The 57,671-nt window shown below is 73.6% G+C and carries 47 protein-coding genes (1 of these 47 only partly in view); 21 read left to right on the top strand and 26 right to left on the bottom strand.

Annotated features, from left to right (window positions below; all coding sequences use genetic code 11):
• The 3 genes from PYR91_RS06725 to rpsT all read right to left on the bottom strand — a co-directional run.
• Positions 1 to 350, bottom strand: the beginning of a protein-coding gene (locus PYR91_RS06725; protein WP_279778258.1) for an FtsX-like permease family protein. 2,359 nt of this gene lie to the left of the window's left edge; the window shows 350 of its 2,709 coding nt (coding positions 1-350); it begins with the start codon at positions 348 to 350; its stop codon lies off the left edge, out of view.
• Entirely contained in the window at positions 347 to 3,697 is a 3,351-nt protein-coding gene (locus tag PYR91_RS06720) for an ABC transporter permease (RefSeq protein WP_279778256.1), read from the bottom strand. Before PYR91_RS06720 ends, PYR91_RS06725 begins: the two co-directional genes overlap by 4 nt.
• A 241-nt stretch (positions 3,698 to 3,938) precedes the next feature.
• Positions 3,939 to 4,211, bottom strand: coding sequence for a 30S ribosomal protein S20 (gene rpsT / locus PYR91_RS06715; RefSeq protein ID WP_279778255.1), 273 nt, complete (start codon positions 4,209 to 4,211; stop codon positions 3,939 to 3,941).
• 364 nt (positions 4,212 to 4,575) lie between these two features.
• On the opposite strand from rpsT, the gene lepA reads away from it, so the two are divergent.
• The gene (gene lepA, locus PYR91_RS06710) at positions 4,576 to 6,402 is read left to right on the top strand and encodes a translation elongation factor 4 (RefSeq protein WP_279778254.1); all 1,827 of its coding nucleotides are present in this window, start codon (positions 4,576 to 4,578) and stop codon (positions 6,400 to 6,402) included.
• A 54-nt stretch (positions 6,403 to 6,456) separates the two neighbouring features.
• Entirely contained in the window at positions 6,457 to 7,674 is a 1,218-nt protein-coding gene (hemW, locus tag PYR91_RS06705; RefSeq protein WP_279778253.1) for a radical SAM family heme chaperone HemW, read from the top strand.
• A gap of 3 nt (positions 7,675 to 7,677) precedes the next feature.
• Here hemW and PYR91_RS06700 read toward each other — a convergent pair whose 3' ends face one another.
• Entirely contained in the window at positions 7,678 to 8,490 is an 813-nt protein-coding gene (locus PYR91_RS06700; RefSeq protein WP_279778251.1) for a DUF3097 domain-containing protein, read from the bottom strand.
• A 291-nt stretch (positions 8,491 to 8,781) separates the two neighbouring features.
• Between PYR91_RS06700 and hrcA the strand changes: the two genes are divergently transcribed.
• The 3 genes from hrcA to PYR91_RS06685 are packed head-to-tail and all read left to right on the top strand — an operon-like array spanning position 8,782 to position 11,664.
• Entirely contained in the window at positions 8,782 to 9,789 is a 1,008-nt protein-coding gene (hrcA, locus tag PYR91_RS06695) for a heat-inducible transcriptional repressor HrcA (protein ID WP_279778277.1), read from the top strand.
• Positions 9,790 to 10,929 (top strand): molecular chaperone DnaJ, encoded by a 1,140-nt coding sequence (dnaJ, locus tag PYR91_RS06690; RefSeq protein ID WP_279778249.1) that lies wholly within the window; start codon positions 9,790 to 9,792, stop codon positions 10,927 to 10,929.
• A gap of 9 nt (positions 10,930 to 10,938) precedes the next feature.
• Complete coding sequence (locus PYR91_RS06685) at positions 10,939 to 11,664, top strand: 16S rRNA (uracil(1498)-N(3))-methyltransferase (protein ID WP_279778248.1); 726 nt, start codon at positions 10,939 to 10,941, stop codon at positions 11,662 to 11,664.
• Positions 11,665 to 11,697: 33 nt separating this feature from the next.
• Here the strand turns inward: PYR91_RS06685 and PYR91_RS06680 are convergent, their stop codons facing one another.
• Both PYR91_RS06680 and PYR91_RS06675 read right to left on the bottom strand, forming a co-directional pair.
• Positions 11,698 to 12,405, bottom strand: a complete 708-nt coding sequence (locus tag PYR91_RS06680) for a hypothetical protein (RefSeq protein ID WP_279778246.1) — start codon at positions 12,403 to 12,405, stop codon at positions 11,698 to 11,700.
• Positions 12,402 to 12,881 (bottom strand): SigE family RNA polymerase sigma factor, encoded by a 480-nt coding sequence (locus PYR91_RS06675; protein WP_279778275.1) that lies wholly within the window; start codon positions 12,879 to 12,881, stop codon positions 12,402 to 12,404. Before PYR91_RS06675 ends, PYR91_RS06680 begins: the two co-directional genes overlap by 4 nt.
• A gap of 273 nt (positions 12,882 to 13,154) precedes the next feature.
• On the opposite strand from PYR91_RS06675, the gene PYR91_RS06670 reads away from it, so the two are divergent.
• The 4 genes from PYR91_RS06670 to PYR91_RS06655 all read left to right on the top strand — a co-directional run bounded on the left by PYR91_RS06670 (position 13,155) and on the right by PYR91_RS06655 (position 16,522).
• On the top strand, positions 13,155 to 13,499 hold the full coding sequence (locus PYR91_RS06670) for a histidine triad nucleotide-binding protein (RefSeq protein WP_279778245.1): 345 nt from the start codon (positions 13,155 to 13,157) through the stop codon (positions 13,497 to 13,499).
• A 274-nt stretch (positions 13,500 to 13,773) separates the two neighbouring features.
• Positions 13,774 to 14,730 carry a PhoH family protein gene (locus PYR91_RS06665; protein WP_279778274.1) on the top strand — a complete coding sequence of 319 codons (957 nt, stop codon included), beginning with the start codon at positions 13,774 to 13,776 and terminating at the stop codon, positions 14,728 to 14,730.
• A gap of 8 nt (positions 14,731 to 14,738) precedes the next feature.
• A complete protein-coding gene (gene ybeY / locus PYR91_RS06660; protein WP_279778244.1) occupies positions 14,739 to 15,218 on the top strand; it encodes an rRNA maturation RNase YbeY in 480 nt (159 codons plus the stop codon).
• Positions 15,215 to 16,522 carry a hemolysin family protein gene (locus PYR91_RS06655; protein ID WP_279778242.1) on the top strand — a complete coding sequence of 436 codons (1,308 nt, stop codon included), beginning with the start codon at positions 15,215 to 15,217 and terminating at the stop codon, positions 16,520 to 16,522. The genes ybeY and PYR91_RS06655 overlap by 4 nt, the downstream gene beginning before the upstream one ends.
• 298 nt (positions 16,523 to 16,820) lie before the next feature.
• Here the strand turns inward: PYR91_RS06655 and PYR91_RS06650 are convergent, their stop codons facing one another.
• The 5 genes from PYR91_RS06650 to eccB all read right to left on the bottom strand — a co-directional run bounded on the left by PYR91_RS06650 (position 16,821) and on the right by eccB (position 21,040).
• Entirely contained in the window at positions 16,821 to 18,245 is a 1,425-nt protein-coding gene (locus PYR91_RS06650; RefSeq protein WP_279778241.1) for a WXG100 family type VII secretion target, read from the bottom strand.
• Between the two features lie 24 nt (positions 18,246 to 18,269).
• The gene (locus PYR91_RS06645; RefSeq protein WP_279778238.1) at positions 18,270 to 18,677 is read right to left on the bottom strand and encodes a hypothetical protein; all 408 of its coding nucleotides are present in this window, start codon (positions 18,675 to 18,677) and stop codon (positions 18,270 to 18,272) included.
• A gap of 94 nt (positions 18,678 to 18,771) precedes the next feature.
• Positions 18,772 to 19,083 (bottom strand): WXG100 family type VII secretion target, encoded by a 312-nt coding sequence (locus PYR91_RS06640; RefSeq protein WP_279778236.1) that lies wholly within the window; start codon positions 19,081 to 19,083, stop codon positions 18,772 to 18,774.
• Positions 19,084 to 19,113: 30 nt separating this feature from the next.
• Positions 19,114 to 19,431, bottom strand: coding sequence for a WXG100 family type VII secretion target (locus tag PYR91_RS06635; RefSeq protein ID WP_279778234.1), 318 nt, complete (start codon positions 19,429 to 19,431; stop codon positions 19,114 to 19,116).
• Positions 19,432 to 19,603: 172 nt separating this feature from the next.
• Positions 19,604 to 21,040, bottom strand: coding sequence for a type VII secretion protein EccB (gene eccB / locus PYR91_RS06630; RefSeq protein WP_279778233.1), 1,437 nt, complete (start codon positions 21,038 to 21,040; stop codon positions 19,604 to 19,606).
• A 170-nt stretch (positions 21,041 to 21,210) separates the two neighbouring features.
• Between eccB and PYR91_RS06625 the strand changes: the two genes are divergently transcribed.
• Together PYR91_RS06625 and PYR91_RS06620 are read left to right on the top strand one after the other, a co-directional pair.
• Positions 21,211 to 22,776 (top strand): hypothetical protein, encoded by a 1,566-nt coding sequence (locus tag PYR91_RS06625; RefSeq protein WP_279778231.1) that lies wholly within the window; start codon positions 21,211 to 21,213, stop codon positions 22,774 to 22,776.
• A 12-nt stretch (positions 22,777 to 22,788) separates the two neighbouring features.
• Positions 22,789 to 23,553, top strand: coding sequence for a hypothetical protein (locus PYR91_RS06620; protein ID WP_279778229.1), 765 nt, complete (start codon positions 22,789 to 22,791; stop codon positions 23,551 to 23,553).
• A gap of 448 nt (positions 23,554 to 24,001) precedes the next feature.
• Here PYR91_RS06620 and PYR91_RS06615 read toward each other — a convergent pair whose 3' ends face one another.
• Positions 24,002 to 24,424, bottom strand: coding sequence for a hypothetical protein (locus tag PYR91_RS06615; RefSeq protein ID WP_279778226.1), 423 nt, complete (start codon positions 24,422 to 24,424; stop codon positions 24,002 to 24,004).
• Positions 24,425 to 24,454: 30 nt separating this feature from the next.
• The gene (locus tag PYR91_RS06610; RefSeq protein WP_279778224.1) at positions 24,455 to 24,784 is read right to left on the bottom strand and encodes a putative quinol monooxygenase; all 330 of its coding nucleotides are present in this window, start codon (positions 24,782 to 24,784) and stop codon (positions 24,455 to 24,457) included.
• Positions 24,785 to 24,937: 153 nt separating this feature from the next.
• On the opposite strand from PYR91_RS06610, the gene PYR91_RS06605 reads away from it, so the two are divergent.
• Positions 24,938 to 25,735 carry a TetR/AcrR family transcriptional regulator gene (locus PYR91_RS06605; RefSeq protein ID WP_279778221.1) on the top strand — a complete coding sequence of 266 codons (798 nt, stop codon included), beginning with the start codon at positions 24,938 to 24,940 and terminating at the stop codon, positions 25,733 to 25,735.
• A gap of 304 nt (positions 25,736 to 26,039) precedes the next feature.
• Here the strand turns inward: PYR91_RS06605 and PYR91_RS06600 are convergent, their stop codons facing one another.
• Positions 26,040 to 26,483, bottom strand: coding sequence for a YbaB/EbfC family nucleoid-associated protein (locus PYR91_RS06600; RefSeq protein WP_279778220.1), 444 nt, complete (start codon positions 26,481 to 26,483; stop codon positions 26,040 to 26,042).
• A gap of 202 nt (positions 26,484 to 26,685) precedes the next feature.
• On the opposite strand from PYR91_RS06600, the gene PYR91_RS06595 reads away from it, so the two are divergent.
• From PYR91_RS06595 to PYR91_RS06585, 3 genes are all read left to right on the top strand, one after another.
• The gene (locus PYR91_RS06595; RefSeq protein ID WP_279778219.1) at positions 26,686 to 26,988 is read left to right on the top strand and encodes a hypothetical protein; all 303 of its coding nucleotides are present in this window, start codon (positions 26,686 to 26,688) and stop codon (positions 26,986 to 26,988) included.
• Between the two features lie 55 nt (positions 26,989 to 27,043).
• Complete coding sequence (locus PYR91_RS06590; RefSeq protein ID WP_279778218.1) at positions 27,044 to 27,820, top strand: hypothetical protein; 777 nt, start codon at positions 27,044 to 27,046, stop codon at positions 27,818 to 27,820.
• A 71-nt stretch (positions 27,821 to 27,891) separates the two neighbouring features.
• Positions 27,892 to 28,299 (top strand): YbaB/EbfC family nucleoid-associated protein, encoded by a 408-nt coding sequence (locus PYR91_RS06585; RefSeq protein WP_279778217.1) that lies wholly within the window; start codon positions 27,892 to 27,894, stop codon positions 28,297 to 28,299.
• Here PYR91_RS06585 and eccD read toward each other — a convergent pair.
• The gene (gene eccD, locus PYR91_RS06580) at positions 28,288 to 29,784 is read right to left on the bottom strand and encodes a type VII secretion integral membrane protein EccD (protein ID WP_279778216.1); all 1,497 of its coding nucleotides are present in this window, start codon (positions 29,782 to 29,784) and stop codon (positions 28,288 to 28,290) included. The two genes, PYR91_RS06585 and eccD, sit on opposite strands and share 12 nt — an antisense overlap.
• A gap of 222 nt (positions 29,785 to 30,006) precedes the next feature.
• Between eccD and eccCa the strand changes: the two genes are divergently transcribed.
• From eccCa to PYR91_RS06560, 4 genes are all read left to right on the top strand, one after another.
• Positions 30,007 to 33,984: a type VII secretion protein EccCa gene (eccCa, locus tag PYR91_RS06575; RefSeq protein WP_279778215.1), complete on the top strand. Its 3,978-nt coding sequence runs from the start codon at positions 30,007 to 30,009 to the stop codon at positions 33,982 to 33,984.
• Between the two features lie 202 nt (positions 33,985 to 34,186).
• Positions 34,187 to 34,495: a hypothetical protein gene (locus PYR91_RS06570; RefSeq protein WP_279778214.1), complete on the top strand. Its 309-nt coding sequence runs from the start codon at positions 34,187 to 34,189 to the stop codon at positions 34,493 to 34,495.
• The gene (locus tag PYR91_RS06565) at positions 34,492 to 35,619 is read left to right on the top strand and encodes an NlpC/P60 family protein (RefSeq protein WP_279778213.1); all 1,128 of its coding nucleotides are present in this window, start codon (positions 34,492 to 34,494) and stop codon (positions 35,617 to 35,619) included. The genes PYR91_RS06570 and PYR91_RS06565 overlap by 4 nt, the downstream gene beginning before the upstream one ends.
• A 163-nt stretch (positions 35,620 to 35,782) precedes the next feature.
• Complete coding sequence (locus tag PYR91_RS06560) at positions 35,783 to 36,202, top strand: hypothetical protein (protein ID WP_279778212.1); 420 nt, start codon at positions 35,783 to 35,785, stop codon at positions 36,200 to 36,202.
• A 382-nt stretch (positions 36,203 to 36,584) separates the two neighbouring features.
• On the opposite strand, the gene PYR91_RS06555 is transcribed toward PYR91_RS06560, so the two are convergent.
• Positions 36,585 to 36,770 (bottom strand): hypothetical protein, encoded by a 186-nt coding sequence (locus PYR91_RS06555; RefSeq protein WP_279778211.1) that lies wholly within the window; start codon positions 36,768 to 36,770, stop codon positions 36,585 to 36,587.
• Positions 36,771 to 36,860: 90 nt separating this feature from the next.
• On the bottom strand, positions 36,861 to 36,989 hold the full coding sequence (locus PYR91_RS06550) for a hypothetical protein (protein WP_279778210.1): 129 nt from the start codon (positions 36,987 to 36,989) through the stop codon (positions 36,861 to 36,863).
• Positions 36,990 to 37,042: 53 nt separating this feature from the next.
• On the opposite strand from PYR91_RS06550, the gene PYR91_RS06545 reads away from it, so the two are divergent.
• The gene (locus PYR91_RS06545) at positions 37,043 to 37,177 is read left to right on the top strand and encodes a hypothetical protein (protein ID WP_279778209.1); all 135 of its coding nucleotides are present in this window, start codon (positions 37,043 to 37,045) and stop codon (positions 37,175 to 37,177) included.
• Here the strand turns inward: PYR91_RS06545 and PYR91_RS06540 are convergent.
• The 9 genes from PYR91_RS06540 to PYR91_RS06500 form a co-directional block, all read right to left on the bottom strand.
• Complete coding sequence (locus PYR91_RS06540; RefSeq protein ID WP_279778208.1) at positions 37,174 to 37,800, bottom strand: hypothetical protein; 627 nt, start codon at positions 37,798 to 37,800, stop codon at positions 37,174 to 37,176. The two genes, PYR91_RS06545 and PYR91_RS06540, sit on opposite strands and share 4 nt — an antisense overlap.
• A 100-nt stretch (positions 37,801 to 37,900) precedes the next feature.
• Positions 37,901 to 38,428, bottom strand: a complete 528-nt coding sequence (locus PYR91_RS06535; protein ID WP_279778207.1) for a hypothetical protein — start codon at positions 38,426 to 38,428, stop codon at positions 37,901 to 37,903.
• Complete coding sequence (locus PYR91_RS06530) at positions 38,425 to 49,359, bottom strand: hypothetical protein (RefSeq protein ID WP_279778206.1); 10,935 nt, start codon at positions 49,357 to 49,359, stop codon at positions 38,425 to 38,427. The genes PYR91_RS06535 and PYR91_RS06530 overlap by 4 nt, the downstream gene beginning before the upstream one ends.
• 72 nt (positions 49,360 to 49,431) lie before the next feature.
• Positions 49,432 to 49,755 (bottom strand): hypothetical protein, encoded by a 324-nt coding sequence (locus tag PYR91_RS06525; protein WP_279778205.1) that lies wholly within the window; start codon positions 49,753 to 49,755, stop codon positions 49,432 to 49,434.
• Positions 49,756 to 49,761: 6 nt separating this feature from the next.
• On the bottom strand, positions 49,762 to 50,166 hold the full coding sequence (locus PYR91_RS06520; RefSeq protein WP_279778204.1) for a YbaB/EbfC family nucleoid-associated protein: 405 nt from the start codon (positions 50,164 to 50,166) through the stop codon (positions 49,762 to 49,764).
• Between the two features lie 279 nt (positions 50,167 to 50,445).
• Positions 50,446 to 51,873, bottom strand: a complete 1,428-nt coding sequence (locus PYR91_RS06515) for an SseB family protein (protein WP_279778203.1) — start codon at positions 51,871 to 51,873, stop codon at positions 50,446 to 50,448.
• A 54-nt stretch (positions 51,874 to 51,927) separates the two neighbouring features.
• Entirely contained in the window at positions 51,928 to 52,305 is a 378-nt protein-coding gene (locus PYR91_RS06510) for a YbaB/EbfC family nucleoid-associated protein (protein WP_279778201.1), read from the bottom strand.
• A 43-nt stretch (positions 52,306 to 52,348) separates the two neighbouring features.
• Complete coding sequence (locus tag PYR91_RS06505) at positions 52,349 to 54,616, bottom strand: serine/threonine-protein kinase (RefSeq protein ID WP_279778200.1); 2,268 nt, start codon at positions 54,614 to 54,616, stop codon at positions 52,349 to 52,351.
• A gap of 147 nt (positions 54,617 to 54,763) precedes the next feature.
• Positions 54,764 to 55,939: a S8 family serine peptidase gene (locus PYR91_RS06500; protein WP_279778199.1), complete on the bottom strand. Its 1,176-nt coding sequence runs from the start codon at positions 55,937 to 55,939 to the stop codon at positions 54,764 to 54,766.
• Between the two features lie 274 nt (positions 55,940 to 56,213).
• Between PYR91_RS06500 and PYR91_RS06495 the strand changes: the two genes are divergently transcribed.
• Entirely contained in the window at positions 56,214 to 57,572 is a 1,359-nt protein-coding gene (locus tag PYR91_RS06495) for a tetratricopeptide repeat protein (RefSeq protein WP_279778198.1), read from the top strand.
• The last annotated feature ends 99 nt before the right edge of the window (positions 57,573 to 57,671 follow it).

The raw sequence follows: 57,671 nt of genomic DNA, 5'->3' as shown, positions 1-57,671 counted from the left end.
CGCCCGGCGACCGGGGTGCCGATCGACTTCACGCCGTAGTGGGCGGCGCCGCGCCGGCTCCTGTCCTGAGCCGAGGCCAGCACGGGCGGCAACAACGACCGCCAGCGGGCGTCCGCCGTCTTGAACAGCTCGTCGGTGGTGACGTGCTGCTCCGGCGACCTCGGGCGCTGGGAGACGGTGAGGTCGGTGAGGCTCGCGGCGGTGTCGTCAAGGATGCCGTGCAGGGCGTCGTCGTAGGAGGCCTCGGCCTGACGCGGCAGGGCCGCGATCAGCAGCGCCGTGCTCAGCGCCAGCACCGCCAGCACGGCCGCCGTTCCACGGTGGGCCCTCAGCAGGATCAGCGGGTTCAACGGTCCTCCCCGATGCGCAGGACCCGGCCGAGGCCGTGGCGCCGCAACGAGCGGGCGAGGCCCGCGATGATCGCGAACAGCAGGACGGCGACGGTGACCAGCATCGCCAGCGTGGCGGGCCAGGGGATCGCCAGCACGACCGACGGCGTCACCGCGGCGGCCTGACCCGTCAGGACGATGTGCGGCACCACCAGCACGGTCACGCCCAGGGCCAGCAGCGTCCCGCCCACGAGCGACAGCACGACGAGGAACGCCTGCTCGACCGCGAGCAGGCCGAAGATCTGGCGGAAACCGACGCCGAGCGCCCGCAGGATCGCGAACTCGGCGAGCCGTTCGCGCGCCGCCACCGCCGCGTTCACCAGGAAGCCCAGCACCGCGAACACCAGCGCGGCGGCGAAGCCGAGGATGAGCGCGCCCTGCAGGCCGCTGGCCAGCGGGTCGTCCCTGAGCGTCCGGGTCAGCGACCCGAGGTCCACCACCGTCTGGTCCCACTCGGGGTGCCGGGCGAGCTCGGCCGCGGCCGCGGCGGTGTCGCCGTGTGCCGACATCCACCATTCGCCCGCGGGGCGCGGCTCGCGGCCGGAGGCGATGTCCCGGGTGAGCAGCGTTGGCAGGTCGGCGAGGACGGTGCGGGTACCCGCCGTGGTGCCCGGCATCGCGGTGACGATGCCCGCCACCGTGATCTCGACGGGCTGGCCGTCCAGCGTCAGCAGCCCCGCCTTGCCCACGCTGAGGCTCTCGCTCTGCGCGATGTCGGCCGTGAGCACGACCGGCACGGGCCGGAAGAGCGAGTTCGGCGACGTGGCCGTGGCCTTGGCGCCGGCCTGCTGGGCGGGGGGCGGGACGAACAGCTCGTCGTTCGGGACGGCGGCGGGCGCGGCCACCAGGGCGATGCGGTCGGTGTCGGTCGTGGTTCCGGGGCGCCTTCGCGGGGCGGGCACGGTCACGGTGAGCAGGGAGGCGGGCCCGGAGGTGACCTCCTCATCGCCCAGCCGGCCCTCGCCCCGGGCGATGTGCCCCCACCGCACGTCCGGCGGCATCGCGACCTCGCCGCCGGTGTCGGTCGTGATCGAGGCCACGTCCAGCTTCAGGCCGCTGCCCTCCGCCGGCCCGTCGCCCTGCGGGGGGATCGGCACCTCCAGCGACATGCCGCGGATGCTCAGCGGGTAGGCCAGCCGCCCCGAGAGCCCTGCCAGGGCGGTCAGGTCGGCGGTGACCTGGTGGGCCTCGCCGTCGGTCGCGAAGGGCCCGAAGACGGCCTCCGACTGCGCGCCGAGCGCGTCCGAGAGCACGATCCTGAGCCGGACCCCCGCGTACCGGGGCGCGAACGACGGCGTGTCCAGGCTCAGCCGCGCGTCCAGCGTCAGCGCCCGCGGCGTGCCGGGCAGCGGGACGACCGGCGTGGCGGGGCGTCCGTCGGCCAGCCCGGCGGCCATCGCGCCGACCGGGCGGGTGGACAGGTCGGGCCGGAGCATCAGCATCCGGGTCAGCTTGGTGGCGTCGACGGCGATCAGGGTGGCGTTGGCGTCCGGGAAGGTCGCCGTCCCCCGGTACACCGGACTGATCTCGCCGACGCCCGGCAGGCCGGCGTAGACGGCGCCCTTGCCCAGGCGGCCGAGCTCGGCCGACTCCAGCGGGCCGGAGACGCGCAGGTCGGCGCCCGCCTGGTGCCGCGCTTGGTCGAGCTGGGACGCCCGCCAGGTCGCCGCGGTCGCCAGGGAGACGACGCCGATCGCGACCGCCATGGTCAGCAGCAGCGCCGGCCCGGAGTAGCGCAGCGGGCGGCGGCTCACCTGCCAGGCGCCGAGGGCGGGGGCCAGGCTCGCTCGGCGCGAGGTGAACCGCTCGGCGATCCGCGAGACGCGCGGCACCAGGCGCAGGCCGAGCATGCCGCCGCACAGCAGCGCGAGCGCCGGGCCGGTGATGATCAGCGGGTCGACGCCGAGCTCGCCGGAGGCGGTGGCGGTGACCGGCGCGCCGTACCGCTGGAGCTGCCAGATCGCCAGGGCCGCCACCACGAGCAGGGCGAGGTCCCCGCCCGCGCGCTGCAGCATCCCCTGCCGGTCGCCGCGGCCGCGCGACGCCTGCTCCTGCACGTAGGTGCGGCGCGCCCCGCGCACGGCGGGCAGGGCGAGCAGGACGGCGCAGGACAGCGCCACCCCGGCGGCGATCGCGAACGTGGTGACGTCCGGCTCGGGCGCGATGCGCACGCCCGCCGAGCGGATCCACGGGATGGCGTTGACCAGGCGCAGCAGCGGCGGGGCGAGGAACGGGGCGGCCAGCGCGCAGGGGAGGGCGACGAGCAGGGTCTCCTGGCCGGCCAGCAGGGCCAGCCGGACGCTGCCCGCGCCGCGCGAGCGCAGCAGCGCCACCTCCATGCGCCGGTGGTCGGCGAGCAGGCGGGCGGTCAGGATCAGCGCGTACGCCGCGAGCAGCAGCAGCTGCAGCACCGGGATGAGCATGGTGGACCTGGCCACCAGCGCCGCCTGGTCGAGCTGGTTGAGCATGTCGGGCAGGCGGGAGTAGGTCTCGCACGAGGAGCAGTCGCGCTTGAGGTCCTCCCCGAGCCCGGCGACCGAGGCGGCGAACGGGCGCAGGCGTTCGCCGGTGAGGTTGCGCAGGTCGGGTACGGCGGTCCAGGTGACGGTGACGCTGGTGTTCGCGAAGCGTGACAGGAAGGCGTCGCGGGAGACCATCAGCGGGCCGTAGGTGGTGTAGTTGCCGCGCTCCACGCCTCTGCGCAGGAGCTCCTCGCCCGCCCAGCGCTCGCTGTAGGGGTCGGTGAGCTGGAAGATCCCGGCCACCCGCACGCGCACGGTGCCGTCGTCCAGACGGCTGCGGACGGTGATCTCCCGCCCGGTGCTCACGTCCATGGCGCGGGCCGCCGGCTGGGAGAGCGCGACCTCGACCACGTCCCCGGTCGCGGGGCCCGGCCAGGTGCCGTCCTGCAGCCGCGCGTGCCGCTCCAGGCCGTCGTAGGTGCCGAACCGGATCAGCTCCGGAATCTTCAGCGCCTCCTGGCCCGGCATGGCATAGGAGTCGGAGCGGGCGCTGAGCGCGATGTCGTGCGGGACGGTGCCCCGCCCGAGGGCGTCGAGCCTGCCGCGTACGGCGCGATCGACGTCGGCGAAGTCGCCCTGCCGGATCGGAGCGGAGATCTTCGTGGCCGTCGTCGTGGCGGAGGCGGTCGCCATGGCGCGCCGCACGCCGACGTCGGCGACCGTGGAGGCGTACATGGTGAGCGCCACGAGGGTCGTCGTGGCGAGCAGGATGGACCCGAAGGCCGCGAAGAGGAGCAGAGGCTCGCTGAACGCGCGCCGAAGCACCAGAGGTGTCCGCCCCCGCATGAACCGCCTCCTGGTGAAGTGCCCGTTTTGGCACACCTTAGTGACGGCGTCTGGCGTGGTGGGAAGGGGTGGAAGGCCACGGTGACTGAGCCGATATCCGGCGGGAGCTTCTCCGTGATATCGAAATCATGACATTTGCCCGGGGGCCGGCCGGCCCGCCGGGCGCGGCGACATCCGGGTACGCCAAAACGCCGCGCCCGGCCGATTCCTGATCGGCGCCGACGCGGCGTTGAGGAAGGAGCTACTTGGCCGCCGCCAGGTCGGCGACGCGCTTGGCGATCGCCGACTTGCGGTTGGCCGCCTGGTTCTTGTGGATGACGCCCTTGCTCACGGCCTTGTCGAGCTGACGCGAGGCGGCCCGCATGAGAACGCCGGCCTCCTGCGCGTTGCCCTCGTCGGCGGCCTCGCGGAACTTACGGATCGCCGTCTTGAGGGACGACTTGACGGCCTTGTTGCGCAACCGGGCCTTTTCGTTCTGCCGGTTGCGCTTGATCTGGGACTTGATGTTCGCCACGAAGAAGCCTCGGTGAAAGTCGGTTGGATGGGGCGCGCGGGCAGAGAGGGCGCGCCACACGCAGTTGCACAGGGTACCAACATGCCAAGTGCCCCCTCAAATCGGCGAGCACGGCACACCCCTGCGTTCGTATCTTAACGCAGCACCGAGCCCGCGGGTCTCGGTGCCCGTTAAAATGAGAAAGGCGCGGCACCGTCACGCCGGTGAGGCGGGGCGACAGGCCCGGGCGATCCGGCCTCGGGGCGAGGTCGCGCCGCTGTGCTGTCTGGCGGCGAACCGGGATCGCTCCCGGCGTGCCACCATGGTCAGCGGCCGGCCCGCCGGCCTCCTCGTGATCACGACAACCCTTCCGAAACGGACCCCGGTGCGCAACCAGCCTGGCCAGACAGACCCCGCGTCGATCCGCAACTTCTGCATCATCGCGCACATCGACCACGGCAAGTCGACGCTTGCCGACCGGATGCTGCAGCTCACCGGTGTGGTCGACGACCGGCAGATGCGCGCGCAGTACCTCGACCGCATGGACATCGAGCGCGAGCGCGGCATCACCATCAAGTCGCAGGCCGTCCGCCTGCCGTGGGACGGCCACGTGCTCAACATGATCGACACGCCGGGCCACGTCGACTTCACCTACGAGGTGTCGCGGTCGCTGGAGGCCTGCGAGGGCGCGGTGCTGCTGGTCGACGCCGCCCAGGGCATCGAGGCCCAGACCCTGGCCAACCTCTACCTGGCCATGAACGCCGACCTGCACATCATCCCGGTGCTGAACAAGATCGACCTCCCGGCCGCCCAGCCCGACAAGTACGCCGAGGAGCTCGCCAACCTCATCGGCTGCGACCCCTCCGACGTCATGCGGGTGTCGGGCAAGACCGGCGCGGGCGTGCGCGAGCTGCTCGACACGGTGGTCCAGCAGGTGCCCGCCCCGGTGGGGGACGCCCACGCCGCCGCCCGGGCGCTGATCTTCGACTCGGTGTACGACACCTACCGCGGGGTCGTCACCTACGTGCGGGTCGTCGACGGGAGCCTGTCCAAGCGCGAGCGCACGGTGATGATGTCCACCGGCGGCGCCCACGAGACGCTGGAGCTCGGCGTCATCTCGCCCGAGCCGGTGCCGTCGGCGTCGCTCGGCGTCGGGGAGGTCGGCTACCTCATCACGGGCGTCAAGGACGTCCGCCAGGCCCGCGTCGGCGACACCGTGACCTCCGCCGCCCACCCGGCGAGCGAGCCGCTCGGCACCTACGAGCACCCGCGGCCGATGGTGTACTCCGGCCTCTACCCGATCGACGGCGACGACTACCCCGAGCTGCGCGACGCGCTCGACAAGCTGCGCCTGAACGACGCCGCCCTGGTCTACGAGCCGGAGACCTCCGCCGCGCTGGGGTTCGGCTTTCGCTGCGGCTTCCTCGGCCTGCTGCACATGGAGATCGTCCGTGAGCGGCTGGAGCGCGAGTTCAACCTGTCGCTGATCTCCACCACGCCCAACGTGATCTACCGGGTGATCATGGAGGACGGCAAGGAGATCGTCGTCACCAACCCCTCGGAGTTCCCGAGCGGCAAGATCGCCGAGATCTACGAGCCGGTGGTCAAGGCCACCGTGCTGTCCCCGTCCGACCACATCGGCGCCATCATGGAGCTCTGCCAGGGCCGCCGCGGCTCGCTGCTCGGCATGGAGTACCTCTCGGAGGAGCGCGTCGAGATCCGCTACACGATGCCGCTCGGCGAGATCATCTTCGACTTCTTCGACCAGCTCAAGTCGCGCACGCGCGGGTACGCCTCCCTCGACTACGAGCCCTCGGGCGAGCAGGACGCCGATCTGGTGAAGGTCGACATCCTGCTCCAGGGCGAGGCCGTCGACGCCTTCAGCGCCATCGTGCACCGCGAGAAGGCCTACTCCTACGGCGTCGAGATGGCCAAGAAGCTCAAGGAGCTCATCCCGAGGCAGCAGTTCGAGGTGCCGATCCAGGCGGCCATCGGGGCCCGGGTCATCGCCCGGGAGAACATCCGCGCCATCCGCAAGGACGTCCTCGCCAAGTGCTACGGCGGCGACATCAGCCGTAAGCGCAAGCTGCTGGAGAAGCAGAAGGAAGGCAAGAAGCGCATGAAGATGGTCGGCCGGGTCGAGGTCCCGCAGGAGGCCTTCGTCGCCGCGCTGTCCACCGAGGGCGCGGGCGCCGACAAGGGCAGGAAGTAACCCGCCCGGCCCCGGGCGGCCGGGGCACCGGGCGCGGGGCGGCAGACTGGGGTCGTGCCCTCCGTACTTCTCGACGGCGACGCCGTGCCCGCCTCGGGGGAGCTGCCCGCCAGCGCCCTCGACGGGCTCGGCGCGCGCCCGTTCGGCTTCTACGTCCACGTGCCGTTCTGCGTCACCCGCTGCGGCTACTGCGACTTCAACACCTACACCGCGGCGGAGCTGGGGCCGGGCGCCTCCCGCGCCGACTACGCCGGCACGGCGATCGAGGAGGTCCGGCTGGCCCGCCGGGTGCTGGGCGACGCCGACCTGCCGGTGAGCACGGTGTTCTTCGGCGGCGGCACCCCCACCCTGCTGCCGGCCCGCGACCTGGTGGCCGTCCTGCGCGCCGTGGACGCCGAGTTCGGCCTGGCGCCCGGCGCCGAGGTGACCACCGAGTCCAACCCCGAGTCCGTGGACGCCGCGTACCTGGAGGAGCTGCGCGCCGGCGGGTTCAACCGCGTCAGCTTCGGCATGCAGAGCGCCAAGGAGCACGTGCTGGCCGTCCTGGACCGCCGCCACACGCCGGGCCGCCCGGCGCGCGCCGTGCGCGAGGCCCGCGAGGCGGGGTTCCGGCACGTCAACCTCGACCTGATCTACAGCACGCCGGGGGAGACCGGCGCCGACTGGCGCGACTCGCTCGCGGCGGCGATCGACGCCGGGCCCGACCACGTGTCCGCCTACTCGCTGATCGTCGAGGAGGGCACCCGGCTCGCCGCGCGCGTGCGCAGGGGGGAGCTGCCCATGCCCGACGACGACGTGGCCGCCTACCGTTACGCCGTCGCCGACACGATGCTGGCCGAGGCGGGCTTCTCCTGGTACGAGGTCTCCAACTGGGCCACCACCGAGGAGGCCCGCTGCCGCCACAACCTGCTCTACTGGACCGGCGGCGACTGGTGGGGCGTCGGGCCCGGCGCGCACGGCCACGTCGGCGGCACCCGCTGGTGGAACGTGAAGCACCCCGCCGCCTACGCCGCCCGCCTGTCGGCCGGGTCGTCTCCCGCGCACGCCCGCGAGGTGCTGTCGCGGGACGACCGCTACGTCGAACGGCTGATGCTGGAGCTCCGCCTGGACTCCGGCTTCCCGCTGGACGACGTGCGCCCCGCCGCGCGCACGGCCGTCGCGCGCGCCCTCGGGGACGGCCTGCTGGAACCGGAGCCGTTCACCCGGGGCCGCGCCGTCCTGACCCTCAGGGGACGGCTGCTCGCCGACGCCCTGATCCGCGACCTCACCTGACGGCTACTCCGCCGTCACGAAGTCGATCAGCTCCTCGACGCGGCCGAGCAGTTCCGGCTCAAGGTCGGCGAAGGTGCGCACGGAGCCGAGGATGCGGCGCCAGGCCTCCGGCGGCTCGGCCCGCCAGCCGAGGGCGGCGATGACGCCCTCCTTCCAGGGGATCCCGCGCGGGACCGACGGCCAGGCGGGGATGCCGACAGCCGACGGCTTGACCGCCTGCCAGACGTCGACGAACGGATGCCCCACCACGAGCACGTGGGGGGAGGTCACCTGGGCGGCGATGCGGCTCTCCTTGGACCCGGGCACCAGGTGGTCGACCAGCACGCCCAGCCGGCGGCCGGGGCCGGGGCCGAACTCCTCGGCGATCGCCGGCAGGTCGTCCACACCCTCCAGGTACTCGACCACGACCCCCTCCACCCGCAGGTCGTGGCCCCAGACCTTCTCCACCAGGGCGGCGTCGTGCACGCCCTCGACGTAGATGCGGCTCTCCCTGGCGACGCGGGCCCGCAGGCCCTGCACCGCGATGGACCCCGACGCGCTGCGGGAGGGCGACTCGGCGGCCCGCGGAGCCGGGCGGATCAGCGTCACGGGCCTGCCCTCCAGCAGGAACGCGGCGGGCGCGAGCGGGAAGAGCCGCCGACGCCCGAAGCGGTCCTCCAGCGTGACGGCCTCCTTGTCGCAGGCGACCACGGCCCCGCAGAAGCCGCCCTCGGCGTCCTCGACCACCAGGCCGGGCTCGGCCGCCACCTGCGGGATCTTCCCGCGTAGCGGCCTGCGCCAGTCTCCGGCCAGCACGTCACGTCCGTAGTCCCGCATAGCAGGGCACGCTAGCAAAGATCACGCCTCGGGCGGCCGTGACCCGGCACGCACCCCAGGGCGGGCGTGGACGGGCGTCCCGCACGGCGCATCGCAGGTATGGTGGCCGTTTCCGCCTGGAAGCGAGACTCCGAGGGCGCGGCCCCTGCCCCGCCGCCGGCCGGCCCGCACAGGGGTCGCCCGCACGAGTCTTCGCGCCCCGGCGGCCGGAGCCGTACACTTGGCACTCGGGAACACTGAGTGCCAGACACGCGTTTACGCAGGCACGAACGCAGGCAGGAGGTGAGCACGTTGCTCGATGACCGCAAGCTGGCGGTTCTGCGCGCCGTTGTCGAAGACTACGTGTCCACCAACGAGCCGGTCGGCTCGAAGGCGCTGGCGGAGCGGCACAACCTGGGCGTGTCACCCGCCACCGTACGCAACGACATGGCCGTGCTCGAGGAGCAGGGCTACATCACCCAGCCGCACACCAGCGCGGGCCGCGTCCCCACCGACAAGGGCTACCGGCTGTTCGTCGACCGGCTGTCGCAGATCAAGCCGCTGTCGGGCGCCGAACGCCGCGCGATCGAGACCTTCCTCGCCGGCGCCGTCGACCTCGACGACGTCGTGACGCGCACCGTGCGGCTGCTGGCCCAGCTCACCCGGCAGGTGGCCGTGGTGCAGTACCCCTCGCTGATCCGCTCGACCGTGCGGCACGTCGAGCTCGTGCCGCTGGCCGAACGGCGCATCATGCTGGTGTTGATCACCAACACCGGCCGGGTCGAGCAGCGCGTGGTCGATCTTCCAGAGGCCGTGGAGGAGGACCGCATCGCGCATCTGCGCGCGGTGCTCAACGCCTGTCTCGACGGCTGCGGGCTGAGCCGCGTGCCCGAGACCCTGGCCGACCTCCAGGCGCGCCTGCCAGAAGAGGACCGCGAGATGGCGGGCACCATCCTGTCGGTGCTGCTGGAGACCCTGGTCGAACGGCACGAGGAGAAGATCGTCTTCGCCGGCGCGGCCAACCTCGCCGGGGACTTCACCGTCGGCCTGCGCGACGTCCTGGAGGCGCTGGAGGAGCAGGTCGTCCTGATGCGCCTGCTCGGCGAGGCGAGCGATTCCTCCATCATGGTGCGGATCGGCTCGGAAAACCCCTATTCCGGCCTTCACGGCACCTCCGTCGTCGCGGCCGGATACGGTTCGGGCGACAATGAACTGGCCCGGCTTGGAGTGCTGGGCCCGACGCGAATGGACTACCCGGTGACAATGGGAGCGGTGCGCGCAGTGGCACGCTATGTCGGCCATATCCTGGCGGGGTCCTAGGTGGCCCGCGACTATTACGGCATCCTCGGCGTGCGCCGGGACGCCGGCCAGGACGAGATCAAGAAGGCGTACCGCCGCCTGGCCCGCGAGCTGCACCCGGACGTCAACCCCGACCCGGAGACGCAGGAGCGCTTCAAGGAGATCAACCAGGCCTACGAGGTCCTGTCCGATCCCGGCAAGCGCCAGATGTTCGACCTCGGGGCCGACCCCTTCGGCTCGCCGGGCGGGGCCGGGGCGGGCGCCGCGGGGTTCGGCGCGGGCTTCCCGTTCAGCGACATCATGGACGCCTTCTTCGGCGGCGGCGCCGGGGCCCGCGGGCCCCGCTCGCGCGCGCGGCGCGGCCGCAACGCGACCATCCGGGTCGAGCTCGACCTCGCGGAGTCCGGGTTCGGCACCACCCGCGAGCTGGTCGTCGACACCGCCGTCCTGTGCGAGGTCTGCCACGGCTCCGGTGCGGCGGCCGGCACCCACCCCGACACCTGCGACATGTGCCATGGGCGCGGCGAGGTCTCGCAGGTCACCCGGTCGTTCCTCGGCCAGGTCATGACCGCGCGCCCATGCCCCCAGTGCGGCGGGTTCGGCTCGATCATCCAGCACCCCTGCCAGGAGTGCTCCGGCGACGGGCGCGTGCGCACCCGCCGCACGATCAAGGTGCGCATCCCGGCCGGCGTCGAGGACGGCACCCACATCCAGCTCGCCGGCGAGGGCGAGGTCGGCCCGGGCGGCGGCCCCGCCGGAGACCTGTTCCTGGAGATCGTCGAGCGGCCCCACGAGATCTTCGAGCGGCGCGGCGACGACCTGCACTGCACGGTGCAGATCCCGATGACCGCCGCGGCGCTCGGCACGATCCTGACCGTCGAGACGCTCGACGGCGCCGAGGAGATCGACGTCCGCCCCGGCACCCAGGCGGGCCAGGTCATCCCCCTGTACGCGCGCGGTGTCCAGCGGCTCAACGAGACCGGCCGGGGCGACCTGCTGATCCACGTGAACGTCGAGACCCCCAACCGCCTCGACGCCGCCCAGGAGGAGCTGCTCAAGGAGCTGGCCAAGCTCCGCGGCGAGGAGCGCCCGCCCGGCAAGTTCAGCCCGGGCCAGCAGGGTTTCTTCTCCCGCCTCAGAGACGCCTTCAACGGCCGCTAGGGTTCGCGGGTGAGCGTTCCCGTCTTCCTCGCCGGCGACCTGTCCGGCGAGGAGATCCACCTGTCCGGCCCCGAGGGGCGGCACGCCGCCACCGTGCGCAGGCTGCGCTCGGGGGAGCGCGTCGACCTCACCGACGGGGCGGGGGCCGTGGCCGAGTGCGTCGTCGCCGACGTCGCCAGAGACTCGCTCCGGCTCAAGGTCCTCGGCCGTCGCGCCGTCCCCGCGCCCGCGCCGCGCCTGGTGGTCGTCCAGGGCCTGCCCAAGGGAGACCGCGGAGAGCTGGCGGTCGAGATGATGACCGAGGCCGGGGTCGACGTCATCGTCCCCTGGGCCGCCGCCCGCAGCGTGACCCAGTGGAAGGGCGAGCGTGCGGCCAAGGCGCTGGCTCGCTGGCGGTCGACGGCTCGGGAGGCCGGCAAGCAGGCGCGGCGGTTCCACCTGCCGCACGTCGCCGAGCAGGCGACCACGGCGCGGGTGGCTGAGATCCTGAGCGAGGCGCAGGTGGCGGCCGTGCTGCACGAGGAGGCCGAGCGGCCGCTGTCGGGGCTGGCGCTGCCGGCCGAGGGCGACGTCGTGGTGGTGGTCGGCCCCGAGGGCGGCATCACCGGCGAGGAGCTCGACCTGTTCCGCGCGGCCGGGGCCGCGCCGGTGCTGCTGGGCCCCACCGTGCTGCGCACCTCCACGGCCGGTGTGGCCGCCGCCGCCGTCCTGCTGGCCCGTTCGGGGCGCTGGTAGCGGCCCCGGCGGTGGAGCGCGGCGGCGCGGCCGTCACGGGGCCGGTTCCTCCGGGGCGGAGGTCTCGGTGGTGGTGGTGGAGCCGTCGGTGGTGGACTCCGGGGTCGGCGCCGGTGTCTCGCTGGGCGTCGGCTCGTCGGACGGGCACTTCTTCGGCCTGCACGTGGGGGAGGGCTCGGGCGGCGCCGGGTGCGTCGTCGTCGGCGTGGACGGGCTCGGCGCGGGCGTGGTGGGCCAGGGCGGCTTGGTGCCCGTCGGGGCCGGGCCGGTGGGGGAGGGCGGCGGCGCGCACGGCGGTGCGCCGGGGGCCGGCGCGCACTCGTTGCCCGGCGAGGTGGTCGCGCTCGGGCTGGGCGAGGGGATCATCGTCGGCGTGGCCGTCGGGCTCGGCAGCGGCCGCGGCGAGCCGGTGGCGGGCGGGACCACGACGTTCGGCGGGCGGCGCGTGCTGGACTCGTCGGGCTGGGCGGTGTCGAACTCGACCGGGACGATGGAGCGCTGCTCCTCGTTGAAGCGCTCGACGACGTTGGGCACGATCATCACGATCGTGGCGGCCACCAGGACCGCTCCAGCCGTCGAAGCGGCGGCGCGCCACCAGAGCACGCCCCGGCGTGACCCGCGTTGTTCTATGCGGTCACGGATGATTCCCAGCCCTTCCGCGGAAGGCATCACGGACTCCGCCTCCGCGCGCAAGACACGGCGCAGAACCTCGCCGTACTCGTCGTCGGGCGACTCGGTCATGACAATTGCTCCAGTACAGTGCGTAAGGCGGCCATGCCCCGGGCTGTGTGGCTCTTCACGGCGCCCTTGCTGATGCCCATGGCGCCGGCGATCTCCGCCTCCGAGAGGTCCCCGTAGTACCGCAGCACCAGGGCTTCGCGCTGCCGGGTCGGCAGGCCGCGCAGCGCCTCGATGACGGCGGTCCGCTCGAGCTGGCCGATGGCCCCGTTCTCCGCGCTGGGCGCGTCGGGCAGCCCCTTGGGGGCGTACTTCTCCACGACGGCGCGGTGGCGCAGCACGGAACGCGAGCGGTTGACGACCGACTGGCGCAGGTAGGCGAGTGCCTTGTCGGTGTCGCGCAGACGTTTCCACGCCCCATGGAGGGCGACGAACGTGTCCTGCACGACTTCCTCCGCCGTCGCGTTGTCGCGAACCAGCAGAACGGCGAGACGCACAAGGGACCGATAGTGGGCGCTGTAGAGCGCCGTAACGGCCATGTCGGCATCCCACCCGACGGGCACCGCCCCGAGCGACCTTTCGGCCACGAGGGTCTCGGTGGTCACATCAGTTGGACGCACGGCCTTCCCAGAGGGTTTACTCTCTGCCGGTTCTTTAGGGGGCATGACCCAGTTGTGTCCTCGCCGGTGGCCTCGCCGACACTGACCGCTCTCTGTCGCTGAAGTGTGGCACACCAACCCTATCCGCGAGGATCATCGGCCGGGGCCCAGTCGGTATTACCGATTGGCAACAGAGGTGGCTACCATTCGGGCGTGACCGACTGCCTCTTCTGCAAGATCGTCGCCAAGGAGATCCCGGCGACGGTCGTCCTGGAGACCGACCGCACGCTGGCGTTCCGCGACGTCGACCCGCAGGCTCCGACGCACGTGCTGGTCGTGCCCAAGGCCCACCACGAGGACGCCGCCGCGCTCGGCGGCGCCGGCGGCGGGCTGGCCGGCGAGGTGCTCGCGACGGCCCACGCGGTCGCCGTCCAGGAGGGGGTGGCCGACACCGGCTACCGCCTGGTGTTCAACACCGGCCCGGGCGCCGGTCAGACCGTCCCGCACGTGCACGCGCACGTTCTGGGGGGCAGGGGTCTCACCTGGCCCCCGGGCTGAGCCGTCCGCCCCGCCGCCCGCGTGGGCACGGGCGGATAACATGGGCTTTAACGAGCGGCGCGGCGGGGCCCGATGCGAGAGCATGAGGGGCCGGCGCCGCGAGAGGCGCGACAACCAGAGAGTTAGGCCGGGAGGCGAACAGGCCGCAGGGCCGCCCATGTCCGAGTCAAACGAAAACCGCAGCGCGCCGAACGGCGCCAAGACCAGCGATCCGCCGCGGAGCAAGGGGCCGTCCCGCACGCAGGCGAAGGTGGTCATCCCTGACGAGCATCCGATGGTGACCCTGCTGGGCTCCCGTGACGAGCTGCTGCGGGTCATCGAGGGCGCGTTCCGCGCGGACATCCACGTCCGCGGCAACGAGATCACCATCAGCGGCGGCCCTGAGGAGAGCGGCCTGGTCGTGCGCCTCTTCGAGGAGATGGTCGAGATCGTGCGCTCCGGCGCCCAGCTCACCACCGACGCCGTCGAGCGCAGCATCGCGATGCTGCGCATGAGCTCCGCCAAGCCCGCCGACGTGCTGTCCCTGGACATCCTGTCGTCGCGCGGCCGCACGATCCGCCCGAAGACCGTCAACCAGAAGCGGTACGTCGACGCGATCGACCGGCACACCATCGTGTTCGGCATCGGCCCGGCGGGCACCGGCAAGACCTACCTGGCGATGGCCAAGGCCGTGAAGGCGCTCCAGGCCAAGGACGTCAACCGCATCATCCTCACCCGGCCGGCGGTCGAGGCGGGGGAGCGGCTCGGCTTCCTGCCCGGCACGCTGTACGAGAAGATCGACCCGTACCTGCGGCCGTTGTACGACGCCCTGCACGACATGCTCGACCCCGACACCATCCCGCGTCTGATGGCGGCGGGCACCATCGAGGTCGCACCGCTGGCGTACATGCGCGGGCGCACGCTGAACGACGCCTTCATCATCCTGGACGAGGCGCAGAACACCTCGCCCGAGCAGATGAAGATGTTCCTCACCCGCCTGGGCTTCGGGGCCAAGATCGTCGTCACCGGCGACGTCACCCAGATCGACCTGCCCGGCGGGCAGCAGAGCGGGCTCAAGGTCGTGCAAGATATCCTCGAAGGAATCCCGGACATCCATTTCAGCAGGCTGACGAGCGCGGACGTCGTGCGGCACAAGCTGGTGAGCGACATCGTCGACGCCTACGGCCGCTACGACCTCGCGACCGCCGAGCCGCACGCCATCAAGGGCGGCAAGCGCCCGCGGGGGAGATAGCGAACACCATGAGTATCGAGGTGGCCAACGAGTCGGGGGTGCCGGTCGACGAGGCCGCGCTCGTGAAGCTGGCCGGGCACGTGCTCGGGCGCATGGGCGTCCATCCGCTGGCCGAGCTTTCCGTGCTGATCGTCGACGAGGCCGCCATGTCCGAGCTCCACGAGCGATGGATGGGCGAGCCCGGGCCGACCGACGTCCTGGCGTTCCCGATGGACGAGCTGCGCCCCGGCGCCGGCGGCGCCCGTCAGGAGGCCGACGTCCCGCTCGACCCCGCCCTGCTCGGCGACGTCGTGCTGTGCCCGCAGGTGGCGGCCAAGCAGGCCGCCGAGGCGGGCCACAGCGCCGGCGACGAGCTGGAGCTGCTGTGCACGCACGGCATCCTGCATCTCCTCGGCTACGACCACGCCGAACCCGAGGAGCACGCCGAGATGTTCGGCCTTCAGGGTGAGCTGCTCGACGCGTGGCGGGAGGTGCGGCGGGAGCCGTGAGTTCCCCCAGCGGGTGGCTGATCTCGGCCGCCCTTCTGATCGTCGTCGGCGGACTGCTCGCCAGCGCCGAGACCGCCCTGGCACGCATCTCGCGTGTGCGCGCCGAGGAGTTCGCCCGCAAGGGCAGGCGCGGCGGGCTGCGGCTGCAGGCGATCGTCGCCGACCCGCCCCGCTACCTCAACCTGCTGCTCCTGCTGCGGCTGAGCTGCGAGCTCGGGGCCACGGTGATCGCCACGCTGCTGTTCATCGACTGGTTCGGCGACGAGGGGCAGGCCTACGCCCTCGCCGCCGGCGTCATGATCCTGATCAGCTACGTCATCGTCGGCGTCTCGCCGCGCACCCTCGGCCGCCAGCACGCCGAGCCGGTGGCGCTGGCCAGCGCGCCGATCGTGTACGGGCTGACCCGCATCTTCGGGCCGCTTCCCAAGCTGCTGATCCTGCTGGGCAACGCGCTGACCCCGGGCAAGGGCTTCCGCGAGGGCCCGTTCACGTCCGAGGCCGAGCTGCGCGACCTGGTCGACCTCGCCGAGGAGCGCCGCGTCATCGAGCCCGACGAGCGCCAGATGATCCACTCGGTGTTCGAGCTCGGCGACACCCTCGTGCGCGAGGTGATGGTGCCGCGCACCGACATGGTGTTCATCGAACGCGGCAAGAGCCTCTCCCAGGCGCTCTCGCTCGCGCTGCGCAGCGGCTTCTCTCGCATCCCGGTGGTCGGCGAGAACGAGGACGACGTCGTCGGCATCGCCTACCTGAAGGACATCGTCCGCCGCATGCACGAGGCGGGGGACGACGACGCCGACCAGGAGAAGGTCGGGTCGCTGATGCGCCCGGCGACCTACGTGCCCGAGAGCAAGCCCATCGACGAGCTGATGCGCGAGATGCAGGCCCGGCAGATCCACCTGGCCGTCGTCATCGACGAGTACGGCGGCACGGCGGGCCTGGTCACGATCGAGGACGTCCTGGAGGAGATCGTCGGGGAGATCACCGACGAGTACGACCAGGAGGCGCCGAGGGTCGAGTGGCTGGAGGACGGCGGGGCCCGGGTGACCGCCCGCCTGTCGGTCGACGAACTGGCCGAGCTGTTCGACATCGAGCTGGAGGCCGACGACGTCGACACGGTCGGCGGCCTGCTGGCCCACGCGCTCGGCCGGGTGCCCATCGCCGGCTCCCAGGCCACCGTGGACGGCCTGAGCCTGACGGCCGAGAGCACGGCCGGGCGCCGCAACCGCATCAGCACGGTGGTCGTCCACCGCGCCACCCCCGCCGACGAGCTGCAGGTCTCCGCCTCCGCCGAGCACGACTGATCCCGGCCGCCGGCCCCGCGTGCAATGGTTCGTCAAGTGGTTTGCAAGTGACCGGTGGGAAGTTCTTCTCAGGCGCCCATCGGCTCGGGGCGCCGGTAGTGGGGGGACGGCGCACCGGAAGGGGTTCGCGGGCGCCGTCAGGGCCGGGGGGACGCGTGACGGCCCCGGCCGGCTCTCCGGCCGGGTCCGGCACGTCAAGAAAGGGTGCCTCTCCTGCGGTTCGCAGGTGAGGCACCCTTTGGCGTTCACACGGTCGTGCGGTGCCCGGGCCCCGCCTTCGGGAAGGGCCCGCCTTGGTTCAGCAGATCACGGCCGGGGCGACCGGGTCGTCGCCGCCCCAGACGCTCTCGTCCTCGGTCAGCCAGGTGGAGCGCTCGCGCTCCTGGTTGGCCTCGCCGCCGGCGCCGCCCATGGGCATGAACGGCATGCCGCCCATCGGCGCCCCGCCCAGGCCGCCCCTGGCCCCGAGCGCCTGCCCCGCGGCGCCGGCCGCGCCGGCGCCGCCGTAGGACGCGCCGCCCGCGCCCAGGGGGCCGCCGGAGCCGAGCGGCCCGGTGCCCAGTGGCCCGGTGCCCAGTGGCCCGGTGCCCAGTGGCCCGCTGCCGAGCGGCCCGCTGCCGAGCGGCCCGTTCAGGCCGGGCGGCGTGTTCAGGCTCGTCGTGGGGACGCCGTTGAGGCCGGTGGGCGTGGTGAGCCCGCCGGGCGGCAGCCCGGTGCCGTTGGGGCCGGGCGGGTTGACGCCCGCCAGGTCGGTCTGGCGCGGGTCGTTGGGGTCGAGCCCCCCGGGCGGCACGGTTCCCGCGCCGTTCCCGCCGCCGGGAAGCCCGTTGCCGGGAAGGCCCGTGCCGCCGCCGGGGCCCGTGCCCCCGGTGCCGTCGCCGACGCCGCCGGGCCCCGTCCCGTCGCCGCCGCCGGTGCCGCCGGGAAGGCCCCCGCCGGGAAGGCCCGTGCCGTCCCCGCCGCTGCCGCCGCCGGTGCCACCGGGGTAGGTCCCGCCGGGGAAGGCGGCGTTCGAACCGCCGTACCCCCCGGAGCCTGCGGAGCCCCCGCTGTAGCCGGGCATCCCGCCGGTGCCGTACCCGCCGCCGCCCGGGCCGGTGCCGTAGGGGTTGGCCGGGTAGTCCACCGGGAGCACCGGTGGCGTCGTCACCGGCCCGGGCGCCGGCAGCACCGTGGTGACGGTGTCCGGCAGCGTCCGGTAGACGGCCACGATGCGGTTGTTGAGATTCTCCAGGTGCTGGCGCGCCTTGTCGTTGTCCGACTGGCTGCTGAACGGCGTGCCGCCGTCGGCGACCATGGCGATCGCACCCTTGCTGTACGCGGCGAAGTCGTCGTCGAAGGTGAACACGCCGCTGTCGGGCAGGTTCTCCCGCGCGGTGCGCAGCTCGTCGGCGTAGTCCTTGTGCGCCGCGCCGACCTCCCGCGCCCGGTAGGCGAGCTCGCGGGCCGACCCGTGCAGCAGTTGCAGCGCCCCTTGCACCTGCTGGGCGGACTTGTCCTTCCAGTAGCCGTTCAGCGTCCCGGCCACCGACTCCAGCAGGAACAGCGTGCTCTCCAGCTTGCCCGCCGCCTGGAGGTACGCCTCCCCGGCCTGTGTCACCCCGTCCGGGTCGGTGTTCTGGAGTTTCCTGCGCACGCTTTCGACGCCGCCGTACGTGCTGGGGTCCCCGTGCGGCGCGGCCGTGCCGGCCCTGATGGCTTGAATTTCGTTAATGCGGCCCATATCGACCCATCGCTTGGCTGTCGACTATGTGAGGTTCTGCAGGCCGACGTCGCTGGATGCCTCGGCCTTCTCGATGTTGGCCACGGCGGCCTTGATCACCACGATGGCGGCCTCGTACTGGGCGACCAGCTTGTCGTAGCTGGCCGTCATGGCCATGTGCCCCTGGTTGAAGACCATGCCGAGAGCCTGCGCCGCGTCCCACTCCCCGACGTGGGCCGAGGTCACCTTGCCGTACGCACGCAGGTGCCCCGGAGTGCCGGCGCGCACGCCCTTGAGGATCTCGACGTCCTCCTCCAGGGCCTTGAGCAGGTTCTTGACCGGATTGGGCTCGATGTCGATGGTGTCGCCGCCCGCGCCCCCCGGCCAGTCCTTGTCAAGATGGAAGCCCTCGTACTTGAACGCGCTCCTGCCGTTGCCGTTCCCGTTGCCCATCTGGTGTTCCCCTTAGCTGTCACCCCGCCACATCCCCCGAATAGGCCGGTGCCGGGGCGGCCGGAGCCGCGAGGCCGCCCGAGGCGGCTCGCGGTCACCTGCCGTCGAACATCGTGACGTTGGCCTTCTCCGCGAGGGAGAAGTTCTCGTGGCCGAGCTCGATCACGGCGCCGAGCTGCTTGAGCAGCGCGGCCATGCGCCCGGACGCGGCGTCCCACTGGCCGCGGGCGGTCCAGTAGGCGGCGCGGGCGTCGCCGTCCCACTCGCCGAGCAGGCGGTCGAGGTCGGTCTCGAGCTGCTGGAGCGTGCCCTCCATCGCCTGCCACTGGCGGGCGAAGTCCTGGGCGCCGGTCGCCATGCTCCCGAAGTTGACCAGCGTGCGGTCGACGTCGTTGTTGATCGCCATGGTGATCTCCGTCTCTCGGTGGAGGTCGGGTCAGTTGTTGATGTTGGCGGACAGGACGCGGTTGGCCGCGGCGGCCTGGTCCTCTTCCGTGGAGCGGTAGCGCGCCTCGACCTCGCGCAGCTTCACCGCCAGGTTCTGCAGCTCGCGCAGGACGGTGCCCAGCTCGGTGTTCCACTGGCTGTACACGCTCTCGAACGCCATGCCCGACTGGCCGCCCCAGCCGGAGCGGAGGTCGGCGACGTGGCCCTGGAGCTGGGTCTGGATGCTGCCGATCATCTGGTGCGCTGTGTCGGTCTTCTTCGAAGACTCGACGATCTGGGGAAGGTTCGCAGCGGTCTGCTGGCCCACGGGAATACCTCCATGGCTGGCCTGGCTTCTGCACGGTGGCCGGCCACGCCGAACGCATCGTCGGCCCCCGCGATGCTGATCAACAGAAACACTAGGATCAATCCCCACATAGTGACCAGCGGACGTGTTGCGAGTCAGTAACGTTTCTGAGCATCGCTCGCCTCAGGGGTTGTCACTGCGCGATAGCGCCACTCTGCGCGACCGGCACGGGCATCCGGGCCGCCACCGGGTCGAGCGCCGGGCCCTCCGGGATCAGATGCAGCAGGTGCGCCGGCAGCGGCGCCACGTCGCCGAGGTCGTAACCGAGCTTCGCCAGCAGCTCGCCCGACGCCAGGGCGAAGCGGCGTCCCTGGTCGGTGATGAGCGAGAAGTTCTGCACCGCGCCGAGCTGACCCTCCCCGGGCAGCAGGCCCGCGAGCACCGCGCCGCCCGGCGGCAGCATCACCTGGTCGACATGGTCCTGCGTGGAGGCGGCGGCGGGCGGGACCGGGATGCGCAGGCGTCCGCCGACGGTGAGCCGCGCCCGCGCGGACCCCTTGGCCGTGTCGGTGTAGACGGCGCACAACGGCACCGCCGGGTCGGGCATCTGGATCTTCGGCATGGTGGCCGGCAGGCCCTCGGCCGCCAGGCTGGTGCCCGACTGGGGGAAGGCGTTGGCCCGGGCGGCGTCCAGCTCCACCGCCCGCACGCGCCACCTGCCGTACGCGGCCTTGCTCGCCGGGTCCTGCAGCAGCATCGTGGCCTGCGTCTGGGTGACGGCGGCCAGGCCGTCGCGCAGCAGCACGTACCAGCGGGCCTCCCCGCCGGTGACCGGCGGCACGGTGTAGACACGCCCGACCAGGGACGGACGGCCCTCCGGGCCCGGGACCCGGCGTCCGCGCCCCTGGACGGGCGGCGAGGCGAAGTCGGGGCCGATGGGCAGCGCGTTGAGCCAGGTGGCGGGCACCTGGCGGGGCCGTTCGGCGGTGAGGGCGCGCACCCCCTGCTCGCTCACCCGCATGCGCCGGTTGGCGAGGATGACCCACGCCTGCTGGCCGTCGTCGGCGATCATCGCGCCGCCGCCGAACGGCGCGCCGCCGACGTCCATGCCGCCGATCAGCGAGACGTACGGCCTGCGTGTGCCGTTCGGCTCCACGGCCTCGGCCACGCAGGCCGACCACGGGCCGCGCACCAGCTTCTCGCGGTCGGGCAGCGAGTCGGGCGCGCCGGGGATGCCCACCAGCGTGCCCCGGGTGAACCCCGCCAGGGAGGCCGTCGACACCGAGCGCACCGTCACGTTCGCGCTGTCGAGCAGCAGGCGCGCGGAGGTGTAGTTGGCGACCGGGATGAGCTTGGACTCCGGCTGGCTGTAGACGTACGTCGCGCCGGTCTGTTCCTCGACGATCAGCGTGCCGGGCTCGGTGAGCGCGGTGGCGCCGCCAGGCCTGAGCAGGCCCCAGATGCCGAAGGCGGCCGTCACCAGCACCGCCACCAGTACGCCGCAGAACATGGCGACGTTGTGCCTGCGCATCGGCGACTCGGGCACGTCGGGCTCGGCCTGGAGCAGGGCCATGCCGAGGCGCTGCATCATCAGGCGATGCGCCTGGTAGAGATCACGACGGGTCTGCATGCCACCTCTGCCTTGCCTGGCGGGTCGTCGCCGACAGCATAGGAGCGCCGTCGCGCCCCGCGCGGGCGGTAGACGGGGCTCGGCCGCTTCCTGTACGGTCCCGCGGGCGCTGGGCTAGTCTGCGGGATCACGGTGGATCACGTGGTGACGCGTGCGGGACGGGGGCGAAGGTGGGCGAGCGACGGGGCATCGAAGCACTGCTCAACGGAGAGGCGTCCGCGACGGCGGGCCCGGGCGGTGAGGGCGCGAGCGGGCCCGCGTCCGTCTCGGGCGGCCCATACGCGGTGCCCGACGGCGGCTCGGACGCCGGGGGCGTCCCCGCGCCGGGCGGTGCGGCGTACTCGGCCCACGACGGGCCGGCCGGCCCGTCGTTCCAGGGCGACGGCGGCTCGCTGCTCGCCGGAGGGCCGGGCGGGCCCCACCAGGAGGGCGGCGGTTCCCTGCTGTACGGCGTCGGCCCGAACGCGCCGGCGCCCGGTGACGGCGGTTCCCATCCGTTCGGCGGGCCCGGCGGCGCGCCTCCGGCCGCCGACGGCACGGGCGGCGGGCTCGACGGCGGCCCCTTCGGCGTTCAGGTGATCAACCCGAACCCCTCCGGCGACGCGGGCCCGGTCGAACCGCAGGGCCCGGCCGGCCCGCCGGGCGGCGCGGACGGGCCTTTCTACGCCGACCAGGTCTTCCCCGGGCCGAACGCCCCCGATGGCGGGGCCGGGGGGCCGGTCTACGCCGATCCGGTGTTCCCGGGGCCGAACGCGCCCGACGGCGGCGGGTCGTCGGGTGGAGCCGACGGACCGGTCTACGCCGATCCCGTCTTCCCGGGGCCGAACGCGCCGGACGGCGGCGGGTCGTCGGGGGGCGGCGACGGGCCGGTCTACGCCGATCCGGTGTTCCCCGGGCCGAACGCGCCCGACGGCGGGAACTCCGTCCCGCCCGGTGAGCCGGTGGTCACCGACCCGCTCTACCCGGTGAACGGGCCGGACACCCCCGAGGGCCCCGACGGCCAGGTCCCCGATCCGAACGTGCCGCCCGCCGGCCCTCTCGATCCCGGCGACCCGCAGGGCCCCGGCCCGCTGGAGCCGGACGTCCCGGAGCTGCCCGACCCGCCGGGCCCCGGCGTTCCCGAGGTGCCCGACCCGAACCTGCCGCCGTCCCCCGACCCTTCGGTCCCCGGCGTGCCCGACCCCGACCTGCCCGGACAGCCCGGCGACCCCGGCGTGCCCGATCCGTCAGCGCCGCCGCTGCCCGACCCGAACGTCCCGCAGGGCGGCGACCCGGGTATCCCCGATCTGCCGCAGGGCGGCGGTGGAGGGGTGCCGGCTCCGCCCGGGGGCGGCTCGGGGACGGGCGGGCCCGCGATTCCCGACCTGTCCGGCGGGGGAGGCACGGGGAGCACCAGGGTGCCGGTGCCGCAGCCGGTCGTCCCGGCGCCGCCGAACGCCGGGGTGACCCGCAAGGCCGACCCCGCCGCGATCCGCACGCTCGGCGACACCATCGAAACGAGCGCCGGCGCGAAGATGGAGGGCTCGCGGCAGAAGACCAGCCACATCAACGTCGGCTTCCCCGGCTTCGGCGTGATCGGCCTCGGCATCGCCGGCGCGCACAACCAGGTGCGCGACAGCTCCGCCGGCTTCCTGCGCGAGGGGCGAGCGACGCTGACCCAGTGGAAGGAGAACCTCCACGTCTCGGCGACGACGTGGTCCATGGCCGAGAACGCGAGCACCACCCCGACGAAGTAACGGAGACCGCACATGAGCTACGAGAGCGGTACGACCCTCTACACCGTGGGACTCGCGGGGATCGGCGCGTTCTCCGTCCTGAACCCGCGCGGATGGCCGATCTTCCTGCTGGCCGGCGCCTCGGTGTCCAACCCCGGTGAGATGGACAAGGCGTCCAAGGAGTGGCACAGCGTCGCCGCCGACTTCCAGACCCTGGGCGCCGAGCTGACCAAGCTCGCCGGGAGCGTTCCGGAGGACAAGTGGACGGCCGAGGACCGCGCGGCCTTCGAGAGCAGCGTCACCCTGTTCAAGCAGGAGCTGGCGAAGGGCGGTGAGATCCACAAGGGCATGGGCGACAGCATGGAGAACATGGCCAACCTGTACTTCGCCTTCGCCGTCATGGTCTTCGCGGTGGGCGGCATCCTGCTCGCGCTCGTCGGCGCCGTGGCCGCCGCCATGGCGACCGGGGTGGGCGCGGCCCCGGCGCAGGCCGCGGCGGGCGCCATCGCCACGGGCCTGCACAAGATCGTGGCGCTGGCGCAGAAGCGCAAGCTGGTGGCGCTCGGCGTCGCGACGGGCCTGTTCTTCGCCATCCAGATGTGGAACCAGGGCAAGCAGATGGAGCTGCAGCAGAAGGGCATGAACGCCAACGGCTCCGGCATCCCGATGTTCACGCAGGCCAACCTGAACCTCGGCGGCGGGCTCGCGGGCCTGCCGGGTGACCCGGCCGTCCCCGGACTGCCCGGCGCCCCCGCCGCGCCCGGCCAGCCGACGGTGCCGGGCCTGCCCCCGAAGTAGCGCTCCCGCGCCGGGCGGGGTCGGCCTCCAGGGGCTCGCCCACGAAGGAACTTTCTGTTTCGGCCTGGGAGGAGCTGACCGACAAGGAGCGGAAGGACTCGCCGCCCGATACCCGCAACTGCCTGGAGTCGCCATCGACGCCGGACTCCGCGAGGAGTTCGTGGACGACGCCGACGCAGACTGCGCCTCCGGCGGCGATGGTACGGATGGACTCGCCGCGCTTGGCGCCGGGCGAGAATGGCGGCGCGTCTGTCGTCGTCGACCATAAGGGCCCGGGATTCTGCTGACGGGTAGCTCCGCCGGGGACGGACCCGGGACGGAGGCTGGTGAGCAGTCGCATCGCTCGGTTGGTCGATGCCGGGGTTCGGTCGTGGGCTGCGAGGGCGCGGTAGAGGGTGAATAGCGGCGAGGTCCTGCGAGCCATCACCGGCGATGTGCTCGGCTCACCTCACCCGGCCGAGGCCGCGGTCCGCCAACTGGTCCAGCCGCGGCAGAGCACGTACGCCACCGCGGTCGTCACCACGACGAAGAGGTCGATGAACGCGGTCTGCACCGCGTCGGGCTTGTCCCACATGACGAAGCAGTAGACGGTGATCGCGCCCTTGTGGAAGAGCAGCAGCTCCCACAGGCCCCACTGCCTGCGCGGCGCGACGGCGAGTATCACCCAGATTCCCGCGAAGACGACATAGGCCAGCGTCCGCCAGGCCTCGGTGATGACGCGGTCGTCGGCTACGTTGTTCATGAGGAGGATCCCGTTCACGAACGCGACGAGCGTCGCGACCGCGTCGACGGCCATCAGGGTGCGCCCGATCCGATCCGCCACGGCGGACGGGCGGCCGGCGACGGAGCCGGACATCGGCTTGGTGATCATGACGACTCCTGTTGTGAGAGGAGGGCTTGCTCACTGCGGGTGCGGGCCGGCACCCGGCATCGGGCTCCAGCCGTCCTGCTCTACGTGGCCGCTGATGATCTCAGGGGTGCCGGCGATCAGGTCCGGGAGGCCGGCCATCGCCGCTTTGAAGTGCTCGGAGTCCGTATGTACGCCGATCGCCTCGGAGTCGGTGTAACCCTCGACCACCGTGTACTGCTGCGGGTCGGTCACGCTCTTGGACCACTCCACCAGCACGTTGCCCGGCTCGGCCCGGGTGGCCTGGGTGACGTCGTCGATCAGCGACAGCCACGCCGCTTCCTGCCCGGGGCGGACGTTGAATTTGATGACAGTGAGAAGCACGGATTTTCTCCTTGGATGACGAGTGGTCTCGGCGCTCGGTCATGGGCCGCGACACAAGCCGGTGGCGGCCGGGACACGACGCTAACGACGTGGGCTCGGATTTGGCAGTGCCAGATTTACCTAACAGTGTCAGACAGTCAGTACGGTGTCGGCATGACGGACGCCCCCACCCCGCCCGATGTCGGCCCGACACCGCTCCGCCTGCGCCGGCGGGCCGCCGCCACCCGCGAGATCCTCGACGCGGCGCAGGAACAGATCGCGCTGCACGGCCCCGCGGGCCTGTCCCTGCGATCGGTCGCCCGCGGCCTCGGGATGACGGTGCAGGCGCTCTACCACTACTTCCCCAGCCGCGACGAGCTGGTCACGGCGCTGATCGCCGAGGCGTACCACGACCTCGCCGACGCCGTGCAGTCGGCCCTCGAGACCACGCCGCGGCAGGACGACCCGCCGAGGTTCATCGCCGGCGCGGAAGCCTTCCGGAGCTGGGGCCTCGACAACCCCGCCCGGTTCCAGCTCATCTACGGGACACCACTGCTGCACTACGAGGCACCCGCCGACGGCCGTACGATCGCCGGCCCCCGCAGGCTGGCGGCCCTCCTGCTCGAAGCGCTGTTCGGCACGTTCACCCGCGAGCAACTGGCCCGCGTGGACGTACCGCCACTGAGCCCCGCGCTGCGCGAACATTTCGAGCGACTCCCGCCGGAAGCGGTCGGCGGGCTTCCGCCGCAGGCCGCCGCCCTGTTCGTCAGCGCCTGGGGACACCTGCACGGCCTCGTGGTCCTGGAGGTGTTCGGGCACACCGCCTTCATCGGCCCGCTACAGGCGGAGATCTTCCGCGGCGCCATGCACACCCTGCTCGCCGACGCACACCGCCGCGTACCCGCCCGGTCGGCCTCCGATCCGAACGCGTCGGTTTTCCACGTGTCAGACATCACGGAGCCATCTGGCTAGCGTGCCGCTCCACCGGCTGGTTGCGACCTCGCCGTCGCACGGGACTGTGCGCTGACGCGAGCGCCCTGGCCCCGGCCAGGGGCCGCCAGCGGCTCGCCCACGAAGGAACCCTCTGTTTCGGCCTGGGAGGAGCCGACCGACCTCTCGGCGCTGGCCGAGGCCACCCAGATGGACCCCACCCACCTGCCCGGCTACGCCGGGCGCGTGCACGACTACCTGTCCCCCCACCCCGAGCGGCGGCGGCTGATGCCGTGGGGCACGCCGCGCGGGCGCCCGGCCCCGCGTAGCCGGTGGCCCGGTGGCCTCAGAGGTCGAGGCGGCGGCGGATGCGGTCGAGCTCGCCCATGACGTCGTCGAGCACGCGGTTGTAGGTGGCCTCGGCCTCGCGGGCGCCGGCCATCGCCGCCTCGGGGTCGTTGAGGAGCTTCATCGGGTTGTCGTCCTTGCCGAAGATCTCCTCCATCAGCTCGTTCGTCTTGCCCTGGAGGTCGCGGGTGGCGTCCTGGGTGACCGTCTTGATCAGGTCGGCGAGGTCGGCGGACGCCATGCGCATCGCCCGGGGGTTGATCTCGAGCTCACGCAGGCCGTCCCCCGCGTACTCGACCGTGACGAGCCTGTCCTTGTCCTGCGCCCGGCCCACCAGCTCGCCCATGCGCGACTGGAGCTCCTCCATGCGGGCGAACTGCTGCTGTGCTCCGGTCAGCAGCTTGTCGACATCGATGTTCGCGAAGTCGCCGAACTCGGTCACGTGTTTCTCAACCTCCGTCGCCGCCGGGACGCCGCCATCGAGGAACCCTACAGCCGTCGCGGGGCCTCGCGCGGACCATGAACAGTGATCATCCTCCAAGTTTCCGGTCGTGTAGGTCGGGATGAACAAATACGGCACACCGCTCGATCGGTTCGGAAGGGCTGGTAAGACATCAGGCGGCGACATCTGACACGGAGGCGGCATGGTTCAGGCGAGGTATGTCACGTCGGCGGCGATCCAGAGCATCATCGACGAGATCGACGCGGACGTCATCCCGGCCGTCAAGGAGTGGCGCGCCCTGGTGGACACCACCACCGTCGGGTTCCCCGGCTGGGGCGTGCTGGGCGAGCTGGTGATCGGCCTTCGCTACCGCGACGTGCAGGACGACGTGCGCGAGAAGTTCTCCGAGGCGGTGACGGTGCTGGAGGGCTGGACCGTCAGCCTGGAGACGGCGCGCGCCAACTGGCGGGCGGCCGAGGACGCCTCGGCCGTCGTCTACGCCTGAGCGCCCGCCGTCACGTCCGCACCCCACGCACTCACCACCGACAGGAGTCTCCACCATGCCGGCTGGGCCGTACGGGCCTTCCCTGAGGATGGCGGGCGGCAGCGCCGCGTCGGTCCTCGACGACCTTCGCAAGGCGGCCCTGCTGTCGCGCCCGCTGACCGTGGGGATCGCGATGGCGGGCACCGCGGTCGCCAACGTCCCCGGGATGGCCGACGCCTACAACAACTGGGACTCCATCCACGCCCGCCTGGACACGGCCAACAAGAGCTTCGTCCGCAACCTCGGCGAGAAGGGCAAGGACGGCTGGATCGCCGCCGACCACGACGCCTTCATGGACGCCGTCGAGCGGTACCAGGAGGCCCTGGAGACGCTGCGCAACTACGTGAAGACCACTGCGGGCATCGTGGACGAGCTGGGCGACGCCTACCGCGCGTACTGGCTGGCCCTGGCCCGGGTCGCCGCGGCCCTGCTCGCCGGGGTGGCGGTCGCGGCCGCCATGCTGACGACGCCGTACGCGGCGGCGGGGTACGCCCGCCTGCAGATGCTCGGCTTCGTGGCCAACAGCGTCATCGCCGGCGCCACCGGCATGCTCGCCAAGGTCGTCTCGGCGGTGGCCGGCGGGATGTCGGTGTACTTCGCCGGCAAGGCGTACGTGCAGATGTACAACCTGCGGCCGACGCGGGACGCGAAGGTCGACTTCACCAAGGCGGCGATCGACCCCGGCGGCCTCCCGCCGTTCCAGCCTCCCGCCCCGGGCGGCGGCCTGCCGCCGTCGGCGGGTTTCGAATGGCGCGAGCCCCGCAAGGAACTGCCGGAGCCCTACGGCTCCTGAGCGTGCGCCGACGCCACAGGGATCACGACGAGCCGACGGCCACAGGGATCACGACGACAGGAGCGGCCCTAGTGTTCGACCCCGACGACTTCCGCCTGGAGGACTTCGACCGCGTCGCCGAGCAGAGCAGGGAGGCGGTGCGGCGCCTCGGCGGCGTGCTCGGCGAGCTGCGGGAGGTCACGGGCGAGGGGGAGGCGGCCGGCGGTCTGGTGAGCGCGGTCGTGGACAGCGGTGGCCGCGTACAGACGGTGACGATCGACCCGCGCGCCATGCGCCTCGACAGCCGGGCCGTCTCCGAGGCCGTCACCGAAGCCGTACGCGCGGCGCAGCTCGCCGCCGCGCGCGCCGGCGAGGACCTGCTCCGCGACGCCATGGGCCACGACCTCCCCCCACTCGACGGCGACGCCGCCCACCAGTGGCTGGAGGACGTCACCCGCACCATGACCGACCCCGGCCCTGGCCCGGGGTCAGCCGGCTAGGCCGCGGATCCAGGCGTAGACCTCCAGGACGCCTAGGGCCAGGGGGAAGAGGGCGAGGATGAGGAGGAACTCCACGACGTCGCCCGCGCGGCCCCAGAAGGGGGTGGGGCGGTTCTGGGGGAGGAACAGGCCCATGCCGGCGGCGACGGCCGCGAGGCCCAGCAGGGTCAGGGTCATCAGGAGGGCGGCGGTGGGGCTGGACATGCCCACCGCGAGCAGGAAGAGGGCGAGGCCGCCCGCGCCGGCTCCGAGCAGCCACAGTCGCTGGCCCACGCCGAGGAACACCCGGGCGCGGATCATCAGGGCCAGCGCGAGCACGATCTGCATGACCCGCGCGACCCACCCGGGGGCGCCGAGCAGCAGCACCTCGGCCGCGACGGCCACCAGCGCGACCCCGGCGACCAGGCCGGTGGCGAACCGCTCGGCCTCCACGGCGCGCTTCTTGACGTCCGGCCCGTCCAGGACCTGCTGGTCGCTGCGCAGCTCCTCGGCGTTCTGCGGCGCGGACGGCAGCGGCAGCCGCGCGAGCCGGAAGGAGAGCGTGGGCACCAGCGGAGTGCAGGCCAGAACGATGGAGACGGCCAGCGCCGCCACACCCGCCGAGGGCGTGTCCCACACCATCGTGACGGCCGCCCCGGCCGCGCCGAACAGGCAGGCGAGCATGACGCCGAAGTAGTACGGCAGGCCCTCGGCGACGGCCCAGCCCGCGACGGTGGCGGCCAGCGCGCTCATCGCGAACGCGGCGAGCAGGCTGGGCGAACCGACCCACAGCATGCCCACGTTCCTGGCGGGCGCGAACAGGCCGGCCAGGAACGCGTACGGCAGGGCGGCGTAGCCGATCGCCGCCCCGGCGCCCGCGTCGCCGAGCGCGCGGGACAGCGCGGCGCCCGCGCCGACGAGCAGCAGGGCCATGACGCCGGCCACGATGCTCGTCAGCCGCCAGGGCGGCCCGGCCACGGTCAGGGCCAGCGCACCGCAGAGCAGGAACGCCATCGCGACGCTCAGGCCCGCCGTCCGGGTGTGCGACGGGCTCCACCGGCCCGAGCGCTCCTTGATGCCGGTGGCGATGGTGTCGGCGACGTCGTCGAAGACGGCCTCGGGCAGCTCGGAGGGGCGCGGCAGCAGGTACAGCACCTCGCCGTCGCGCACCGCCAGGCCGTTCATGCTGGCGTCCAGGTCGAGAGGCGGGCCGCCCACGCGTTGCAGCACCCATCCGGTGGTGGCGTGCGCGGCGTCGTCGCCGCTCTCGCCCGCGGCGGTCAGCAGGTTGGGCAGTACGTGCGCGAGCGGCAGGTCGGAGGGCACCGCGAGGTCGATGCGCTTGCGCGGGGTCACGATGGTGACGCGGCTCAGCGCGACGGCGGAACCCGGCGTGCGCAGCACGGCGACGGGCGACCCGTTCGGCTCCACGGCGGCCCCCGGCCCGCCCGCGCCGTTGGGGCCTCCCGGGCCGAGCGGGGGCCTGGCCGTCGGGTTGAGCGTCACGCCGGCTCCTTTGAGGTCACGCGGATACCGTAGCGGGACCAGATTAGGACGAGTGTAGACATTTCATGTTCGCGACATGAGGAGCCCTTTCTGGGAGACTCGACCCGCCAGATCATCGACCCGCTCCCGTGGACGGGCCGGTACGTTCGGCAGGCCGGCACGACGTCCCCCGGAGCCGGCTCCGGGGTTCGGCGGGACGGGCTGCCCTGACGATGGAGCGACGTGGGCATTGTCGTCGTCCGGCGCCCCGAGCGCCGGCCACCCCCCGCGCCGCCGCGCGGCGAGATCCTGCTGGAGTCGCCCCCGGAGATCCCCGAGACGACCTCCGCGGGCTTCACGCAGGTGCTCACCTTCATGCCGATGGCGGCCGGCGGGGCCGCGATGGCCCTGATGTTCACCGGCGGTGGCGGCGGCAGCCCCATCATGTACGTGGCCAGCGGCATGTTCGCGCTGTCGATGGTCGGCATGAGCCTCAGCCAGCTCGGCCGCGCCGCCGGCGAGCGAAAGATGCGGCTCAACGGCCTGCGCCGCGACTACTTCCGCTACCTGTCCCAGACCCGCAGGAAGGTCCGCAAGGCGGCGCGCCGCCAGCGTGAGGCCCTGCAGTGGAACGGGCCCGACCCCGGCTCCCTGTGGTCGGTCGTCATGGGCCCGCGCCTGTGGGAGCGGCGGCCCCGCGACGGCGACTTCGCGACCGTCCGGGTGGGCACCGGCACCCAGCGCCTGGCCGTGCAGCTCATCCCGCCGGACTCCAAGCCGGTGGAGGACCTGGACGCGATGGCGGCCGGCGCGCTGCGCCGGTTCGTCCGCGCGCACTCCACCGTGGACGACCTGCCGATCGCCATGGCGCTGCACTCCTTCGCCCGCATCGTTCCCACCGGCGACCCCACGGCCGTCCGCGACCTGGTGCGGGCGCTGGTCGGGCAGCTCGCGGTGTTCCACTCACCCGAGGACATGCGCGTGGCCGTGTGCGCCGGCAAGGAGTGGATGGCCCAGTGGGACTGGGTCAAGTGGCTGCCGCACGCGCTGCACCCGGAGGAGACCGACGCCGCGGGCCCGGTGCGGCTCATGGCCGACGACCTGCGCGACCTCGACCGGCTGCTCGGCGGCGAGCTGAAGGACCGCGGCCGTTTCCGGCCCGGCCCGTCGGCCGAGTCCCTGCCCTACCACCTGGTGATCGTCGACGGCGGGTACGTCCCGCAGGACTCCCCGCTCGGCGCCGACGCCATCCAGGGCGTGACCGTCGTCGACCTCAGCGGCTCGACGTCGCTGGTCGAGGAGGGCGTCACGCTGCGGCTGGAGGTGCTGGCCGACCGGTTCAACCGCGTCCAGCTCGACCACGCGGGCAAGGAGATCGTCACCGGCCTCGGGCGCCCCGACCGGATGTCCTACCTCCAGGCCGACGGCCTCGCGCGCCAGCTCGCGCCGCTGCGCGCCTCCCCCGCCAAGAGCGGCGACAGCCAGGACGTGTTCGCGGCCAACATGACGCTCACCGACCTGCTCGGCATCGCCGACCCCCGGCACATGGACGTCCGCGGGCTGTGGCGCTCCCGGGCCCCCCGAAACCGGCTTCGGGTGCCGATCGGGCTCGGCGGCGACGGCCGCATGGTGGAGCTGGACATCAAGGAGTCGGCCCAGGGCGGCATGGGCCCGCACGGGCTGATCATCGGCGCCACGGGGTCGGGCAAGAGCGAGCTGCTGCGCACGCTGGTGCTCGGGCTCGCCACCACGCACTCCTCGGAGATCCTCAACTTCGTGCTGGTCGACTTCAAGGGCGGCGCGACCTTCCTCGGCCTGGACACGCTGCCGCACGTCTCGGCGGTCATCACCAACCTGGAGGACGAGCTCCCCCTGGTCGACCGCATGTACGACGCCCTGCACGGCGAGATGGTGCGCCGCCAGGAGCTGCTGCGCGCGGCGGGCAACTACGCCTCGCTGCGCGACTACGAGCGGGCCAGGGAGCAGGGCGCCGACCTGCGGGCGCTGCCCACGCTGTTCGTGGTGCTCGACGAGTTCAGCGAGCTGCTGTCGGCCAAGCCCGAGTTCGTCGACCTGTTCGTGATGATCGGCAGGCTGGGCCGCTCGCTCGGCGTCCACCTGCTGCTGGCCTCCCAGCGCCTGGAGGAGGGCCGGCTGCGCGGCCTGGACACGCACCTGTCGTACCGCATCAGCCTGCGGACGTTCTCGGCGATGGAGAGCCGCGTCGTGCTGGGGGTCGCCGACGCCTACGAGCTGCCCTCGGCGCCGGGCAACGGCTACCTGAAGTTCGACACCAGCGGCATGACGCGGTTCAAGGCGGCGTACGTCTCCGGGCCGTACGCCCCCGAGGCGCGCCAGGAGCGGCGCGCGCCGTCCGAGCGGCGGCAGGTGGTGGTGTACGGCCCCGCCTACATCCCGCCGCCCGCCCCGGTGGTCGTGCCCGAGCCGGAGCCGGAGCCCGCGGTGGCGAGCAGGGACAGCCTGCTGGACGTCATGGTGCGCCAGTTCACCGGCCACGGGCCGCCGGCGCACCGCATCTGGCTGCCGCCCCTGGCCGATCCGCTCACGCTCAGCCACCTGCTGCCGCCGCTGAGCATCACGCCCGAGTACGGCCTGACCACCGCCGGGTGGGCCGGGCGCGGCAAGCTGCGCGCGGTGCTCGGCATCGTCGACCGCCCCTTCGAGCAGCGGCGCGACCCGCTCGGCGTCGACCTGTCGGGCGCGGCCGGGCACCTGGCGATCGTGGGGTCCCCGCAGAGCGGCAAGAGCACGCTGCTGCGCACGCTGATCGCCGGCATGGCGCTCACCCACACGCCCCGCGAGGTGCAGTTCTACTGCCTCGACTTCGGCGGCGGCACGCTGTCCTCGCTGGAGGGGCTGCCGCACGTCGGCGGGGTGGCCAGCCGGCTCGACGGCGACCGCGTGCGCCGCACCGTGGCCGAGGTGACCGCCCTGATGCACGAGCGCGAGCGCGAGTTCACCCAGCTCGGCATCGACTCCTTCGCCACCTACCGGCGCCAGGTCGCCGACGGGACGATCACCGGCAACCGGTTCGGCGACGTGTTCCTGGTCGTCGACGGCTGGCTCACCGTGCGGCAGGAGTTCGACTCGCTGGAGCCGACCATCACCGACCTGGCGGCGCGCGGCCTCGGGTACGGCATCCACGTGGTGGCCGCCACCAACAAGTGGTCGGAGTTCCGGCCCGGGATCCGCGACCTGTTCGGGTCGCGGCTGGAGCTGCGCCTGGGCGACGCCTACGAGTCGGAGGTCAACCGCAAGACCGCCCTGGCCGTCCCCGAGGGAGTGCCGGGGCGCGGCCTCACCCGCGACGGCTTCCACTTCCTCAGCGCGCTGCCGCGCGTCGACGGGGTCCGGCTGGCCGACGACCTCTCGGTCGGCGTCCGGGCGCTCGTGGACGGCGTCCGGGAGGCGTGGCGCGGCGAGCCCGCGCCGCGCGTGCGGCTGCTGCCGGCGATGCTCGCGCTGGAAGCCCTGCCAGGGCCGGAGCTGACCGGGGCGCGCATCCCGATCGGCATCGACGAGGCGACGCTGTCCCCGGTGCAGGTGGACTTCGAGACCGACCCGCACCTCACCGTCATCGGCGACACCGAGAGCGGGAAGTCCAACCTGCTGCGCCTGGTCGCCGAGGGGGTCGTCGCGCGGCACGCGCCCGCGCAGGCGCGGCTGATCGTCATCGACTACCGCCGGGCGCTCCTGGACGCCGCCTACACCGAGCACCGCATCGGCTACGCCGCTTCCAGCACCTCGGCCGCCGAGATGGTGGCCGAGGCGCGCGAGGCGCTGGTCAAACGGCTGCCGCCCGCCGACCTCACGCCCGACCAGCTCCGCTCGCGCACCTGGTGGAAGGGCGCCGACCTGTACTTCGTCGTCGACGACTACGACCTGGTGGCCACCGGGAACAACCCGCTGGCGCCGCTGCTCGACCTGCTGCCCCAGGCGCGCGACATCGGCCTGCACCTGGTGCTCTCCCGCGCGATGGGCGGGGCCGGGCGGGCGATGTTCGACCCGGTGATGCAGCGGCTGAAGGACATGGCCAGCCCGGCGGTGATCCTCTCGGGCGACCGGGACGAGGGTGTGCTGTTCGGCGTCCGGCCGCACGCGCTGCCGCCGGGCCGCGGCTACTACGTCGACCGCAGGTACGGCTCCCGCCTGATCCAGACGGCGTTCCTGCCCCCGGCCGCGCCGCAGGGCGCGGAGTGACCGAGACGTCCCCCGTGTCCGGCGGCCCATGGACGGCGTTGTTTCCCGGCAGGTGCGGTGATCGTCCGGATATGATCGGGATTGGGAGTCTGGCCGGGGGGTTACAGAGGACATGGCCGCGGGCGCGAGCCCGGACGGCCGGCACGGGGGCGGGAATGTCCGAGCACGTGGATTCTCGGCGACGGCGGAGGGAGCCGGCCCGATGGCAGGAATCGAGCTGAACCGCAAGGCGCTCGCCACGCTGCGCGAGACGGTGAACACGCAGGCGGGCAAGCTCGCCTCGATCGGCGACCGGTTCCCCGGGAAGGCTCCCGCGGGGGCGTCCATCTTCGGGGGCTACACCGCCGCGGGCGGCCTGTCGGCCGCCGCCGGCCGGCTCGAGCAGCACGCCGACCAGGACTTCGGCCTCGCGAAGAACCGCCTCGACGGCGTGGAGCGGGCACTGGACGTGATCGAGCGCAACGTCAGACGCGCCGAGCACGGCACCGAGGCGGGACTGCCGGCCGTATGACCGACATGGGGGCGGTCGCGGCGCTGGACGGCGGGTCAGAGCTGGTGGCGCTCGCGAACAAGGCCAAGGGCGACCCCGGGGCGATCCGCGCGCTGGCGTCCCGCTGGCGCCAGGCGGCGACCGACACCGTGGCGCCGGTCAACGCGCTGGGGGAGGCGGCCGTCAAGGTGGACGTGGCGTGGCGCGGCGACTCGGCCGACGCCTTCACCTCCTACATGCGCCGGTTCGGGCGGGCTGGTGAGGGGCTGCGCGACGCCCTGACCACCTGCGCCGGCCACATGGACGCCGCCGCCGGGACGGTCGAGTCCGCGCACAGGAACATCGACGCCGTCTGCGGCGACCTGCTGAACCGGGTGGCGGCGTACCGGCGCGACAACCCCGAGGCGACCGAGGACCAACTCAGGCCGGAGATCGTCAAGCAGGTCCAACACGCCGTGACGCTGGCCCGGGGGCACGTGGACGCGGCGGAGGAGCGGCTGGCGACGGTCGGCGCCGACATCGACAAGGAGATCAAGGCGATCACCCCGACGTTCGCCGACATCCCGGCGGCCGGCGACCAGCCGTTCGTGCCCGGCCCCGGCCACACCACCCAGTGGGTCCCGGTGCCGGAGCAGGAGCTGCGCACCACGACGCTGGCCGGCGCGAACGGCGGCGGCCCGGCGGGCGCCGTCACCGACGGCGGGGCGTACTCGCCGTCCGGCGGCGGCGGCTCGGGCGGATCCGGCGGCGGGTACGGCGGCGGCGGCGGGCAGGCGATCCCGTACATCCCGGGCAACGGCACGGGGAGCGACATCGTGGCCGCCGCGCAGCGCAAGCTGGGCAGACCGTACGTCTTCGGCGCGGACGGCCCGCTGGCGTTCGACTGCAGCGGCCTGGTCAACGCCAGCCTCAACGAGGCCGGTATCAAGATCGGCGACAACACCGCCGCCGGCTACCAGCGAAGCGGCCAGCCGATCACGGGCCCGCCCCAGCCCGGCGACATCGTCTTCTTCGGCGACCCCGCCAGCCACTGCGGCATCTACATCGGCGACGGCAAGATGATCCACGCCCCGCACAGCGGCGACGTCGTCAAGATCGGCCCGGTGGCCGGCCGCGAGCCCATCACTTTCCGCCGCTTCACCTGACCGCGGGCGCCGACCTTCGGGGCCCGGCGCCCGCCGCGTTGCCGGCCGGGGGCGGTGATGAGGGCGGTGCCTGGTGTACGGCGACGAAACTCCTCGTTAAATCCCGTGTAACCAGACGTTTCTAGGCTCGGGCTGACCGTTCGTCCTGACCCGAGGAGTCGGTGTGGCACGTCCGCATGATGTCAACACCGGAGCCGCCGCCGTTCCCGGCCCCGTCACGGAGGTCAGCCCGGCCGACCTCGCGGCGCGCGAGGAGGACTTCCACCACGAGCGCGACGGCCTGGCCGCCGCGCTGAAGGACGCACAGGCGGCGCTCGCGGCCCTGGGCGACTTCTGGGGCGGCGACGAGAACGGGATCCTGTTCTACGGCGGCGCCGAGGGCCGCAAGGGGTACCGCGACGCGTCGGCCGAGGTCGTGCGGCACGCCGAGACCGTCGCGACCGTGTACACGCGGGTCGGCGACAACCTGGCGCTCATGGGCGCCAACGTGCGGATGGCCGAGTGGGCCACCATCGGCGCCCTGGCCCACACCGTCCACGAGGGGGATCTCGCCGTCCCCACCACCAAGGCGAAGGTCGCGTGAGCCCCGCTCCCTTCCAGGCCTTCAGACGACTGGCCGACACCCGGCCGGTCGCCACCACCTTCGCCGTGGGCGCGGTCACCCACGGCGCGTTCGCCACCGCGATGCTCGGCGTCCAGTGGCCCGAGGGCGACCCCGACCGGCTGCGCCAGGCGGCCGTCATCTGGGACGAGCTGGCCGCCAAGATCGAGGCCGGGCTGGTGGCGGCGGACGCCGCGGCGGCGCGGGTGTGGCTGAGGAACACGGGCCCCGGGGTGGAGGAGTTCCGCAGGATGTGGCAGGGCATGCCGTCCGGCCCGGGGCCGGGCGCCCTGGAGGACGGTCTCGCCGGCTACCCGGCGGACGTCGCCGCCTACTGCCGCAGGATCGCCGAGGCGTGCCGGGCCTACGCCGGGTGCGTGGAGACGATCAGGCACGTGCTGATCGTGCTGGCGATCCAGGCGTGGGCCAACATGCTGTTCACCTCGATGTACGGCTGGACCACCGCGGGCGTGTCGTCCATGGTCCAGAAGCAGATCGTGCAGCGGTTCTTCACCAAGCTGGCGCAGTCGCAGCTCAAGATCTTCCGCATCAGCGTGCAGAAGATCGTCCACAACTGCTTCTACTACACGCTCGACAGCCTCACCTACGCGGGCATCCAGCAGACCCTCCAGTTCGGCATCTACGCCGCCTCGGGCGTGCGCAGCGACCTGAAGGGCCACGACGTGCTGTCGGCCGAGACCAACGCCATCCAGTTCGCCCAGGCCACCGCCGCCAACGCGGCCTTCGACGCCACGTGGGACCTGAGCAAGGTGCTCGGGGTACGCCCCCCGCGACTCCCGCTGGGGCGACTTCCTCAGCCGGATGTCCGGCTCGTCCGTCTACAGCATCGTCGTCAACCTGCAGCAGAACCCGGGCGAGAACCCCGTCCCCACCGACTGGCAGACCTGGCTCTCCAAGCTCCTCACCCACGGCGTCCGCTCCGTGAAGCCCTCCTAGGCCGGTGGCGCGGGGCGGCCGGTGGTGTGGGTGAGGACGAAGTCGTCGAGGGTCTCCTGGTAGAGGGCCGCGTCGGCCTCCAGGGCCGTCCGGGTGAAGCGGTCGGGGTGGTCGCGGCGGGCCGCCTTGCCGATGTCGGTCCAGAAGGCCGTTTCGGGGACCTCGTCGGCTCCGGCCGGGATGAACTTGGCGCTCTCCAGCGTGGCGTCGCGGGCGGACTCCCAGCCGAGGACGACGCTCTTGAAGAGGTCGGGGTCCACCGGGTTCTCGGAGTAGGCCAGGTCGTCGCGCAGGGCCCGGCGGGCGTAGCCGGCGCTGAGCACGCTCCACTGGCCGGCGTCGATCAGCGTGGACGCGCCCTCGCCGAAACGCAGGTGGTCGCGCCTGGCGTCGAACTCGCTGCGGTACGGGACGAAGACGTCGATCCTCAGGTCGAGGCCCAGCCCGCGGCCGTCGAACCGCACCCGCCACACCTCGGGGCCCTCGGTCAGGGTCGTGTGCGCGTCGTAGTCGCCCGCGCTCTCGCCGGGCCCCTCGGCGTCGCCCGCCGCGCGGAGCGCGACCGCGTTGAGCTCGATGTACAGGTAGGCCTCGACGAGGGTTCTCCCCATCAGCACCGCCACGGCGACCCCCCTCCCGCGCCGCGCCCGCCAACGCTCCCCGGGCGGGTCGCGTGGGACACCGGGCGGGCGCTCCCCGGCACGACCCTATCGATCCGCCGGCTCACCACCGGTCAGCCAGGCGGCGGTAGGCGTCGCGGACGACCAGCAGGCGGTCGACCTGGAAGCGGCCCGGCTCGGAGTCGCGCAGCCGGGTGCCGCGCTCGGACCAGAAGGCGGTCGCGGGGACCTCCTCCGCGCCGGGCGGGATGAACTTCACCACCTCCCCGACGGCGGCGACCGCGATCGCGAGGGCCCGCCGCGCCGCGGCCGGGTCGCCGGTGGGGACGTTTCCGGCGGTCAGGTCGGCCACCCACAGCCACTCACCGGCGTCCAGGAGCTGGGACGGCTCCGGGCCGCCGAACGCCGGGAACTCGGGGGAGACGACCTCCCGCTCGGGCAGGCCGAACAGGTGGCCGCGCGCCTCGCCGCAGTCCCCGCACGTGCCGGTGTACCGGGAGGCCAGCGCGCCGTCCACGCTGACCAGCGCGTCCTGCCAGACGGTGCCGGTCGACCCGCATCGCGGGCACGGGTGCAGGTCGAGGTACAGGTGCGCCTCGTCCCGCGTCCGCGCCACCGGGAGCGCCGTCACGCTCCCTCACCCGGCCGCTCACCGGCGGGCGGGGCCGCCACCTGGGCGGTCTGGACGCCGCCGGGCTTGCCCGGGCTCGCCGGTCGCGCGGCCGGGCCGGTGCCCGGGGACGGCGCCGACGGGGCCGGGCCGGCGGGCGGGCGCACCGGGCGCCTGCCGCAGACGCACGGCCCGTCCTGCGGGCAGGAGCAGTCGTCGTCCTCGGGAGGGATCCAGCCCGTCGAGTTGGTGAGGCGCCGCATGCGGCCCCAGTAGTCGTCCCGCGACTCCCCGGGCCGGGCCCAGGCCGTCGAGGCGTCGAAGTTCAGCAGGCCGCCGATGCCACGCCCGGGCGGCGCGGCCGGGGGACCGCCCGACCAGGGGGGCGCGGGCGGCGCCTGGCCGTGTGCCTCGATGTAGCGCGCCACCCCCTCGATCTGGCGTTCCAGCGCGGGCCGCTGGGTGGGCGCGGCCTCGGACCACCTGCGGGACAGGTGCCGGTGCTCGTCCGCACGCGCCTGCACGCAGAAGTCCTGCGCCGGGGCGGCGGCGCCGGGGACGGGGGGACGGATCAGCCCCTGCGCGGACCCGTGCGCCGCGGCGACCAGGTGCCGCGTCGTGTGGCCCACCTCGTGGACCATCGCCCGCGCCACCTGGCCGGCCGGGATTCGCGGGTCCAGCCTCATGACGTGCGGGTCGTCGGCCGTCCCCGAGCGCAGCTCGGTCCGCGCCAGCGCGTCGCCCCCCACCGGCTCCACGACGGGACGGAAGTGCTGGGACGGGACCGACGTGACGTCCACGACGAGCCGCGGATCGCCCGCCGTCCACGCCGAGCCGAGGAAGCCCGCGCCGAAGTCCGACGCCCGGACCTCGCCCCACGCGGCGCGCAGCTCGGCGTCGTCCAGCGGCGCGGACCCCGCAGGGCGGTCCTTGACGAACCCCGACCCGGGGTCCGCCGGCGCGTTGACGCCCATGCTCCCCAGCGTGGAGCCGGCGCTCTGCTCCGGGCCCGGGCCCCACAGCGTGGTGGGGAAGGGGGGCTGCCACGGCGTGGTCAGCGGCACCCCGAGCTCCCGCAGGCCCGACCGCACTCGGTCGGCGAAGCCACCCGGCTCCGGCGACGGCGTCACCAGGGTGCGCAGGTCGACGTCGTTGGTGACCGCCGCCATCCACAGGTCCGGCGGGAGCGTGGCGAACGCCGCGGCGAACCCGCCGTCCGGGACGTCGCTCGCCAGGTCGCCGGTCGGGCCGGCCAGGTAGCCGCGGCTCGGCCCGCCCGGCTCGTCCACCCGGAGGTGCACCTCGGCGCCCAGCTCGCGCGCGAGCAGCCGCGCCCAGGTGAGCGAGACCGGCAACCGGACGCCGCCGGCCTCCGTCTCCAGCACGACCGGCGCCCCGGAGGTCCCGATCCCCGGGACGCGAAGCCGCAGCTCCTCGGCGACGGCCCGGTAGGCGTCGGTGCCGTAGTCGGGCCTGCCCTCGGCCGCCGCGACCACGTCGTCCAGGCGCAACGCCGCGCCGCGCCCGCCGCGTCTCCACGGGAGCGGTCTGGCCGCGCGGCCCGGCGAAGGGCCTGGCGGAACGCTCGCCGCGGGGACGGCCGGGCCGGCGCCCGATGCGGCGCCGGAACCGGCGGCCGGTGCCGCGGTGACGGCCGGGCGGCCGTCGGGGGTGAGGTGCTCCTCGGCGACGGGCCAGCCGCGGCCCGCGGCGACGTCGGTCTCCAGGCGGGTCAGCATCGCCGCGTGGTCGTGCTCGAACATCATCAGGTACGCGCTGCCGGGGACGGGGCGGCGCAGCTCGACCCGGGCGCCGGGGCGTTCGCTCTCGTCGCGGCGGATGGTGCGCCGTTCGAAGGCGACGTCGTAGTCGACCCGGAACTCCGTCGTGACGACCCGCCCCTTCACGAACGAGCTGGTCTCGTTGCGGTTGCCCCCGCTGCCGGACACCCGCCCGGAGGCCTGCTCGCCGAAGGAGACGCCCTGCCCCGTGCCGCTGACGTCCTGGCCGAGGCCCGCGTCGCCGCTCAGCGGGAGCAGGTGGCCGCGTTCGGTCGCCACGCCGTAGGCGCGCAGCTTACGGGCCACCATGCCGAGTTCGACGTCCTCGCGGGCCCCGACGACGAGTCGGGGCTGCGACAGCCGCGCGCGTATCCAGACGTCCACCACCTCGTTGACCTTGCCGGGCACGGGAATCCGCAGCATCCGGTGGCCCTCGGGGTCGGCCATCCACCTCAGGTTGGCGGTCCGCGCGGTGGCGGACAGCTCGTGCGCCACGTGCGTCCAGTGCTCCCGGACGCCGGCCGGGCCGAGCAGATCCCTCTCGGCCAGCCGGGCGCGCACGGCGTCGACCAGGTGCTCGGCCTCGGTGGTCTCGGTGTAGTACAGGTCCGGGAGCGTCACCTGGCGCGGGTCGGGCAGCGCGTAGGGCACAGGCCTCGCCCGCGCGGCCGCCATCGTCAACCCGTCCGGCACCAGCCGGACGGCCCAGCCGCCGAGCGGGACCTCGGCGCGTGAGGGGGAGGCGGCGCGCCCGCCCACGGCGACCAGGGCCGGGCCGGCCAGGGTGCGGACGCCGCGCGCGGTGGCGTGCCCGGCGGCCCGCACGGCGCCGGCGACCCGGCCGCCGGGGCGGTAGGGCGGAAGCGGCACCCGCTCGGCCGTGACGGTCACGGTGATCGCGTGCCCCACGCGGTCGGCGCCGTCGAAGGAGGCGGCCCGTTGCAGCACGGTGGTCTGCTCGCCGTTGTGCGCCGAGCGGGTGTGGTCGCGGCCGGTCGCGGCGCCGCCCTGGGCCGCCTGGTCCGCCGCGCCGGTGCCGCCGTTGACGTTGCCCCCGAACGACCAGCCCGCGGAGCCCGCCCGGTTGCCCTCCCGGTAGGCGTAGACCTGGGTGATGTGGCCGACCTCGTCGTTCTTGCCCTCCAGGAGCGCGGGCCCGCGGTCCATCTCGGTCCGCACGGTCACCCGGACCAGCTCGGTGCGCCCGGAACTCGCGCGCACCGGGAGCTCCCACTCGAAGCCGTGCGGCTCCAGCAGGTTGTCGATCTTTCCCCACCAGTTCTCGCCGACCAGGTCGCCGAACATGGCCCGCCACAGCACCGGGTCGGCGGCCGTCGCCCGGGGCGCGACCCTGCCGATGGCGCCCATCACGGCGTCGAACAGCTGGACGGGCCGCCCGTCGGCGGCGAGCAGGTCCACCGACTCGAACGTGGTCACCCCCATCGCCCGGCGGAAGTGCTCGGGCATGCTGACCTCCAGCCTCTTCTGGTCGCGCCGGGGATCCAGCACCCGGCTCAGCTCGTCGGCGAAGGCCACGCTCCCAGCGGCGGGCACGTTCGGGACGGCCGGGGAGGCGGGTGAAGCCGGGGTGGCCGAAGAGGGCGAGGCGGCGGAGGAGGGGTGGGCGCCGGTCGGGGGCCCGGCGGCGGGGACGTTCGGGACGGCCGGGGAGGCGGGTGAAGCCGAGGTGGCCGAAGAGGGCGAGGAGGAGGGGGCGCCGGTCGGGGGCCCGGTGGGGGTGGTGCCCGTCGTGCTCGGGGCGGACGGGGATAGGGCGGGGGTGAGGGCGTTGAGCAGCTCTTCGGCGGTGTGCTTGCGCGCCAGCGGGCTCACCGGGAGCCCGGAGCTGAGGGCGGCCCGGCGCTCGCCGACGTAGCGGCGGATCAACCGCATGGCCATGGCGGGGTCGAGCCGCAGGTCCCCCCGCAGGTGGCGTTCGACCGCGTCGGCCACCTGGTCGAGCGGGAGCGGCATCTCGCCCCGCCCGTACAGCAGCAGGGCGTCCCGCTCGGGCAGCGCGTACACGACGGTGCCGCCGGGCAGCGCCCGCGTCCTGCCGGGTGAGTCGCCGTTCTCGGTTCCGGTGACCAGGAAGTCCGCCCGCATCCGGTACAGGTACTGCTTGCCGGTCTCGATGGTGAGCTGCTCGCGGCCCGCGATCGACATCTGCGTGCGGGAGGAGCCGGCGTTCCCCGAGCCGGAGAGGCCGGCCCCCGCCTTCCCGGCGGGGTCGGCGTTCGGGTGGACTCCGGCGCCGGCGGAGGCGTCCACGCCGCCCGACCGGTTGGCGCCGAACGTGCTCGCGCTGCTGCCCAGGGCCAGCATGATCTCGCCGATCACCAGGTCGGTGACGCCGAGGAACTCCGACTTGCCCAGCGTGGCGCCGATCGCCACCGACGCGCGGGTCGGCCGGGCTCCCTTCGGGCGTATGGCGACGTCGGTGCGGTAGTCGGCGTACAGCCAGCCGATGTCGGCGATGAGGCTCCGGACGCCGCTGAAGGCGGCGAGGTGGTGGAAGGCAGGCGAACCGGGCACCGCCCCGCGGGGCAGCACGCTGGTGACGGCCTCCATCATCTCGCCCGCGTCCATGTGCAGCAGGGTCGAGCGGCGCATCATCTCGATCGAGGTGGGGTGCGGGGCCGACGGCGGACGGCCGTCCGCCGGGTCGAGCAGGTCGGTGGGCACGTTCACGCTGCCCGGTATGACCCGCGCGGCGGTCTCGGGGGTCAGGAGCGACTCGACCCGGCCGTCCGGGTGGACGAGGTCCGCCTCCAGCAGGTAGCCCCGGTCGAAGATCGCTGTCGGCCGGGTGCTCTCGATGAGCGTCACGGCGTTGAGCGTGTTCCCGACGGCCCAGCTCGCGCTGCGGCCCCACCCACCCCGTGCCGTCGCCTCCCCGCCGGTCAGTCCGAAGAACGCGGCGAGCAGGTCGCGCCCGGCTCCGAGGGTCACCCCCAGGCCCCGGCTCACCGACCGGCTCCGTGACCGCGCCGAGGTGCTGGACCCGATGTTCAGCGCGCCGAACGGCTCGGCGGTGCTCATCCCGGCGTAGATCCCCCGGTCGACCGGCCGCAGCCGGACGCGCATCGTCACGTTCTCCAGGACGCCCCCGTCGCGAACCCGGACGAGGCGGAGGAACTCGCCGTCCTGGCTCGTCTGGTCGACCCGGCTGCGATGCCCGTTGAGCGAGAACTGCTCCTCGATCTCGCTCTGGTTGGCGAGCTGCGCGTCCCGCACGTGCGGGTCCAGCGGGAACCACGGCATGCCGTCGGCGTTCAGCGAGGGCAGCATGCCGAGCTTGCGCAGGCTCGCCATGACCTCGGCCAGCCTGAGCTCGACCTCCGCGTCGTCCAGGTCGATCGTCGCGGGCCCCGCGCCGCGCACCCTGCCGTCGCCGCTGCCCATCCATTCCGGCAGCTCGGCCTTGCGGCCCGGCGGCGGGGCGGGTGAAGGATCGTCCTGGAGCCTGAGGGAGCCGTCCGCGCGCCGCAGCTCCGCGCCGGCGTCGTCCCTGGCCACGGCCTCGGCGTCGACCCGCCAGCCGTAGCGGGCGGCGTCCGTCTCGGGGGTCTGCAGCAGCGTCTGGCTGGGGCGGGTGACGGCCGGGCGGGGGGTGCGCTCGCCGAAAACGTGGAAGGTGACCTCGTGCTCCAGGGTCACCGCGTGGGTGTTGCTGCGGCCCATCCACCGGCGCAGCAGCGGGTTGATCGCCATGCCGCCTGAGCTGAGGCCGTCCGTCAGCGACCGGCCGCGTTGCAGGGCCGCGGTGATCCTCGCCTTCAGCGAGCCGGGCCCGTGGGTTCCCGGCGGGTCGGCGGAGCCGTCCGTGAAACCGGCGGTGACGCCCAGCCCGGACGATCGGCTGGACGACGCCGCGCCCGACGCGCCGGAGAAGACGACGCCGAGCCACTCCTGGTGCTGCTTGGCGCTGGGCCTGTTCACGGGTTCGGGGTCGGACACCACCTTGGTGCGCACCCGCAGGAACCCGACCGGGCGCCCGCCGTCGTGGATGGGCCGCTGGAACCCGTTCGCGCGGTCGACCGCCTCGTTCAGGTGGCCCGGCAGCTCCTCGGTGAGCACGGTGCGGATGTGCTCGCGCGCCCGTGCCCCGATCGGCACGTGACCGGGCGCGGTCGCCGTGTCGTCCGCCAGATCCTGCAGCCCCGTCATGTACAGCGCCACGTACCGGGGGAACCGCTTCTTGCCGGTCTCCCCGGGCGCGAGCCGGATCGTCCGCTCCGGCTCGTGCTCCAGGTGCGCGTGGGACAGCCACAGCTCTAGTGCGGCCGTGTCGCGGCCTTCCCCCTCCCGCACGTGCCGCACCGGCGTCCACTCCGCAGCCTTCCCCCGCCGCCCGCCCCCCGCGGTGACGCTCCCCGGTGTGCCTTGCGCGGGGGTGTTCGAGTTCGTCTGGGGAGCGACGGTGATCGATGCCTGCTCCGGTGTGCCGCGGGGGGTGCCGCCGGAAGCGAGGCGGAGGTCCACCTCGTAGGAGGCGCGCAGGAGGAACAACGACGCCTCGCCCCGGTTGTCGGCCACCTGGCCCGGCAGGACGTAGTTGGCGGCGCCGCCCGACGTCACCGTGGCACGGCCGCGGGTGTAGCGGCCGCGGAGCACCACGTACTTCGCCAGCTCCTTCAGCTGCCCCCACACGCCGGGGGACGCCTCGGGCACCAGCCGCGCGAGCGCCGTGGCGTCCACGCTGAGCGACATGCCGAGGAAGCGGGCGGCGGTGGCCGCCACCCAGCTCCCGCCCTGCGGGAGCCAGCCCGCCATCGTCTGCGACGACCGCCTGCCGGGCGCGGCGACCTCGACGGGCTCGCCCAGCCGCAGGCGGATGCGCAGCTCCCCGGCCTTGCCGTTCCCCACGCGCAGCACCGCGCCGTCCTGCGACGCCAGCCGCCGGTACTCGGACTTCAGCTCCCAGAGCAGGTCCTCCGCCGTGAACCGGTGGTCTATGCCGTTGTCCGCGAGCAGGGCGTTGACCTCGCGGGTCAGCCGGGTGAGGTGCGGCAGCCGCCCGGCGGGCACGCCCGCCGCCAGCACGGCCCTGGGCGGGCGTGAGGCGGCCACGGCCTCGCGGTAGGCCGTGAGCGCGGCCTCGGCCCGCGCGACGAGCCGGGCCGCCTCCGCCAGGTCCGGAGCCGCGGCGGCGCCGTGCGTCTGGGCCGCCGGCGCGAGCGCGCGGGCCAGCTCGGCGTACAGGCCGGCCAGGTCCTCCACGCGGTCGGCCGCCGTGGCGTGAGCCGCGGCGATCCTGCCGGACCGCGCGGCGTCGACCTGCGCGGCCTTCCTCTCGGCGCGATGCTTCCGCTCGCGCTCCCCCTTGCCCGCGTCCTCGGCGGCGGCCGCCCTGACCGCCTTCCCGAGCTCCACGTCGGCGCGTCCCAGGGCTTCGGTCCTCTTGGCCGCGTTCGCCTTCTCCAGCTTGCGCAGCTCGTCGCGGGCCTTGCCCAGCGCCTCGCCCATCCGAGCCACCCGCTCAGACAGCTCGCCCACGACCGACGCACCCGTGCTCCCGGCGCTTTCCCCTTGCGCGACGCCGGCCGCCGACGAGCCGGCGCCGGAGGGGGACGCCGAGGCCCCGGAGACCGAGGACCCCGGGGCGGCGGTGCCGGACGAGGCGGATCCCGAGGTGGCGGTGCCGGGTCCGGTGGGGGTGGTGCCGGGTGCTGGGGAGGCCGGGGCGGTCGCGCCGGGGGAGGACGCTGCGGGGGCGGTCGCGGGCGGGGTGGACGCCGAGGTCGAGGTGCCGGGGCCGGCGGGGGTCGCGGGGCCGGTGCCGGGTGCCGGGGGCGTTGCGGGGGCGGTCGTCGGCGGGGTGGACGTGTGGAGGCGGTCGGTGGCCCAGGGCGGGACCGGCGGGGTCTGGCCGTGCGCGAGGAGGTCGTCGCTCAGCCGCTCCATGTCGGCCCTGACGGCGGGCCGCAGGGCGGGGGCGGCGTCCGTCCACCGGCTCGCGAGGTGCCGGTACTCGGCGAACCGGGCTTCCACGTACGCGTCGAAGGCGTCGGCCCCGCGCGCCAGCGGATCCATCGCCGCCAGGAACCGCCGCACCGGCCCTCGCTTCGGCCCTCCCGACCGCGAAGGCGCGCCACCGCCGGCGGATTTCCCAGGGGCAGAGGCGGACGAAGATGAAGCAGGGGCAGGGGGCGAGGGCGCCGGAGCAGAGCCCCGGGCGGGCGCGGACGGCGGCCGGCCGGACGCCAGGGCCTCCACCGCTTCGGCGATCGCCTGATGGGCCCGCTCCAGGGGCTCGACCAGCAGGGCGTCGAGGTCGTTCGCCGGGCCGGGAGGGCGGCCGTTGACCTGCCGCACCAGGTGGGAACCGGCCTCGGTCAGCTCGGAGGGGTTCAAGCGGTCCCACCGGTGACCCACGACCTCGCGGGCCACCGCTTCGATGATGTCCACGGTGCCCGGGAGCCCCTGGGGGAGCAGGGCGAGCGCGTTGAGCGAGCCTTCCATCGGCGGCCGGTACGACGCCCTCGCGACGGCGGCCCCGAGCCAGGCCGCCGCCTCGACACGCAGCCGATGCTCGGTCGCCCCGTCGGCGGCTCGCACCCGCAGACGGTTCCTCGTACGGGCGACGACGTCGGCCGGAACCCGGGTGACCGCCCGGCCCGTCCCTGTCACCCGCACGGTCCCGTCCTCCAGGGGCAGCGCGCCCGGCGACACCACCGGCAGCGTCTCACTCAGCACGGCGTCGACGAGCCGGGCGATCCGCGCCTCCTCCGCGACGGCACCCCCCGGCGGCACCGGCACGTTCGCCCCGGACGGCGCCTGGACGCTCGGCAGTCCAGGCCCGGGCGACGTCGCGGGTGCGTTCGGCGCGTTCGGTGCCGTTCCGCCCCGGCCGGAGGGCCGCGGGCCGCCCGGCGCGGCCGGAGAGGACACACTCGCCGCGCCGCCGCCCTGGAGCGGAATGACCACAGCCGGGCCCGGGGTCCCGCCCTGGGCCGGGACGCTGCCCGCCGAGGACGCGGCCATGCCCGCCGCTGACCCCGCACCCGGCGCGGGCCCGCCCGTCCCCGGCGGCGTCGTCGCCGCACCCGGGGTGGCCGAGGTGCCCGCGGGGTCGGGGGACGCGCCGGGCGGGGCGGGGGACGCGCCGGGCGGGGCGGGGGACGCGCCGGGCGGGGCGGGGGACGTGCCGGGCGGGGCGGGGGACGTGCCGGGCGGGGCGGGGGACGTGCCTTGCGGGGCGGGGGACGTGCCTTGCGGCGGCGTGGCCGCGCCGGACGGCGGTGTCGCGACCCCGGGCGCACCGGCGGCGGGGACGGCCGGGGCCGCGGGCGTGCCGGAGGACGGCGAGCCCCCCGCGGGTGCGGGAGCGGTCGCGCCGGAGGACGCTGACGCCGCCTGCGGAGAAGCCGACGTCGCCGACGATCCCGCCATCTGTCCGACGGGCCCCGGCGCCGAGGCCCCAGCGGCCGCCGAGCCGACGGTCCCCGTTGTCGCGGGGGGAGCGGTGCCGGTTGCCGCTGGCGAGCCGGTGGGTGGTGCGGGGACGGCCGTACCTGTCGTTGCGGGCGGAGCGGCGGGTGGCGGGGGGACGGCGGTGCCGGTTCCGGGGGAGGCGGTGGGTGGGGCGGGGACGGCCGTACCGGTTGCCGCCGGGGAGGCGGAGGGGGGCATCGGCGTGCCGCCGGGAGTCGGGGACGACGTTGTGCCCTGGGGGGCTGACGGGGCGGCGCCCGAAGTGCCGGGGCCGTTCCCGGTGGTCGGCGCGGTGTTCGCGGCCGGGGGCGGCGTGCCGGTTCCGGTGCCAGTGGTTCCCGTGCCGCCGGTTCCCGTGCCGCCGGTCGGGGGGATGCCGGTGGTGGCGGCGTTCATGGCGTTGGGGTCCGGAGGGGCTCCGGTGGTCGCACCCGTCGTGCCGGTCGTGCCGGTCGTGCCGGTCGTGCCGGTTCCGGGGGCGGCAGTGGGCGTCGGGGTTCCGCTGGTTCCGGCGGTGGTGGTGGTGGGGTCTGAGGCGGTCGTGCGGGCGGCGTCGGCGGCCGTGGCGGTGGCGGTGGCGGCGTCGAGGGTGGCAAGGGGGTGGGTCACGGCGGCCAGGACGTCGGGGTTGAACGGGCTGATCGTGTTGGTGCGGCCGGCGCCGCCCATCGCGGCGCCGAGCAGGGACTCGGCCGTGGGCAGCGTCCACTGACCGTAGACCAGGCCGTTGGCCAGGACGCTGCCGCCGGGCGAGGCGACCATGTTGTTGAGGCCCGTCTGCACGGCCCGGCCGGGGAAGCGGGCGAAGGCGTTGGCGAAGCCCGGGTCGGTGCCGCCCGCGTTGTTGAGCGCCCTGAGCAGCGGAATCCTGTCGCCGAGCCGGGCCAGCGGCGCCGCCGCCCGCATCCCGATGAAGGCGCCCCCGCCCGCTCCCACGGCGGAGGCGGCCGTCCTGCTCCAGTCCCAGCTCGTGCGCGTGCCCCGCTCCATCTGCTCGCGCTGCGTGTAGGCGTCGATGAAGACCTCTTCACCGATCTCCTCGATGAGCTCCCTGCCGAGGTGACCGCTGAGCGCCGTACGGGCGAGGCCCGCGCCGGCCGCGCGTCCGCCCGTCTGGACGGCCAGGTTGACGCCGAAGGTCGTCCGCGCGGCCGTCGCCAGCCGCTGCAGGATCTGGCCGATGGCCGTGCGCGCCCACGCGGCGATCGGCCCGATGACCGGGGCGCCTGCGCCGGCGGTGAAGAACGTGGCGACCAGCGCGATGAACGCCGCGGCGACCGCCACCCAGAACGCGACGTTGATCGAGATCTTGGAGTACTGCGTCTCCTTCGCGAAGTGGTCGGCCTGCAGGGCGTAGGTCAGGTTCTGCGCGCCCAGCGCGGGAATGCCGGAGTCGGGGGAGCCGAGCAGCCGCTTGGCCTCCTGCGCGAAGAACGGCGTCGCGGGCACGTTCCAGGCGCTGAGCATGACGCCGCACGCGTCCGCGACCGGCCCGGCGGAGGCGCACAGCCCGGCGCCGAGGGCCTGGTGCTCGCGCGCCAGCTCCCACAGCTTGCTCTCGCTGGCCTCCGGCCAGCTCTGCCCCGAGACGATCAGCGCGATGAGGGTGTCGACCCAGCCGGGCAGGTCCTCGGTCCAGGCGGGCGTGACGTCGGTGGAGGAGCCGCCGCCGCCGATGGACGGCAACCCGCCCGGGACATCGGTGCCGACCTGCCCGTTCGTTCCCTGCGCCACGCCACCCCGCCCTCGGTTGTCCCCGCCCGAACACGACCGCTCAGGGCCGTGCGGCCCGAACGTCGCCGCCGCTCAGATCTGGTAGGTCGTGCCGGCCTGCCGCTGGTCGGTGTCGCGGGTTCTGACCACCGCCGTGCGTACCTTCATCCCCAGGTGGCCGACGTCGGAGACGATGCCGTCGCCGGCCAGCAGCATGCCCTCGGGCCCCCCGCCCCTGGTGTACGACGCCTGGAACGCCTGGCCGGCGGAGTCGCGGCCCCACGGGGCCGCCTCGGTGAGCCGGCGGATGCGCTCCGCGCGCTCCTTCCAGAAGGCGGCGATGTCGGACGTGGCGGCGTCCCAGCGGGCCAGGCCGGCGAAGGCCGTCTGCCCGTGGACGTCGACGTGGTCGGGCACGTCAGATCACCCCGCTTCCCGCAGTCGCGCCGCCATCTGGTCGAGCACCCGGTCGAGATCGCCCTCCAGGTGCGCCCTCATCTGGTCCTCGGGGATCAGCGGCTCGAAGATCTCGATGACCCTGGCCTGCGCCGTGGCCGCGGCGCGCTGGACCGTCTCGGTGATGGCGTCGGCCAGGTGGCGGGAGTCCGGGCGCCGGTAGACGCGCGGGTCGATGTCCAGCCTGACCAGGTCGCCGCGCGCGCCGACCGTCGCCGACACGAGCCCGTCCCGGGATCTCTCGGTGACCTGGAGGGTGCGGGCCTTCTCGTGCAGGGCGGGCGCTTCCTCCCGCAGACGAACGAAGGCGGCGCGCAGTTCGTCGGCGTAAGCCTGGACCTCCGCCGCGTCCGCCCTTCCCAACGCGTCCACCCAACCTCCCCGTAGCATCTGCCCACGCCGGGACCAGTGCTTAACCGCACGGAAACCGTGGCCTAACTTCTGGGAAACAGTCGCTATGCCCGGCATTGTGACATTTACTCAGGATGCACGGCAAGCATTCTGAGGTCTGATGCGCCTTGTGACGAGTATTGTGGCTGTTGGGAATTTAGTGGCTATATGCCCGATTAGTCGGAATGGGTGGAACAAACCCATGGTCAGGCGCGGCAGGCGCCTTTCGGCAGCGGGGAAGACGCCGTCCGGGGGAGGGGGTCAGTCGTCCAGTGGCACGGCGAGTTCGCGGAGTCCGAGCACCTCGCGCCGGGGGACCCAGTCGCGGTGGACGCCGCGCTCGGCGCGCCGCAGTCCCAGCTCCCGCGCGACGGGCAGCAGCCCGCCCGCGTACTCGACCAGCAGTTCGTCACCGCGCTCGTCGTGCACCTTGCACGTGACCCCGCGCCACTCGCCCACCGTGGTGACGAACTCGATCGCCTCGCAGTCGCCGGCCCGCACGGGACGGACGAACAGCCCGGGCCCGACCCGCTCGAAGCCCTCGGCGGGCTCCGCGCCGCGCAGCCGCATCCACAGCCCGTCCGGCCGGGCGTCGGGCACCGCCTCGTACTCGGCGCCCCCCACGCGTGCCCGGTGCCGCTGCCACCGCGCCGCCGCCCGCCGCGGCCCGCCCGGCGAAGGCTCCTCCGCGAGCGCCCCGTCCGAAGCGGCCGCGGCGCCGGAGGGGCCCTCTCCGGGAGACGTCTCGGGTGAAGTGGCTCCGGCGCCGGAGGGGGCCTCTCCGGGGGACGTCTCGTCCGGCCGTGACTCGTGGACCAGCAGCCACCGGGCGAGGTCGCCGTCGAACACGGCGCGCCGGAACTCTACCCCGGACACGGTCAGCTCCCAGATCTCCGCACCGTGCGGCAGAGCCAGCCCGTCGATCTTGTACTCGCGGATCACCTGGTCGACGTTGGGCGCGAACCCCATGCCGGTGAACGGCGGCTCCTCGATCACCCACCCGGCCACCGCCGCACGCGTCAGCTCGTCCGTGCCCCCGTAGGGCACGCGGTACAGGCTCAGCCCGGCCGCGCGCCACCGCAGGAGGTTCACCGACCCCTGCTCGGTCAGGACGCCCTCCTCCGACGCCTGCCCGAGCGCGTCCGCCAGCACGGCGGGCGTGGCGATGTGCGCGACGTCCATGGCCTGGTGGCAGTAGCCGGAGACCCGCGACCCGCCCTCGGCGAGGTAGGCGTACAGGTCGGCCGGCCTGAGCGGCTTCTGCATGATGGGCGCCCCGGAACCGGGCTCGGCGGCGCGGTCGTGGGCCGGGGACGGCGCGGCGAGCCGCGCTACGGTGCCGGGCTCCAGGAAGAAGCCCACCGGCAGGCCCGGGTTGACCGCCAGGCCCCAGCCCGGGTCGGGCCACCCGGCCGCCAGCTCGGGCAGCGACACGACGCGGTGGTGGTCGGTCAGGCCGCCGGTGGCGGCCCGCATCGCCTGGGCGGAGGTGTAGGCGACCAGCCAGACACGCTCGCCGCCGTCGGCGGTCGGCCAGGCGGCCGGCTCCTCGCCGGCGGCCGCGGCGGCGCTCAGCGGGAGCGCGAACTCGGCGGCGCGCAGCAGCCCCAGGCACAGGGCCAGATCGCCCATCGCGTGCGCCGCCTGGAGATGCCGCTCGAACGGACTCGACGGCTCCCATTCCCCCACGACGATCACTCTAAGAGGCGGGCGGGGCGTGACGCTCCGGCCGGGCAGGCCCGCTCAGGGGGCGTCGTCCCGATCCCGCGCCGTCCGGGTGCCGGGGGAGGGCGGCTCGGCGCCGCCGAGCAGGGTCAGCATCGCGGCCTCGGCCTTGGCCGCCGCGTCGGCCTCGGCGTCCACGGCCGCCCGCAGGATCGCCTCGGCCAGCGCGTCGGAGCCCAGCCGCATCGCCCGCGGGTCGATGCGCAGGCCGGCCAGCGAGCCGTTGGGGCGCACCTCGACGGCCACCCGCCCGTCCTCGGCCTCGCCCCGGCCCAGCGTCTCCGACAGCCGCCGTCCCACCTGCTCGAACTCGGCCCTCTGCGCGGCGAGCGACTCCAGCACCCGGTCGATCTCCGGATCACCGGACGGTGGGTACGGCTCGCCGCGCGTCGTCATACAGGCTTCGTCCTCTCCTCGCTTCGGTCGGTGCCGTGCGTGCTCAGCCGCAGGTGCCGAACGGCACGCTGGTGGTGGCCGAGCCCGCGCCGCCGGTGAACCGCACGCACTTGCCCTTCGCCGCCGCGATCAGCGGGCCGGCGTAGAACTTGTAGGAGCCGCTGTCGGCGACGGGCGCCGTGCCCTGCACCTCAAGCGACGCCGACACCGGCGAGACCACCCCGACCTGCGTGGTCTTGATCGTCACCACGCACGTCGCCCCGGTGGCGCCGCTGAACAGCTGGTAGGTGATGCCGCCGCTGAACGCGCTGGACCGCTGGACCGCGAAGCCGGTGCCCTTGCCCGCGGCGTCGCAGACCTGTTGCGCCGAGTACGGGTTCACTCCGGGACGCGTCCTGGGCAGCGAGTAGGTCGGCTTCGGCGTGCCGGTCGGCCGGGACGTGAGGGTGCCGGTCGGCCGGGGCGTCACGGTCCGGGTCACGGTCGGCCGCGGCACGGCGGTGCGGGTCACGGTCGGGCGCGGGGCGACCGGCCTGGACACCGTCGGCCCGGGGGTCGCCGTCCTGGTCGTGCTCGGCTGGGGGGACGCCGGGCCCGAGGTGGTCACGCTGACGCTCGGCGTCGGGGTGACCGAGCCGCTGGGCGTGGGCGAACCGGTCGGCGTCGTCTCGGCGGTCGGGGTGGGGGTCGGGGTGTCGAGCCCGGTCGGCGTCGCCTCGCCCGTGGGGGAGGGGGTCGGCGTCGCGGTGACCGTCACGGTCGGCGCCGGGGTCGGCGAGCCCGACGGGGTCGGCGCCGTCGTGGGCAGCGGCGGCGGCGTGAACTGCGGGCCGTTGGAGAGCGTCGGGACGGCGAGCGGCGGGCTGGACGTCGAGATCTCCATCGGGTACACGCCGGTGTCCTGCGGGGCGGGGGAGTTGGCCCACGGCACGGTGACCTGCGGGCGCGGCGCAGTCGACGCGCCGACGCCCCCGTTGTCCTCGATGCCTTCCGGCGGGAGCGGGATCGCGCTCGGCGCATCGCCCTCCGCGGCGACCCGGCCGATCTCCTGGGGGCCGGAGTACTGCCCGGCGCCCCACAGGCCGAGGCCCGACAGGCCGATCACGATGCCCACGCCGGCCGCCAGGCCGACGGGGAAGCGGCCGGCCTTCTTGCGCCGCGGCTCCTCGGCCGGCGTCTCCGGGCCGGTGAGCGCGGGCCGCGCCGGGACGTCGGGCTCGCCGGACGGCAGGGCGGGGGTGGTCCAGACCTGGGTGGACGGCGCCTCTGGCTGGGTGGGGACCGTCCAGACCGGCGTCGGCTCCGCGGCCTCGGGAACGGCCGGCACCACGGGCGCGCCGGCGGACGCCGGCACGTCCAGCGAGCTGTGCGACGGGGTCTCGGGGACCTCGGGAGCCGGGCCGCCGGCGATGCCGCCGGAGATCACGGTGCCGGAGATGACGTTGCCGTCGACGGTGGCGTCGGGGTCCGCGTCCGGACCGGCGACGGCCGCGGGCGGGACGGCGGTGGCCTTCTTGTGCTCGCCGAGCATCCAGAGCATGGCCCCCTGGGCGGTGGGCCGCTCGGACGGGACCTTGGCGAGGCAGGCCGCGACGACCTCCCGCATGGGGGCGGGAAGCGCGCTCAGGTCGGGCCGCGCCGTGGCGACGGCCTCTGCGCCGCCGCCGAACGGCTCGGCGCCGGTCGCGGCGTAGACGAGCGTGGCGGCCCAGGAGAAGACGTCGGCCGCGGGGCCGGGCAGCTCGCCCCGCACCTGCTCGGGCGAGCGCGGGCCGATCTCGCCCAGGCCGAAGTCGGCGACGCGCGGCCCGTCCGGGCCGAGCAGGACGTTGTCCGGCACCAGGCCGCGGTGCACGACCCCGGCGAGGTGGACGGCGGTGAGGGCGGTCAGCGTGCCGACGGCGACCCGCTCCAGCGCGTCGCCGGTCAGCGGCCCGTCGGCGTCGACGGCGTCGCGCAGCGAGCGGCCCTCGACGTACTCGCGGACGACGTAGGCCCGGTCGCCGGCCCAGCCGGCGTCGACGGCCCTCGCGACGTAGGCGCTGGAGACGCGCCGCGCCGCCGAGAGCTCGTCCACGACCCGGGCGCGCGCGTCGGGGCCGGCCTCCGGCCACGGCGGCAGCAGCTTGACGACGAAACGCTCATCCCGCTCGGGCAGCGGGTGCTCCTCGGCCTCGGCGCCCGGCGCCGGGGACGATGCGGGCTCGGCGAGCCGGGCGAGATAGACCGTCCCCCGAGGTCCCTGACCAAGACGTCCAAGTAGCGAGTAGTCGCCAACCTGCTTGGGGTCGTCTGGCAGTAATGACTGCATGTCTCTTAACGCCTTCCCCTGCGCGTCCACCGATCGCGGTTTACGACACCACATGATGTCGCCCCCATTGGCGTGATATGTCACACCTGCATCACATGTTACGGTTTCGTTGATCTACGCGGTGGTTAGTCCGGACTCGTTTCCGTGTCATTCACCCGCGGTCTTCGCCCGTCCCGGCCGCCACCCTCGCTTGCGGCCCAGCGGGACCACCAGGCTGACCGCCGTGACCAGGGCCGCGAGCGCGATCGCCACCACGGTGAGGGTCGTGGCGAGCGAGATGGCCTGCAGGTCGGGCGGCGCCGCCTTGCGGACCACCCCGGGCGGCAGCGGGTCGGGCTGCCGGGGGGCGATGGCGACGACCTCCGACGGCAGGATCTCCGAGACGGCCAGCAGCGGGTTGACCATGCCGGCGCCGGTGCCCGTGCCCGTGGCGCCGTCGGCGGTGATCTCGATGCGGCGGCGCACCCGCACGTTGTCGAGGTTGGGGTGCCGCGCCCTGACCAGGGCGGCCACCCCCGCGACGTACGGCGCGGCGTAGCTGGTCCCCTCCAGGTCCTGGCGGTATCCCGAGCCCGGCCAGGTGCTGGTGATGCTCGTGCCGGGGGCCAGCACCGAGACCGGCGTGGTGGCGTTGGAGAAGTCGGTGCGCTTGCCGTCCGGCCCGGCGGACCCGACCGACAGCACCCCGGGGTAGGCGGCGGGGTAGGCGGGCGCGGGGGTGCCGTCCTCCTTCTTGATGTTCCCGGCCGCCGCCACGATGACGACGTCCATGGACAGCGCGTAGTCGACGGCGCTCTTGAGGTCGGGCGCGTCGTTCGCCTGGATGGACACGTTCACGACGTCTGCTCGGAGGTCGGCCGCCCGGATGATGGCCTTCGCCAGCAATCCGACGTCCCCTGTTTCGCTATTTGTCTGCTTTATGGAGATAAGGCGCACTTTGGGGGCTACGCCGGCGAACGGGATCTCCCGCATGTCGTCCCCGGCGATGATCCCGGCCACCGCCGTCCCGTGCCCGACGCAGTCCTGCGGCCCCGTCCCGGTCAGGTCGATCGAGCGCGCCACGCGGACCTGCGGGTGCCGGGTGTCCACCCCGCTGTCGATCACGGCCACGGTCACGCCGTCCCCCCGCGTCAGCGGCCAGACGCCGGTGAACGCCAGCCGCCGCTGCCCCCACGACTCGCCCACCTGCGCCCCGCCCCGCGGCGGAGCGCACCGCGCCGGGTTGGCCGGGGAGACGGCCCCGGCGGCCGGCGCGAACGCCACGCTCGGTCCCGCCACGAGCAGCAGTGCCAGCGCGCTGGCGGGAATCCCCCGACCGACCATGCTTCAGCCCCATCTCGCGAGCGGAACGCCGGATGCCGCACCGCCGCGGGACGCCGGGTCGGGGCCGCATCCGCCGCGCGGATCTGCCGGAGAAGCCTAGCCAATCCGCTTTGCCGGTTTTCCTGGTATGCGTTCTCGTACGCGTCCGCCGGACTGCGCCTGACGGCGCCGTAGTGTCGCCGAGGATCCGACGAGGCCGTTCGCCTCGCTTGGCCCGTGGGTGTGCCTGGCCTTCGTCGCTCTGACGGGTACCAGAAATGGCATCATCGGCGTTATGAACTCGCCTCTGGTCGTCTTCGTCGCGATGCCGGGTAGCAACATGGGTGATCATGCGACCTTAAAGGAGGTCGCCAAGGTTAAAAAGTTCCTGTACGACCCGGTTGTCGCACGGCTCGAGAATGAACTCGGTGTCGAAGTGGAGTTGCGTATCGAAAAAGATAAGTACTCCGGGGGGGTCATCTACCGCTCCATGTTCGGTGAGGCACTGGAGGCGCCTGTCTACATCGCGGACCTGACGGGCGCGAACGCCAACGTCTACCTGGAGTTGGGCGTACGCTGGGCGCTACGTGACAACGTGACCGTGCTGGTGTGCCAGTCGGTGGAACACGACGTCAAGTTCAACGTCGCTGCCAATCGAGTTATCCCCTATGGGATTGACCCCGGCCAGCTGCAAGATGCCTGTGCTCGCATTGTGCGGGCGATTTTAGACGGCATAGAGAAGGGGCACCCCGACAGTCCTGTGCGTGAAGGTGCCGGAGTCATCTCCGTCAGCAAAGCTGAGTTGGACCAGCTTCGTGCGGACATCGCCAGACTTCACGAGGAGCGGGGGGACGAATTGGTTGCGGCGGCGATGAACGCCACCCACGAAGATCGCGTCATGTACCTCAAGCGCGCGCTTGAAAATAACCCTGTCAACTTCCGCGCCCAACTCCACCTAGGAATGTCCCTGAGTAAGGCTGGCGACTATGAGACCGCGATCGCGCATCTCGGTCAAGCCGTGAGCCTCGTGCCCGACGACGGGCCAGCCTGGCGAGAGCTGGGAGTCGCACAGAGCCGAAGCCAAAAATTGGACGACGCGATCGAGTCGTTCGAGCGTGCCGTGGCCATCGACCCTTCAGACGCCGACGCTTTATCCAGCCTTGGAGGAGTGTTTCGGCGTAAGTCCCGAAACTTCTACGATCGCACGGGGGACCAAGACTGGGTCACGCTTCGCGATGCCAGAGAGGCTTACGCGCGGGCGGAAAAGATAAATTCTAAGGATACCTATCCTTTGATAAATGTGGCGAAGCTCGATTTACTCCTCTCCCGTGGTGAGCCGGACGGTCAAGCTTCAGCCCTGGCGAGGTTTCAGGACCTTGAGGATCTCACGAGGTACACCGCCAAGACCGAGGGGGAGAAGGATCCCTGGAAGTGGCTCGATCTGGCGGACACTCTCGCTGTAAATGGAGACGGCGCAGGGGCAGTGAAGGCTGCTCAGAGAGGAATCAATTCCCTTGAGCCGGCGCATCGAGCGAGTAGCGTTGAAGCCGCACTTCCGACGCTACGCGACTTAGTGGTCACCAACTGCCTACCGGCCGACCGGCTCCCCAGTGTGCAGCAGTTGATTGGAGAGTACGAGAAACACCTCAGATGAGCCTCGGCGTTCAAGCTTAAGCTCCTGGTATGCGTTCTCGTACGGGTTCCGCCCGGTCGTGTCAAAGGTCACGGACGGCGGCGCGGACATATCCGGTCG

The sequence above is a fragment of the Sphaerisporangium sp. TRM90804 genome (assembly GCF_029846175.1).
Classification (GTDB): Bacteria; Actinomycetota; Actinomycetes; order Streptosporangiales; family Streptosporangiaceae; genus Sphaerisporangium.
Note: the sequence above shows the minus strand (reverse complement) of the source record. Positions and strands in the feature narration are given on the sequence as shown.

Bases quoted from the DNA above. Each gene is read 5' to 3' on its own strand.
- PYR91_RS06720 (WP_279778256.1), bottom strand. From the start codon at position 3,697: ATGCGGGGGCGGACACCTCTGGTGCTTCGGCGCGCGTTCAGCGAGCCT.
- PYR91_RS06700 (WP_279778251.1), bottom strand. From the start codon at position 8,490: ATGCGGGACTACGGACGTGACGTGCTGGCCGGAGACTGGCGCAGGCCG.
- PYR91_RS06680 (WP_279778246.1), bottom strand. From the start codon at position 12,405: ATGACCGAGTCGCCCGACGACGAGTACGGCGAGGTTCTGCGCCGTGTC.
- PYR91_RS06675 (WP_279778275.1), bottom strand. From the start codon at position 12,881: ATGGCCGTTACGGCGCTCTACAGCGCCCACTATCGGTCCCTTGTGCGT.
- PYR91_RS06665 (WP_279778274.1), top strand. From the start codon at position 13,774: ATGGTGACCCTGCTGGGCTCCCGTGACGAGCTGCTGCGGGTCATCGAG.
- ybeY (WP_279778244.1), top strand. From the start codon at position 14,739: ATGAGTATCGAGGTGGCCAACGAGTCGGGGGTGCCGGTCGACGAGGCC.
- PYR91_RS06650 (WP_279778241.1), bottom strand. From the start codon at position 18,245: ATGGGCCGCATTAACGAAATTCAAGCCATCAGGGCCGGCACGGCCGCG.
- PYR91_RS06645 (WP_279778238.1), bottom strand. From the start codon at position 18,677: ATGGGCAACGGGAACGGCAACGGCAGGAGCGCGTTCAAGTACGAGGGC.
- PYR91_RS06640 (WP_279778236.1), bottom strand. From the start codon at position 19,083: ATGGCGATCAACAACGACGTCGACCGCACGCTGGTCAACTTCGGGAGC.
- eccB (WP_279778233.1), bottom strand. From the start codon at position 21,040: ATGCAGACCCGTCGTGATCTCTACCAGGCGCATCGCCTGATGATGCAG.
- PYR91_RS06620 (WP_279778229.1), top strand. From the start codon at position 22,789: ATGAGCTACGAGAGCGGTACGACCCTCTACACCGTGGGACTCGCGGGG.
- PYR91_RS06615 (WP_279778226.1), bottom strand. From the start codon at position 24,424: ATGATCACCAAGCCGATGTCCGGCTCCGTCGCCGGCCGCCCGTCCGCC.
- PYR91_RS06605 (WP_279778221.1), top strand. From the start codon at position 24,938: ATGACGGACGCCCCCACCCCGCCCGATGTCGGCCCGACACCGCTCCGC.
- PYR91_RS06595 (WP_279778219.1), top strand. From the start codon at position 26,686: ATGGTTCAGGCGAGGTATGTCACGTCGGCGGCGATCCAGAGCATCATC.
- PYR91_RS06590 (WP_279778218.1), top strand. From the start codon at position 27,044: ATGCCGGCTGGGCCGTACGGGCCTTCCCTGAGGATGGCGGGCGGCAGC.
- PYR91_RS06570 (WP_279778214.1), top strand. From the start codon at position 34,187: ATGGCAGGAATCGAGCTGAACCGCAAGGCGCTCGCCACGCTGCGCGAG.
- PYR91_RS06565 (WP_279778213.1), top strand. From the start codon at position 34,492: ATGACCGACATGGGGGCGGTCGCGGCGCTGGACGGCGGGTCAGAGCTG.
- PYR91_RS06555 (WP_279778211.1), bottom strand. From the start codon at position 36,770: ATGCGGAAGATCTTGAGCTGCGACTGCGCCAGCTTGGTGAAGAACCGC.
- PYR91_RS06545 (WP_279778209.1), top strand. From the start codon at position 37,043: ATGTCCGGCTCGTCCGTCTACAGCATCGTCGTCAACCTGCAGCAGAAC.
- PYR91_RS06510 (WP_279778201.1), bottom strand. From the start codon at position 52,305: ATGACGACGCGCGGCGAGCCGTACCCACCGTCCGGTGATCCGGAGATC.
- PYR91_RS06505 (WP_279778200.1), bottom strand. From the start codon at position 54,616: ATGCAGTCATTACTGCCAGACGACCCCAAGCAGGTTGGCGACTACTCG.
- PYR91_RS06500 (WP_279778199.1), bottom strand. From the start codon at position 55,939: ATGGTCGGTCGGGGGATTCCCGCCAGCGCGCTGGCACTGCTGCTCGTG.
- PYR91_RS06495 (WP_279778198.1), top strand. From the start codon at position 56,214: ATGAACTCGCCTCTGGTCGTCTTCGTCGCGATGCCGGGTAGCAACATG.